At 57.4% G+C, this 57385-nt stretch carries 54 protein-coding genes, 1 tRNA gene and 1 pseudogene (1 of these 56 cut by a window edge); 30 read left to right on the top strand and 26 right to left on the bottom strand.

Annotation, left to right across the window (positions count from 1 at the left end):
* Positions 1-58 precede the first annotated feature (58 nt).
* The 5 genes from tal to msrB all read left to right on the top strand — a co-directional run bounded on the left by tal (position 59) and on the right by msrB (position 3331).
* Positions 59-1207, top strand: a complete 1149-nt coding sequence (gene tal, locus M3A44_05205; GenBank protein ID MEQ6341052.1) for a transaldolase — start codon at positions 59-61, stop codon at positions 1205-1207.
* A 158-nt stretch (positions 1208-1365) separates the two neighbouring features.
* Positions 1366-1605: a DUF4160 domain-containing protein gene (locus M3A44_05200; protein ID MEQ6341051.1), complete on the top strand. Its 240-nt coding sequence runs from the start codon at positions 1366-1368 to the stop codon at positions 1603-1605.
* Positions 1577-1837: a DUF2442 domain-containing protein gene (locus M3A44_05195; GenBank protein ID MEQ6341050.1), complete on the top strand. Its 261-nt coding sequence runs from the start codon at positions 1577-1579 to the stop codon at positions 1835-1837. Before M3A44_05200 ends, M3A44_05195 begins: the two co-directional genes overlap by 29 nt.
* A gap of 138 nt (positions 1838-1975) precedes the next feature.
* Entirely contained in the window at positions 1976-2866 is an 891-nt protein-coding gene (locus M3A44_05190; GenBank protein MEQ6341049.1) for a fructosamine kinase family protein, read from the top strand.
* Between the two features lie 36 nt (positions 2867-2902).
* The gene (msrB, locus tag M3A44_05185; GenBank protein ID MEQ6341048.1) at positions 2903-3331 is read left to right on the top strand and encodes a peptide-methionine (R)-S-oxide reductase MsrB; all 429 of its coding nucleotides are present in this window, start codon (positions 2903-2905) and stop codon (positions 3329-3331) included.
* A gap of 203 nt (positions 3332-3534) precedes the next feature.
* On the opposite strand, the gene yihA is transcribed toward msrB, so the two are convergent.
* Positions 3535-4149: a ribosome biogenesis GTP-binding protein YihA/YsxC gene (gene yihA, locus M3A44_05180; protein ID MEQ6341047.1), complete on the bottom strand. Its 615-nt coding sequence runs from the start codon at positions 4147-4149 to the stop codon at positions 3535-3537.
* 61 nt (positions 4150-4210) lie between these two features.
* On the bottom strand, positions 4211-4702 hold the full coding sequence (locus M3A44_05175; protein ID MEQ6341046.1) for a cyclic nucleotide-binding domain-containing protein: 492 nt from the start codon (positions 4700-4702) through the stop codon (positions 4211-4213).
* A gap of 124 nt (positions 4703-4826) precedes the next feature.
* Between M3A44_05175 and M3A44_05170 the strand changes: the two genes are divergently transcribed.
* The 7 genes from M3A44_05170 to M3A44_05140 all read left to right on the top strand — a co-directional run bounded on the left by M3A44_05170 (position 4827) and on the right by M3A44_05140 (position 9842).
* Positions 4827-5453, top strand: coding sequence for a thiol:disulfide interchange protein DsbA/DsbL (locus M3A44_05170; GenBank protein ID MEQ6341045.1), 627 nt, complete (start codon positions 4827-4829; stop codon positions 5451-5453).
* A gap of 106 nt (positions 5454-5559) precedes the next feature.
* On the top strand, positions 5560-7191 hold the full coding sequence (locus M3A44_05165; protein MEQ6341044.1) for an acetolactate synthase large subunit: 1632 nt from the start codon (positions 5560-5562) through the stop codon (positions 7189-7191).
* Positions 7188-8024: an endonuclease/exonuclease/phosphatase family protein gene (locus M3A44_05160; GenBank protein ID MEQ6341043.1), complete on the top strand. Its 837-nt coding sequence runs from the start codon at positions 7188-7190 to the stop codon at positions 8022-8024. Before M3A44_05165 ends, M3A44_05160 begins: the two co-directional genes overlap by 4 nt.
* 3 nt (positions 8025-8027) lie before the next feature.
* Complete coding sequence (locus M3A44_05155) at positions 8028-8513, top strand: CREG family protein (protein ID MEQ6341042.1); 486 nt, start codon at positions 8028-8030, stop codon at positions 8511-8513.
* 169 nt (positions 8514-8682) lie between these two features.
* Positions 8683-8988 carry a hypothetical protein gene (locus M3A44_05150; protein MEQ6341041.1) on the top strand — a complete coding sequence of 102 codons (306 nt, stop codon included), beginning with the start codon at positions 8683-8685 and terminating at the stop codon, positions 8986-8988.
* A gap of 375 nt (positions 8989-9363) precedes the next feature.
* Positions 9364-9549: a hypothetical protein gene (locus M3A44_05145; protein ID MEQ6341040.1), complete on the top strand. Its 186-nt coding sequence runs from the start codon at positions 9364-9366 to the stop codon at positions 9547-9549.
* Complete coding sequence (locus M3A44_05140; protein ID MEQ6341039.1) at positions 9546-9842, top strand: type II toxin-antitoxin system RelE/ParE family toxin; 297 nt, start codon at positions 9546-9548, stop codon at positions 9840-9842. The genes M3A44_05145 and M3A44_05140 overlap by 4 nt, the downstream gene beginning before the upstream one ends.
* Positions 9843-9920: 78 nt before the next feature.
* Here M3A44_05140 and M3A44_05135 read toward each other — a convergent pair whose 3' ends face one another.
* The 7 genes from M3A44_05135 to M3A44_05105 all read right to left on the bottom strand — a co-directional run bounded on the left by M3A44_05135 (position 9921) and on the right by M3A44_05105 (position 15163).
* Entirely contained in the window at positions 9921-10451 is a 531-nt protein-coding gene (locus M3A44_05135; GenBank protein ID MEQ6341038.1) for a transposase, read from the bottom strand.
* Between the two features lie 115 nt (positions 10452-10566).
* Positions 10567-11067, bottom strand: a complete 501-nt coding sequence (locus tag M3A44_05130; protein ID MEQ6341037.1) for a hypothetical protein — start codon at positions 11065-11067, stop codon at positions 10567-10569.
* Positions 11068-11248: 181 nt separating this feature from the next.
* Positions 11249-11794 carry a transposase gene (locus tag M3A44_05125; GenBank protein ID MEQ6341036.1) on the bottom strand — a complete coding sequence of 182 codons (546 nt, stop codon included), beginning with the start codon at positions 11792-11794 and terminating at the stop codon, positions 11249-11251.
* Between the two features lie 64 nt (positions 11795-11858).
* Positions 11859-12398, bottom strand: a complete 540-nt coding sequence (locus M3A44_05120) for a transposase (protein ID MEQ6341035.1) — start codon at positions 12396-12398, stop codon at positions 11859-11861.
* Positions 12399-12500: 102 nt separating this feature from the next.
* Entirely contained in the window at positions 12501-12854 is a 354-nt protein-coding gene (locus M3A44_05115) for a hypothetical protein (GenBank protein MEQ6341034.1), read from the bottom strand.
* Positions 12855-12868: 14 nt separating this feature from the next.
* A complete protein-coding gene (locus M3A44_05110; protein MEQ6341033.1) occupies positions 12869-14608 on the bottom strand; it encodes a hypothetical protein in 1740 nt (579 codons plus the stop codon).
* Positions 14609-14617: 9 nt separating this feature from the next.
* Entirely contained in the window at positions 14618-15163 is a 546-nt protein-coding gene (locus tag M3A44_05105; protein ID MEQ6341032.1) for a transposase, read from the bottom strand.
* A gap of 74 nt (positions 15164-15237) precedes the next feature.
* Here M3A44_05105 and M3A44_05100 point away from each other — a divergent pair, with 74 nt between their 5' ends.
* Positions 15238-15624 (top strand): DUF3304 domain-containing protein, encoded by a 387-nt coding sequence (locus M3A44_05100; GenBank protein ID MEQ6341031.1) that lies wholly within the window; start codon positions 15238-15240, stop codon positions 15622-15624.
* A gap of 69 nt (positions 15625-15693) precedes the next feature.
* Here the strand turns inward: M3A44_05100 and M3A44_05095 are convergent, their stop codons facing one another.
* A complete protein-coding gene (locus M3A44_05095; GenBank protein MEQ6341030.1) occupies positions 15694-15831 on the bottom strand; it encodes a hypothetical protein in 138 nt (45 codons plus the stop codon).
* 24 nt (positions 15832-15855) lie between these two features.
* Here M3A44_05095 and M3A44_05090 point away from each other — a divergent pair, with 24 nt between their 5' ends.
* Complete coding sequence (locus M3A44_05090) at positions 15856-17532, top strand: DUF2235 domain-containing protein (GenBank protein MEQ6341029.1); 1677 nt, start codon at positions 15856-15858, stop codon at positions 17530-17532.
* A gap of 81 nt (positions 17533-17613) precedes the next feature.
* The gene (locus M3A44_05085) at positions 17614-18669 is read left to right on the top strand and encodes an ABC transporter ATP-binding protein (GenBank protein ID MEQ6341028.1); all 1056 of its coding nucleotides are present in this window, start codon (positions 17614-17616) and stop codon (positions 18667-18669) included.
* On the opposite strand, the gene gltX is transcribed toward M3A44_05085, so the two are convergent.
* Positions 18666-20084 carry a glutamate--tRNA ligase gene (gene gltX, locus M3A44_05080; GenBank protein ID MEQ6341027.1) on the bottom strand — a complete coding sequence of 473 codons (1419 nt, stop codon included), beginning with the start codon at positions 20082-20084 and terminating at the stop codon, positions 18666-18668. The genes M3A44_05085 and gltX overlap by 4 nt on opposite strands.
* A gap of 221 nt (positions 20085-20305) precedes the next feature.
* Here gltX and M3A44_05075 point away from each other — a divergent pair, with 221 nt between their 5' ends.
* The 6 genes from M3A44_05075 (at position 20306) to M3A44_05050 (ending at position 26821) form a co-directional block, all read left to right on the top strand.
* Entirely contained in the window at positions 20306-20791 is a 486-nt protein-coding gene (locus M3A44_05075; protein MEQ6341026.1) for a hypothetical protein, read from the top strand.
* Complete coding sequence (locus M3A44_05070) at positions 20788-21606, top strand: carbon-nitrogen hydrolase family protein (GenBank protein ID MEQ6341025.1); 819 nt, start codon at positions 20788-20790, stop codon at positions 21604-21606. The genes M3A44_05075 and M3A44_05070 overlap by 4 nt, the downstream gene beginning before the upstream one ends.
* A 117-nt stretch (positions 21607-21723) precedes the next feature.
* Positions 21724-23169, top strand: coding sequence for a metalloprotease TldD (tldD, locus tag M3A44_05065; protein MEQ6341024.1), 1446 nt, complete (start codon positions 21724-21726; stop codon positions 23167-23169).
* 11 nt (positions 23170-23180) lie between these two features.
* Positions 23181-23504, top strand: a complete 324-nt coding sequence (locus tag M3A44_05060) for a chaperone NapD (protein MEQ6341023.1) — start codon at positions 23181-23183, stop codon at positions 23502-23504.
* A gap of 98 nt (positions 23505-23602) precedes the next feature.
* Positions 23603-26347, top strand: coding sequence for a nitrate reductase catalytic subunit NapA (napA, locus tag M3A44_05055; GenBank protein ID MEQ6341022.1), 2745 nt, complete (start codon positions 23603-23605; stop codon positions 26345-26347).
* A 9-nt stretch (positions 26348-26356) separates the two neighbouring features.
* Entirely contained in the window at positions 26357-26821 is a 465-nt protein-coding gene (locus tag M3A44_05050) for a nitrate reductase cytochrome c-type subunit (GenBank protein ID MEQ6341021.1), read from the top strand.
* A 416-nt stretch (positions 26822-27237) separates the two neighbouring features.
* Here the strand turns inward: M3A44_05050 and M3A44_05045 are convergent.
* The 5 genes from M3A44_05045 to M3A44_05025 all read right to left on the bottom strand — a co-directional run bounded on the left by M3A44_05045 (position 27238) and on the right by M3A44_05025 (position 30084).
* A tRNA-Thr gene (locus M3A44_05045) sits at positions 27238-27313 on the bottom strand.
* A gap of 84 nt (positions 27314-27397) precedes the next feature.
* Positions 27398-27859 carry a hypothetical protein gene (locus tag M3A44_05040; GenBank protein MEQ6341020.1) on the bottom strand — a complete coding sequence of 154 codons (462 nt, stop codon included), beginning with the start codon at positions 27857-27859 and terminating at the stop codon, positions 27398-27400.
* Positions 27856-28611, bottom strand: a complete 756-nt coding sequence (locus M3A44_05035) for a type III pantothenate kinase (protein ID MEQ6341019.1) — start codon at positions 28609-28611, stop codon at positions 27856-27858. Before M3A44_05035 ends, M3A44_05040 begins: the two co-directional genes overlap by 4 nt.
* Positions 28612-28660: 49 nt before the next feature.
* A complete protein-coding gene (gene birA, locus M3A44_05030) occupies positions 28661-29638 on the bottom strand; it encodes a bifunctional biotin--[acetyl-CoA-carboxylase] ligase/biotin operon repressor BirA (protein MEQ6341018.1) in 978 nt (325 codons plus the stop codon).
* A gap of 149 nt (positions 29639-29787) precedes the next feature.
* The gene (locus tag M3A44_05025; protein MEQ6341017.1) at positions 29788-30084 is read right to left on the bottom strand and encodes a hypothetical protein; all 297 of its coding nucleotides are present in this window, start codon (positions 30082-30084) and stop codon (positions 29788-29790) included.
* 460 nt (positions 30085-30544) lie between these two features.
* Here M3A44_05025 and M3A44_05020 point away from each other — a divergent pair, with 460 nt between their 5' ends.
* Positions 30545-30880, top strand: a complete 336-nt coding sequence (locus tag M3A44_05020; protein ID MEQ6341016.1) for an HPF/RaiA family ribosome-associated protein — start codon at positions 30545-30547, stop codon at positions 30878-30880.
* A 92-nt stretch (positions 30881-30972) separates the two neighbouring features.
* On the opposite strand, the gene M3A44_05015 is transcribed toward M3A44_05020, so the two are convergent.
* From M3A44_05015 to M3A44_05005, 3 genes are all read right to left on the bottom strand, one after another.
* Positions 30973-31986 carry a transporter gene (locus M3A44_05015; protein MEQ6341015.1) on the bottom strand — a complete coding sequence of 338 codons (1014 nt, stop codon included), beginning with the start codon at positions 31984-31986 and terminating at the stop codon, positions 30973-30975.
* 312 nt (positions 31987-32298) lie between these two features.
* Positions 32299-34365: a TonB-dependent receptor gene (locus tag M3A44_05010; protein MEQ6341014.1), complete on the bottom strand. Its 2067-nt coding sequence runs from the start codon at positions 34363-34365 to the stop codon at positions 32299-32301.
* Between the two features lie 97 nt (positions 34366-34462).
* A complete protein-coding gene (locus tag M3A44_05005; protein MEQ6341013.1) occupies positions 34463-35806 on the bottom strand; it encodes a PepSY domain-containing protein in 1344 nt (447 codons plus the stop codon).
* Between the two features lie 123 nt (positions 35807-35929).
* Here M3A44_05005 and M3A44_05000 point away from each other — a divergent pair, with 123 nt between their 5' ends.
* The 3 genes from M3A44_05000 to M3A44_04990 all read left to right on the top strand — a co-directional run bounded on the left by M3A44_05000 (position 35930) and on the right by M3A44_04990 (position 41367).
* Positions 35930-37201, top strand: coding sequence for an ATP-binding protein (locus M3A44_05000; GenBank protein MEQ6341012.1), 1272 nt, complete (start codon positions 35930-35932; stop codon positions 37199-37201).
* Positions 37198-37860, top strand: a complete 663-nt coding sequence (locus M3A44_04995) for a response regulator transcription factor (protein ID MEQ6341011.1) — start codon at positions 37198-37200, stop codon at positions 37858-37860. The genes M3A44_05000 and M3A44_04995 overlap by 4 nt, the downstream gene beginning before the upstream one ends.
* A 75-nt stretch (positions 37861-37935) precedes the next feature.
* Positions 37936-41367 carry a DEAD/DEAH box helicase gene (locus M3A44_04990; GenBank protein ID MEQ6341010.1) on the top strand — a complete coding sequence of 1144 codons (3432 nt, stop codon included), beginning with the start codon at positions 37936-37938 and terminating at the stop codon, positions 41365-41367.
* Between the two features lie 115 nt (positions 41368-41482).
* Here M3A44_04990 and M3A44_04985 read toward each other — a convergent pair.
* The 4 genes and pseudogenes from M3A44_04985 to uvrD form a co-directional block, all read right to left on the bottom strand.
* Positions 41483-41710 (bottom strand): annotated as a pseudogene (locus M3A44_04985) (integrase core domain-containing protein).
* Positions 41711-41802: 92 nt separating this feature from the next.
* Complete coding sequence (locus M3A44_04980; GenBank protein MEQ6341009.1) at positions 41803-43173, bottom strand: sigma-54 dependent transcriptional regulator; 1371 nt, start codon at positions 43171-43173, stop codon at positions 41803-41805.
* Between the two features lies 1 nt (position 43174).
* Positions 43175-44818 (bottom strand): ATP-binding protein, encoded by a 1644-nt coding sequence (locus M3A44_04975; GenBank protein ID MEQ6341008.1) that lies wholly within the window; start codon positions 44816-44818, stop codon positions 43175-43177.
* A 275-nt stretch (positions 44819-45093) separates the two neighbouring features.
* The gene (gene uvrD, locus M3A44_04970) at positions 45094-47241 is read right to left on the bottom strand and encodes a DNA helicase II (GenBank protein MEQ6341007.1); all 2148 of its coding nucleotides are present in this window, start codon (positions 47239-47241) and stop codon (positions 45094-45096) included.
* A 367-nt stretch (positions 47242-47608) separates the two neighbouring features.
* Between uvrD and M3A44_04965 the strand changes: the two genes are divergently transcribed.
* From M3A44_04965 to M3A44_04945, 5 genes are all read left to right on the top strand, one after another.
* Complete coding sequence (locus M3A44_04965) at positions 47609-47947, top strand: type 1 pili tip component (protein MEQ6341006.1); 339 nt, start codon at positions 47609-47611, stop codon at positions 47945-47947.
* A gap of 90 nt (positions 47948-48037) precedes the next feature.
* On the top strand, positions 48038-50887 hold the full coding sequence (locus M3A44_04960; protein ID MEQ6341005.1) for a 2-oxoglutarate dehydrogenase E1 component: 2850 nt from the start codon (positions 48038-48040) through the stop codon (positions 50885-50887).
* 10 nt (positions 50888-50897) lie between these two features.
* Positions 50898-52076, top strand: a complete 1179-nt coding sequence (gene odhB / locus M3A44_04955; GenBank protein ID MEQ6341004.1) for a 2-oxoglutarate dehydrogenase complex dihydrolipoyllysine-residue succinyltransferase — start codon at positions 50898-50900, stop codon at positions 52074-52076.
* 3 nt (positions 52077-52079) lie between these two features.
* Complete coding sequence (gene lpdA / locus M3A44_04950; GenBank protein ID MEQ6341003.1) at positions 52080-53516, top strand: dihydrolipoyl dehydrogenase; 1437 nt, start codon at positions 52080-52082, stop codon at positions 53514-53516.
* A 128-nt stretch (positions 53517-53644) separates the two neighbouring features.
* Positions 53645-53965 (top strand): non-heme iron oxygenase ferredoxin subunit, encoded by a 321-nt coding sequence (locus tag M3A44_04945; GenBank protein ID MEQ6341002.1) that lies wholly within the window; start codon positions 53645-53647, stop codon positions 53963-53965.
* A 147-nt stretch (positions 53966-54112) separates the two neighbouring features.
* Here M3A44_04945 and M3A44_04940 read toward each other — a convergent pair whose 3' ends face one another.
* The 3 genes from M3A44_04940 to pgl all read right to left on the bottom strand — a co-directional run.
* On the bottom strand, positions 54113-55627 hold the full coding sequence (locus M3A44_04940; protein MEQ6341001.1) for a DnaJ domain-containing protein: 1515 nt from the start codon (positions 55625-55627) through the stop codon (positions 54113-54115).
* 401 nt (positions 55628-56028) lie between these two features.
* Positions 56029-57075, bottom strand: coding sequence for a glucokinase (locus M3A44_04935; GenBank protein MEQ6341000.1), 1047 nt, complete (start codon positions 57073-57075; stop codon positions 56029-56031).
* On the bottom strand, positions 57072-57385 hold the final stretch of the coding sequence (gene pgl, locus M3A44_04930) for a 6-phosphogluconolactonase (protein MEQ6340999.1). 430 nt of this gene lie beyond the right edge of the window; the window shows 314 of its 744 coding nt (coding positions 431-744); its start codon lies beyond the right edge, outside the window; its stop codon occupies positions 57072-57074. Before pgl ends, M3A44_04935 begins: the two co-directional genes overlap by 4 nt.

Raw genomic sequence — 57385 nt, 5'->3', positions numbered from 1 at the left:
GGCACGCTCGTATTGCAGGACAATCTACTTCAGAGACCGAAGGTCAGGAGAATTAAACATGAATCCATTGGTGGATCTACAGAATTACGGACAAAGCCCCTGGTACGACAATATCCAGCGCGCCATGCTGCGCTCAGGGGAGCTGGAGCGCATGATCCGCGAAGACGGATTGAAAGGGGTCACATCCAACCCCACCATTTTCGAAAAGGCCATCAACGGCAGCAAGGATTATGATGACGCGCTGGCACATCTGCTCGAACAGAATCCCGCGCAGAACAGCCGTGACTTGTTCTACTCTCTGGCCATGGAAGATATCCAGCAAGCCGCCGACCTGCTGCGCCCCGTCTATGACAAGACCGGTGGCTGCGACGGCATGATCAGCCTTGAAGTATCGCCTGATTTGGCACACGACACCGCAAGCAGTGTCGCCGAAGCGCGCCGTCTTGCCGCGCGCGTGAACCGCCCCAACCTCATGATAAAGGTGCCCGCGACGCGCGAGGGCCTGCCTGCCGTTACCGCATTGATCGCCGACGGCATCAACGTCAACGTTACATTACTGTTTTCGGTGCTCCGCTACGAAGAAGTCATCGAAGCCTACATCTCGGGCCTGGAACAAGCACTACAGAACGGCAAGCCACTCAACCGCATCGCATCAGTCGCAAGCTTTTTTGTCAGCCGCGTTGACGCCCTGATTGACAAGCTGCTGGACGAAAAGATCAAAAGCGCCAGTCCGGAACAACAGGCGCCACTCAAAGAGGCGCAGGGTAAAGCCGCCATCGCCAACGCCAAAATCGCCTACCAATCGTATGAAAGGTTATTCTCAACCCCCCGTTTCGCCAAATTGCGCGAAGCCGGGGCGCACGCACAACGCCTGCTCTGGGCCAGCACCGGCGTCAAGAATCCGAATTACAGCGACGTGATGTATATCGACACCCTGATCGGCCCGGACACCGTAAACACCATCCCGCCAGCCACCTACAAGGCATTCAAGGAGCACGGCAAGGCGGCGTCAACATTGCAGGAGGGCGTGGCCGATGCACACGCCAGCATCACGCTCCTCACAAAACTCGGCATCGACATGGATGCCGTCACCCAGCAACTGGAAGACGAGGGCGTGGAATCTTTCATCAATTCCTTTAAGACGTTGCTGGGAGCCATTGAGGCTAAGGCGACCGCCATGGCCGGGCAGGCGCGCGCTATGGCTTGACTGGGGGGCGGGGGGATATTCCAAGTAAACTCCCTCTCCGTGCAGGCAGGGCTGGGCGAATAAACCCTCGCGCAGCCTCTTGGCTTCACGTTAGGCAGCCTGAAAAGAGCCGGTACTTTTCAATGCGGGAGCATCATGTCAGGTGCTAGAATGGAAGCATGGCACCGACCATTTTTCGTGAAGGCAGCTTTCGCTTCTTTTTCTTCTCCCGCGAAGAGACGAGAATGCATGTACACGTCTCGCACCCGGACGGCGAGGCAAAGTTCTGGCTAACCCCAGAGTTGGCTTTGGCAACGAGCATAGGTCTTTCATCGAAGCAGCTTCAGAAAGCCGAAAAGCTTGTTGTGGCTCATTTGGAGGAAATAATTCATGCCTGGAATACCCACTTCCCAAGCTGAAGTTACTCATGTCTCAAAGCATGGCCTCTGGCTGCTGTTGGACGACGAGGAACTATTTCTTGCGTTTACCGATTTTCCTTGGTTCAAAGCCGCAACTATTGATCAACTTTGCGAGATTGAGCGACCGACAGCAAACCATCTTTATTGGCCATCGCTAGACGTTGATCTAGCTGTTGAGTCCATCCGTAACCCATCGGCATTTCCACTGGTTGCTGCGGTGCGCGCCACTTAATTCACACGTTGGCGCTTCTGGACGATGGTATTCATTGGTCTGACATAGACGAAGACGGAACCTGGACCTGTTGCATGACTGTCATTTGCAGCTATAGCGCAACCGCCGTGCCTCTTGATTTTACGCTAGAACTTCCCCATGTGGTCCACACTAACCAAACAAATCTCAGCAACAACAAATTCCACATTCAAGCTGCGCCACCGTCATTCCGTTGGAAGCGGCTGCATCAACTCTGCCTATGTCATAGAGGGCGAAGACAGCAGAAAGTACTTTGTCAAACTCAATGACGCCTCCAAGGCCAGCATGTTTGAGGCGGAGGCGGCGGGGTTGCGGGAGATCGGCCAAACCCAAACCATCCTTGCACCCGAGCCTGTCTGCTGGGGCACGGCGGACGATGCCGCCTACCTTGTGCAGGAATATCTGGACCTGCGTGGCAGCGATTCCCCAACCAGCATGGAAAAACTAGGGCGTAAAATCGCACAGATGCATCGCGTCACCGCCACCACCGGGCAGTACGGCTGGCATACCAACAACACCATAGGCAGCACCCCTCAGATCAATACCCGCGCCGATAACTGGCCGGCGTTCTGGCGTGAACAGAGGCTCGGATTTCAATTGCAACTGGCGGCACGCCACGGTTATGGCGGCGCGTTGCAGCGCAAGGGCGAGCGGCTGCTCGCCGATATTCCCGCGTTCTTTGCGGCGTATACGCCTACACCTTCACTACTGCACGGTGATTTATGGTCTGGCAACTATGGCGTTCTTGCGTCCGGTGATCCGGTGATTTTTGACCCGGCGGTGTATTATGGCGACCGCGAAACCGACATGGCGATGACGGAACTGTTCGGAGGATTTTCCACGGCGTTTTATCATGCCTATAACGACGCCTATCCGCTGGACAGCGGCTATCGGATCCGCAAGACGCTCTATAACCTCTATCACATACTCAATCACTTGAATTTGTTCGGTGGCGCGTATTTATCGCAGGCAGAACGGATGATGGATGCGTTATTGAGTGAAATTCGCTAATCTTTCCCCATCGCACCAACAACTGGGAGCATCGTCATGGCTGAAAAAATCCACAAGTCCGATGATGAATGGCGGGCACAACTGACGCCGGAGCAATACCGCATTGCACGGCAGGGCGGCACCGAACCGGCGTTTAGCGGGGAACACTATGATCGCAAGGAAAAGGGTATTTATCGCTGCGTGTGCTGCGGTACGCCGCTCTTCAGCTCCGCGCAAAAATATGATTCCGGCAGCGGCTGGCCAAGTTTTTGGGAACCTATCAGCGGCACAGGGCTGGAAACTACGTCTGATTCCAGCTTTGGAATGAGACGAACGGAGGTGACGTGCGCCTCTTGTCAGGCGCACCTGGGGCATGTCTTCAACGACGGGCCGCCGCCTTCTGGGCTGCGTTACTGTATTAATTCTGCGGCGCTGGATTTTGATGCGGGGGGGAGTCCTGAAAAATCTGGGCAAAACAGGGCATAAAAACTGCGCCCAGCCTTCTGAGCAAAAAAATATTGTTGCACCTCTTGAGTTTTCCGGGAAACACCCGATATAACGTAGTGAGTGCGATTTAGTTTGCACTTTCCCGTCCCACCCCTCCCGGGACGGGGACCCCTATACCCGGTTTCCCCAAGCCGGGTACTTTTGCCCTGGCAGCTCCTTCTTTGGAAGCGCCGGGGCTTTTTTTATGGCTTTTTCAGCCACTCGTCAAGTTTGGCGTGCGCCTCTTCTATGCCCATTCCCTGCAAGGCCGAGAACAATTGGACCGTGGGCAGCAGTGTTTTATCATCCACATAATGCTTATTCAAGGTATTGCGAACCTGCTGTAACACCGCCCCCGCCGCACCCTTGCTGAGCTTGTCAGCCTTGGTAAGCAGGATATGGACGGGCCGTTGCGCGTGGCGGCATATCTCAAGCATTTGCCAGTCAAAATCGGTAAGGGGATGACGGATATCCATCATAATCACCAAACCGCTCAAGGACTCGCGGGCAACTAGGTACTGCTCCATTACTTTTTGCCAGTGCTGGCGTGTGGTGAGCGCGACCTTGGCATAGCCATAGCCGGGCAGATCAACCAGGCGGCGCGTTTCATCCAGCGTGAAGAAGTTGATCTGCTGGGTGCGCCCTGGCGTCTTGCTAACCCGTGCCAGTGCGCGCTGGTCGGTAATACGGTTGATGGCGCTGGATTTTCCGGCATTGGAGCGGCCGGCAAAGGCCACCTCGCTGCCGATGTCGGGTGGAAACTGGTCGGCGGTGTGGGCGCCGGTGGCGAATGCCGCGCGCCGGTAAAAGGGGTTCATAGGGCTGTTACCGGTGTGTGGGCGGCCACAGCGGCCACCTCTAATGTCGATGATGTTCGGATTACTTCTTACCGGGACCAAAGATGTAACGAGACAGGGTCGCCTCATCCTCACTGACACGTCGCACCAGGTGATCCAGGCTAATGATGGCGTGTTCGAGCAGGTTAACCGCGATGTAGGGGTGTTCCACGCGCAGGCGCTTATACTTGGCACGCGCGAGCCTCAGAAGCCGAGTGTCGTCGGTCATAGCGACGACGCGCAACAAGCGTGGCTCCCGGTCAAAGAACGACATTTCGCCCATCAACTCGCCTTCTTTCATGCGCCCCACTTCGACCACTTGGCTACCATCGTCGTGCAGCAGAGCAACTTCGCCGCCGACCACGAAATACAGCGCCTCGCCGACATCGCCGATATCGGCGATGACTGCGTCTTTCTCGTAGGCGACATACTCGGTGTATTCAAGCAGGGTCTCCACCTCCTTGACGGTAAGCGACGCGCACAGGTATTGCTGGTTCAGAAATTGGGTGAGATTGATTTTTTCTTTTGCGGACATGGGCAACACTCCTTGATCGGGACTGTCTATAGCATAGCAAATAATCGGGCGCTTGCTTTAGTGCTATGACTTGCATAGGCTAGCGGCCTGTACCGACTTGATTCAAATAAAAGGAAATAGGCATATGAAGTATATGACAAAATGGCTGTTGTTTCTGCTGTTTGTTCCGGCGCTGGCATCGGCGGGATTGTTTTCGCCCGCACTTGAAGAGGGGAAGTCCTACCAGGTGATCACCCCTGAACAACCTACGGTCAGCGGTGAAAAAGTTGAGGTGGTGGAGCTTTTTTCATATGCCTGCCCACACTGCTATCACTTTGAGCCAACTATCGAACGCTGGCTCAAGACCAAGCCGGAAAACGTCAAGTTCGTGCGCATGCCGGTGATATTCCGGGACGACTGGGCTGTTTATGCCAAGGCGTACTATGCCGCAGAGGCCTTGGGGGTTCTGGATAAAATCCATGGGCCGCTCTTCAGCGCCATTCATGCACAGAAACGCCGCTTGGGTGATGAGGCGGCGTTGATGGCCTTTTTTGCGGAACAGGGCGTCAGTAAGGCAGACTTCAAGAAAGTGTTCAATTCATTCGCCGTGGACAGCAAGGTGAGGCGCTCCAAGGAACTGACACGGCGTTACGGCATCAATTCCACACCTTCCATGGTAGTGAACGGCAAATACCGGGTTGATGGTCAGATGGCGGGCGGGCTAAACGACGGTTTATTGCAAATTGTTGATGGCCTAGTTGCTAAAAAATAGGTACAAAGTGCCGATATCTGGATGAACGCATTCCCTCTCCCCAACCCTCTCCCGCCTTGCGGGGAGAACGTAGTGAGGGGGCGAAGCCGGGCAACAATGGAATAACATGAAAGCAGCCGAACTATTTGTCAAATGCCTCGAAAACGAAGGAGTGGAGTATGTTTTCGGCATCCCCGGCGAGGAAAACCTGGCGGTGATGGATGCCTTGCTGGACTCCCCCATCACGTTCGTCACCACTCGTCATGAGCAGGGCGCGGCGTTCATGGCGGATGTCTATGGGCGGCTTACGCGGCGCGCGGGCGTGTGCCTGTCCACGCTCGGCCCCGGCGCGACGAACCTGATCACAGGCGTGGCGGACGCGAACATGGATCACGCGCCCGTGGTGGCGATTGCTGGGCAGGCGGGCACCAACCGCTTGCATAAGGAGTCCCACCAGGTACTCGATCTGCAAAAGATCTTTGATCCCATCACCAAATATTCCACCCGGTTGCTGACGCCCAACACCATCCCCGAGGTAGTGCGCAAGGCGTTCAAGCAGGCGCAGATGGAGAAATCCGGCGCGTCATTTATCGAGTTTCCGGAGAATCTTGCGGAGATGCCCATCGAGGCCACGCCACTGCGTTCGCAGTATCCAACGCCACCCGAACCACCTGCCGACCGGGTACGATACGCCGCTGAAATCATCTCCAATGCGCGCAACCCGATCATTCTGGCGGGCAACGGCGTGATACGCGCCCAAGCATCTACTCAGCTTGCAGCCTTTGCGGGCAAGCTCAATATCCCGGTCACCAACACCTTCATGGCCAAGGGCGTCATCCCCTTCAAGCACCCGATGGCACTGGGCAGCGCGGGCCTGCAGGCCCATGATTATGCAAATTTCGGCTTTGATGAGGCCGATGTCATCATCTGCGTGGGCTACGATCTCGTCGAGTATCACCCCTATCTGTGGCACCCGACATGCGACCGCAAGATCGTCCACATCGACATGTCACCTGCGGAAGTGGATGCGCACTACGTGGTGGAGGTCGGCGTAATCGGCGACATCAGGCACAGCCTGGATCGCATCGCGGAGCTTGCCGCGCCACATCAGGGTCATCGCCTGCGCCCGCTGCGCCAGGCGCTGATCGACGAGATGAAGGTGCATAGCGCGGATCAGGGCTTTCCTGTCAAGCCGCAAAAAATCATCTGGGATTTGCGTACCGCGCTGGGGCTGGAAGACATCGTGATCTGCGATGTCGGCGCGCACAAGATGTGGATGGCGCGCATGTTCCGCTGCGAGTATCCTAACACCTGCATCATCTCCAACGGTTTCGCCAGCATGGGCATTGCCGTGCCGGGCGCGATTGCCGCGAAGCTGGCCTACCCCAACCGCGCCGTGGTGGCGGTGACGGGCGACGCCGGATTCCTGATGAACTCGCAGGAAATCGAGACCGCGATGCGCATGAACACGCCGGTTGTGATCCTGATCTGGAATGACTGCGGTTACGGGCTGATCGAGTGGAAACAGATGAATACCTATGGCCGCGCGGCACATGTTAAATTCACCAACCCGGATTTCGTCAAATATGCCGATTCATTCGGCGCTAAAGGCTATCGCGTGCAGCACGCCGATGATTTACTACCGATCTTGAAAACGGCGCTGGCGGATAACACTGTAAGCATTATAGACTGCCCTGTCGATTACAGCGAAAACCTCAAACTCACCGAAAAATTGGGGGAAATGATCTTTCAGCTATGACTGCCGTCGCCCATACCGCCCATTCAATGTATCACCAGTTTAGTGCTAAACCGGCAGTGAAGACGCGCCTGCGCCTGTTGAGTTACAACATCCAGGCGGGTATTGCCTCAACCCGTCCCCACCATTATTTCACCCAAAGCTGGAAGCATGTGCTACCGCATTTGGGCAGCTTCGACAACCTGGATCGCATCGCGCATCTGGCGAGCGAGTATGACGTGGTTGCGCTGCAGGAGGTCGACGCCGGCAGTATGCGCAGTTATTTTGTAAATCAAATCGAATACCTGGCACGCCGAGGACGTTTTCCTTATTGGTACCACCAGACCAACCGCAATCTCGGCAAGTTCGCGCAGCACAGCAATGGCCTGCTGAGCAGAATTCAGCCCCGGGAAATCATCGAACACAAACTGCCCGGACTGATCCCCGGGCGCGGCCTGATGATGGTGCGCTATGGCAGTGATGACCACCCGCTGATTGTCTTGCTCGCCCATCTGGCACTCAGCAAGCGCGTGCGGTTGCAGCAGTTCGCATTCATCGGAGAAATCGCTAATCAATATGAACATGTGGTACTAATGGGCGATCTGAATTGCCAGCCACAAAGCAATGAAATGGAAACACTACTGGCAAATACCCGGCTATGCGAACCATTGGAGGCATTGCATACCTTCCCCAGCTGGCGCCCATTCCGCAATATTGATCACATCCTGGTCACGCCGACGCTGAAGGTATGTGACATGCGCGTATTGAGTCACGCGGTATCAGACCATTTGCCAATCGCGCTGGAAATCGCCGTACCCGAAGATGTCCATCTGGTCGGACAAGCGCACGCCCCCTAACCCATGCACGCCGACGAATATCCCCGCCTGGCACAGTTGATACATGCAAACCGCTGGGCCGCGCTGGCCACTCTGCATGAGAGTGCGCCGTTTGCTTCAATGGTTGCCTATGTACCCGAGGCGGATTTCAGCGGCTTTTTGCTGCACCTGAGCCGTTTGGCGCCGCACACCCGCAACCTGTTGGCGGATCCACGGGCATCGCTGGTTATCAGCGAACCCGATACCGGCAGCGATGATCCGCAAACGTTAGCGCGCGTCAGCATCCAGGGGACGGTGGTTGATCTCACGCGTGGCAGCGCTGAATACGCAAACGCGCGCGAGCGTTACCTTGAGCACTTGCCAGCGGCCGAGCAGCTATTCGGCTTTGGCGACTTCATGCTGTTCCGGCTGCTACCCCTGGAGGCACGCTACACCGGCGGCTTTGCCCGCGCCTACACGTTAAGCCGCGCACAGCTTGAGGCGGCGGCGCGGGGTCAGATCAACCTATAAAAAGCAAGTAGCCTGATGAGCGTTTTTGCGAAACCCGGGGCGGCAGGCACCTTCATTCCCCGAATTTCCCGTGATTGATTTCATCGGTCACACCCCAATTCAAGGGATAAACCCCGCGTTGTACAAAGCGGTGAAACGAGGAATGTGGCCAGTCGGCGGCACAAGATGCATGGCCGTGTTTGATGGGGTTGCGCTGTGCATGGATGCACGAGTGTCGCGGGCGCAGGATGTGCAGAAGCGGCTAATGGATATAGTCGATACGCCGCGCCATGTCCCGTTCGTCACGCACTGTATGCTCCCAGTAACGGCGTTGCCACAGTGTCGATTCCCGATACGTTTACGTTTCGAGGCGGTAATCCAGCCGGGGCGCTTATACGCCGCAGCGCACGCCACGCTTACCCGCCGTTTGATTATGCTCCAACGCACAGGGAAATCGACATCGTCCGGCGGTAATGTCCAAATACAATGCAAATGATCGGGCAGCAGCACCCACGCATCACCAGTAGCCCATGTCGGGATCGGTCATGCTGCGCTTGCGGCCGCGCAGGTCGTAGGTGAGCGTGGCGATGTTGGATTTGGGGTCGACGGTCTGGACGAGGTTGCCGAAGGGGTCGTAGCTGTAGCGGGTGAGGTTGCCTAGGGCGGTCGCTGACGACAGTGGTCAGGTGCGGATAACGGCGCCGTTGGGCGCGTTTCGGTGACTGTAGGCGCCGTAGCCGTAGCCACGAAAAATACGTAGAATTGTGGCAAGCAGAACCTGATCCTGTTTTTCGCAAGCACGACGCCAAACGCTGGATCGCTCGGGCCAGGCGGCTAAAGAGAATGCACGCAACTGATAACGAGGTGATGTATGGCAACGCCAAAAGAAGCCGCAAGACAGCTTATCGACCATTTGCCGGAACAGGCCAGTTGGGATGACATCATGTATGAGCTTTATGTGAAACAGAAGATAGAAGCAGGGTTGAAAGACGCAGAGGAGGGGCGCGTGATTCCCCACGAGGAGGTTAAAAACGAACTGCTCGGAAATTGGCCGTGAGACTGGAGTGGTCGCGCCAGGCGCGCGCCGACGTACGGCAGTTGCGCGCTTACATCTCGCAGGACTCACCCTTCTATGCCCGGCAATTTATCGAGCGGCTATTCAAACGGATCGACAATATACCGGAATTTCCGCAAATCGGCCGCTCCGTGCCTGAGGCCGAGCGCGAAGACATCCGCGAGATCATCTACCGAGGCTACCGCACCGCACCCGATCACCTACTCATCGTCACGGTGCTACACGGCAGCCGTGATCTCGTGGGACAAGAAAAAAAGCCGTGGGAGGAAGGATAGACAGCCCGGTAGGGCGCAATCCCGTAGCAAGTAGCCTGGGTTGAGCGTTGTTTGCGAAACCCGGGGCGGCAGGCACCTTCATTCCCCGAATTTTCCGTGATTGATTTCATCGGCCATACCCCAATCCAAAGGATAAACCCCGCGTTGTACAAAACGGTGAAACGAGGAGTATGGCCAGTCGGCGGCACAAGATACATGGCCGTGTTTGATGGGGTTGTAATGGATATAGTCGATATGCCGCGCCATGTCCCGTTCGTCGCGCAGCGTGTGTTCCCAATAACGGCGTTGCCACACACCGCGTTCGCGTTTGTTCATTCGTCCCGCAGTGCGGCGTTCACCAAGTGGAATACGCCGCGAGAAGCGTGATTTGATTTCACGCCACCGCAAAGCGTAGTCCGCATCGCCCGGCGGCAATGTCCAGATGCAATGCAAATGATCAGGTAAGACCACAATAGCGTCGATTTCAAAGGGACGTTCCAGCCGTACCGATACAAACGCAGCACGCAACTCGTCGATGCGTTCGATCAACAACCGCGATGCACGATCCAGCAGCGTCACCGTGAAAAAATAACTTCCTCCAGGAATGAAGTTACGGCGATAGGCGACCATTACAGTAGCAATTCAAATACATGGGGACAATTCGAGTCCACTATCCCGGGCTTCGCAACAACGCTCAACCCAGGCTACTTGCTTCGCAAGCTCAGCGCCAACCTGCCAGCCCAACTTACCGCGTTTGGCACACATCACATTTGTGATTTTCAGGTGATTTTTCACACATGTACCGCAACCGCTTTTCATCTATGCCGCCAGATTTATATGATTTGAGAGCTTCACAACGAGACTCTGGAAGCCAGTTAGCGGGATAATCAACATATTGATAATCACGATCTAGCATGCATAAAAACTGACGATCAGAATACAGACTCCTGCCACGTCCCCCCTCAGAAAATCGACCTGTTTCTACACCATTTACCCGCATGTTTTCCTGATCAGTCAATGGAAGTTTGGCCATTGCCAATTTCGACGCCCAATGGCTACATTCGATCCGGTCATTGATCGGTTGTTCATCTGTATATCCTACCGGTGGTATTAGTACTCCGCCTCGTGGAACAGCGCACCCTGCCAGTAAAACAGCGAATGTTATTAAACCGACATATGGCAAGTTACCTCGGTTGATAGCACCTATTTCCTCTCTCAACCCGCACCAAACCAACGTCAATTTCATCCGATACCCTCCAAGATGCCTGCACTACAACTAACGATCACCTATGTACTGGTTTAAAGACCAGACACCGTTACTCTTCTCGATAGCAACGTAAGCGGCGGACGGAAGCATCGTGCTTATGCTCCATACATTAAATAAAGCCAAGTAGGGTGGGCACGTAGTTTGTGCCCACGCCGTTATGTCATTCACCGAATGCTTCCCCCATCCCGGCCTCCACACCTCCCCAATCAAGCGCATAGACACCTTGCGCAACATGGCGGTGAAACGTTGAATGGGGCCATTCCGCCACCTGTTGGCATAACCCATGTTTGACCGGATTGTAATGGATGTAATCCACATGCCGTATAAAATCCGTTTCATCGCGGATTTGGTGTTCCCAGTAACGACGTTGCCACAGCGTCGATTCCCGATGTTTACGTTTCGATGCGGTAATCCAGTCAGGGCGCTTATACGCTGCGGCGCACGCCACGCTTACCCGCCGTTTGATCATGCTCCAACGCACAGGGAAATCGACATCGTCCGGCGGTAACGTCCAAATACAATGCAAATGATCTGGCAACAGCACCCACGCATCAATCGTAAAGGGCCGTTGTTCGCGCACCGCAACAATAGCGTCTCGCAACGCCGTGCGTACCGGCGTATCGCACAAAATCGGTTGGCGGCGATACGTCACCACCGTGAAAAAATAAGTGGCCCCCGCAGTATTGGCTCGGCGATAGCGCGACATAACGACATCATTGCATTATGAGTTAAGGTTTATTTTACGCGTGGGCACAAAAAACGTGCCCACCCTACCGGGCTTCCCCCATCCCGGCCTCCACACCTCCCCAATCAAGCGCATAGACACCTTGCGCAACATGGCGGTGAAACGTTGAATGGGGCCATTCCGCCACCTGTTGGCATAACCCATGTTTGACCGGATTGTAATGGATGTAATCCACATGCCGTATAAAATCCGTTTCATCGCGGATTTGGTGTTCCCAGTAACGGCGTTGCCACAGCGTCGATTCCCGATGTTTACGTTTCGATGCGGTAATCCAGTCAGGGCGCTTATACGCTGCGGCGCACGCCACGCTTACCCGCCGTTTGATCATGCTCCAACGCACAGGGAAATCGACATCGTCCGGCGGTAACGTCCAAATACAATGTAAATGATCTGGCAACAGCACCCACGCATCAATCGTAAAGGGCCGTTGTTCGCGCACCGCAACAATAGCGTCTCGCAACGCCGTGCGTACCAGCGTATCGCACAAAATCGGTTGGCGGCGATACGTCACCACCGTGAAAAAATAAGTGGCCCCCGCAGTATTGGCTCGGCGATAGCGCGACATAACGACATCATTGCATCATGGGTTAAGGTTTATTTTACGCGTGGGCACAAAAAACGTGCCCACCCTACCGGGCTACTGGGCTTACCGCGTTGTGTGTGTGTGTTACGGAGGTATGCCGCAATTCTCTTCCACACCCTCGAAACGCACATGCACAATTTTTCGTGTTACCGAGTCAAATTCACAAAAATAGGTACATATTCCCCCAGTCCAGCCATAACGAAGAAAATGTCTAGATTCCATGTTTCCATTCGGTAAAAGTTTTTCTTCGATCAGATTCTTCTGTTTCTGTGAACACAGCGACAGGGCAGGATCAACATCAACGCTACGACTCAAGGCGGCATTCAAGTGCGCCTTGAAATTTTCGTGCGGCGTAATCGTTGTGCATGCCAGAAGGAATGTCGATGCAACACCAAAAATCGCCAGACCATTCTTTACGTTTCTGGGTCGGGACTCCATAAAACGCACCTTCCTCATCCCTTGGATCGATCAACCGCAAGCTGAACCGCGATTGGTCCATCAAGTAGCGCACCATAAGTGACGACGGCCGCCGGCAACATGGTTCCGTAATTGGTAAACGTATTAAAAGGTAACCATCCCTTGTTGAAAATTTGATCGTGACCCGCGGCAATTGGATTCATCGTCGGGATGGAGTTGAAGATCTTGCTGAGAAACCCTCCCTGCTTATCAAAGTCCGTCCAGAAATCACCTGTCAAAGGCACGTTTTTGCCAAACACATTAGTTCTTGGCGGAACAGCAGGCAATCCTTGCGCATCTACTGTGCTGTATGCCCCACCCGGTAAATTTTCTCCGGGCAGCGGATTGGCCCCGAAATTCACCGCCTTTTCATACCCCCAATTCATAGACGAGGTAATACCCGACATCTTAAACCCGTCTTCAAATCTTCCGCCTTGCGCATCGGTGGTGATGCCTCCGACCGTCCCCGAAGCCAATACCTTGCTGAAACCAGACACGCCCGAAGCATTGACCGCTCCGAACAGCATCCCGGTTGTCGCCCCGCCCACCGCGCCTTTGAGGCTACCGTTGCCCATGATGCCACCCGCTACCGCGCCGCTTGCCATGCCGCTCACAATCGTTGCCGAGGCGGTGGCGGCCGCATACTGAGCGCCCGTTATCGCCATCGCACCGCCTGCCGAGCTGATCGCAGACCCCATAAATGCACTATATGCCGCGCCTCCTGTATACGCCGCCGCCACGACCGCCACCACTACCTTCACCGTCTCCCTAAACCACTTCTGCTGCCAAACCTTCTTATACCCCGTCGGGTCAGTATACTTCAACGGATTATTGGTGACATAGCTGTAGCGGTTCAGTTCCTGGCTGTCGCTGGGGTTGTGGATGTACGGGTCGGCGCTGGTGAAGCGGGCGAGGCTGGGGTCGTAGACCCGCCCGTTCATGTTGATCAATCCCTGGCCCGCGCCCCAGTAGTGTTCATGCCCGGTATAGCCGCGGCTGGCGCTGAGCAGTGAGGGGCTGTCCTGGCCATTGGTCAGGCGGAGTTTGCCGAAGGCGTCGTAGGAGAAGCGTTCGACGACGGCGCCGGTTGCATTGGTGATGGCGTCGATGGAGCCGAGGTGGTCTTTGTGCAGGTAGCGCACCACGGGGGTGGGGTTGGTGATATCCAAGGTATAGATGGCAACCGGGGTGGCGCCGGCATGGATGTAGTGGGTGTGTGTATTTAACACTTTCTCGTAGAACGTGCCCGCGCCCGGGTACGGATTGAGATAAACCGTACATGCCGAGTTAGAGCCACATGTCACCATGCGCTCGTGATAGGCGTCGTAGACGTATCCAGTTACGCTGCCACTGCCCGCCCGCTGGAACTGTCCTATTTTATTGAAGCTGGTATACGTGAAATACCGCCCATTGTTGTTGCCATAGCTGGCACTGGTCATGTTGCCGTTGGCGTCATAACCATAGCTGGCGTTGACCACGCCCGCCGTGGCGGTGGTACTGACGGCGTGGGGTTTGGCGCCGTAGGTGTAGGTGCCGATATCGGATTTGCTGGTGATGTTGCCGATGCTGTCGTAGGCGTAGGTCTTGGGCGCGGGGCCGCTGACGGAGGTCAGGCGGTTGAGGGCGTCATAGGCGAAGGTTTCGGTGACGCTGTTGATGGCGTCGGCACGACTTTTGAGATTACCGAGGCTGTCGTAGGTATAGCCAAGTAGGGTGGGCACGTAGTTTGTGCCCACGCCGTTATGTCATTCACCGAATGCTTCCCCCATCCCGGCCTCCACACCCCCCCAATCAAGTGCATAGACACCTTGCGCAACATGGCGGTGAAACGTTGAATGGGGCCATTCCGCCACCTGTTGGCATAACCCATGTTTGACCGGATTGTAATGGGTGTAATCCACATGCCGTATAAAATCCGTTTCATCGCGGATTTGGTGTTCCCAGTAACGACGTTGCCACAGCGTCGATTCCCGATGTTTACGTTTCGATGCGGTAATCCAGTCAGGGCGCTTATACGCTGCGGCGCACGCCACGCTTACCCGCCGTTTGATCATGCTCCAACGCACAGGGAAATCGACATCGTCCGGCGGTAACGTCCAAATACAATGCAAATGATCTGGCAACAGCACCCACGCATCAATCGTAAAGGGCCGTTGTTCGCGCACCGCAACAATAGCGTCTCGCAACGCCGTGCGTACCGGCGTATCGCACAAAATCGGTTGGCGGCGATACGTCACCACCGTGAAAAAATAAGTGGCCCCCGCAGTATTGGCTCGGCGATAGCGCGACATAACGACATCATTGCATCATGGGTTAAGGTTTATTTTACGCGTGGGCACAAAAAACGTGCCCACCCTACCGGGCTGTGAATGGCATAGGCGGCGGGAATCTGCACGTTAGCACCGTAACCTCAGGCGGCACAAATGTCTGCTGCTTCAGCTACACCCCCGGCACCCCGGCTCCGAAAACGGTAAAGGTGAAATGGGTGGCGAGTGGCTGTACGTACATAGAGATCAAACGCAGTGACTACATATCAACAAGAGCGCATCATTTCTTCAAAACCCTGGAAGCCCCCGTTGACCCCAAAGTCCCCGCCAACCCCGGTTATTTCGAGGTGCATTTTTACCCCGATGGCCATGTGGAGGCGGCAATTACCGAACATAGCTCGCCGCCACGATTGATATTGAGCGAAGACCGCGAAGACCGTTCCGATTACCCGAGGTGTCCCGATGACCAAAAACCAAAAGAGTAAAGGCGATAAAATCGCGCCAGGCCTGGCTCAATCAAAAAATGCTTTACAAGCCAGCGCTGAACTCGCCGATCAACCCACGGCGGCAATGGATGCCGCCAACAAAGCGGCGGGCTCTAAAATCGCTAGCAGTCTGGGCGCGGCAATGGCGGCGCAAACGGCGAGCCCCCCCGTGATCAGTTGCCAGCAACTGTTGTGGTTCAGTTTCATTTTTTTGACGGCACGGGCAATAACATGGACGCCGACTTGGGCAAGTTGGAGCATAGTAATGTCGTTCGCCTATATCGGGTACATCCTAAAGATAACGACATCACAGGCACCTACCGCATCTACGTCCCCGGCATCGGCACCTATTTCAAGGAAGTCGGTGACAAAGGCGGCACGATAACTGGCAACGGATTCGGCGCCGAGAGGAAAAAGCGTCTCGATTGGGCGCTGAAGCAGTTTGACGACAAACTCGCGCCCCATCTCGCCCGCGCCTTTATCCGCGACTTTATCGCCAAGCGTTGTACCCAAATCGGCGCAGGCCTGCAACTGAAGCAAGGCAAATGCCCGTTACGGGTGCGTTTCATGGGCTTGTTTGATACTGTGGCCTCGGTCGGTGCGCCCATGAGCGCCAACAATCTCTCAGTAACACGGACGGATAGAATGACTGTGGCAAATGCGGCCCGCGCCATCGGCGGCGCCTTCGAATATGCTGTTACCAAAGCATCGCCTAAAACACTGCGTGCGGTCGATATCGCCTTCGGCGCGCCGGGCGCAGACCCCGCGCCCGGCATTGCGGACGGCCACGGTGACTGGGCTGACGGGCTGCACATCCCCCCGGCGGTCGAACAAGCCGTCCACTTTGTTGCGGCGCATGAAGTGCGTAATTCCTTTCCAGTAGACAGCGTGTGCGATGGCGGCATCAAACCCGGCAACTGCAAGGAGATGGTGTATCCGGGTGTGCATTCCAATGTGGGTGGCGGCTATCGGCCGGGGGAGGAGGGCAAGAGCGGTTATGCTAACCAGATGTTAAGTCAGATTGCTTTGCGCCATATGTACGATGAGGCGCTGGACATGGGCGCCCCCTTCTTGCCGGAAAAAGCGTGGCAGCAAGATAATAAAGATGATTTTGATACTTCAAACGCATTAAAAGAACGCTACAACCATTACATGTCCCTCGCAGGCTGGGGCGGCAAATCCCTCGGCAAGACGATGAACGCCCATATGGCGGTGTACCACGCCTGGCGCTTTGCGCAGATTCGGCGCAAGCAAAAGGGCGATAAATCCCTGGCGGGGCGGATTGAGGGCAATGAAGCGCAGTACAGTGCCGAACGGCAAAAAGCAGATCGCGATATTACCGAGTTGACACGTAAGGAAATGCACGCGCGCTGGGACGTTACGCGAGCGGAAATGGAGCGTTCTCACTACCTCCAACGCCAAGGCTACGGAAACATCACTCCCGCCAAGCTCAAACCTTACGATGACAACATTGCCGCCGCACAACAGGCGCACAGCGTTGCCCAGGACGAGCTGCTGCGCGCTAAGGCGAGGCGTGACACTCTACCGGGGGAGGGTGATGCGTTAATCAAAAACCTGGAACAATACGATGCGCAACTGATCGCCGATGCCCAATCCCTGCGTGACGCGTGCCTGCATGATCTCGCCCGGCGCAGCCGATTACGGCCGCATTACCGGGGCTTGCTTGAAGCCTACGAGAACGAGTTTTTCTTGAACAAAGGGCTGGCCGATGAAAAAATATTCGCCTTCTTTGAGAGCCACATCCACGACTCGCTTGCGGGCTTTGCACAAGATTCGACCTTGCCATCCGATCCTCACGTGGTTTATCTTGGCAAGGACGTGAAGTCGCAACATTCGATGAACGAGAAGCTGGACGTATTCACTGAACAACAATCGGTGCCCGCATGAGGCGTGCGGCGCAGGGCGGGTGAATTATCACTTGATCGCATTGGCACGCAAAAACATGCCCACCACAAAAAAGCTATTCACATGATCCCGTTACTTGAAATCAAAAACATCGAGTGTCGCTATAACAGCAACACGGTAGTGCGCGATCTTTCGCTGCGTATCAATCAGGGTTCGCTGGCCTGTCTGCTGGGGCCGAGCGGTTGCGGCAAGACCACGGTGCTGCGTGCCATCGCGGGATTTGAGCCGGTTTACGGCGGGGAAATCGTGTTGCGCGGCAGCGCCGTTTCTCGCCCCGGCTACACCCTCCCGCCAGAGAAGCGCCGCCTGGGGATGGTGTTTCAGGATTACGCGCTGTTCCCGCACATGGATGTCGCGTCCAACATCGGTTTCGGTCTGCGCGGCACCTCAAAAGAAGACAGGCGGCAGACGGTTGCGCGTTTGTTGGAGATAGTGGGATTAGGCGGGCTGGGCAAGCGCTATCCTCACGAACTCTCGGGAGGCCAGCAGCAGCGTGTCGCCCTGGCGCGGGCGCTGGCGCCACAACCCGAAATGATCCTGATGGACGAGCCTTTCTCCAATCTCGATGTCGAATTACGTGAACGGCTCGGGTTGGAGGTGCGTGATATTCTCAAAAGCCAGAATATCGCCACCATCCTGGTTACGCACGATCAGCAGGAGGCGTTCGCGCTCGGTGAGATGGTGGGGATCATGCACCAGGGGCGCATACTGCAGTGGGATACGCCGTTCAATCTCTATCATGAACCTGCCAACCGCTTTGTCGCCGACTTCATCGGCCAGGGGGTGTTTCTCGCCGGGAAACTGCTGGCCCCCGACACTGTAGAGACCGAGGTTGGCGTGATTAGCGGTGACCGCGCCTATCCCTGGGCGACGGGCACCAAGGTAGATGTGCTGCTGCGCCCCGATGATATCGTGCCCTGCATGGAAAGTACTCTGCGCGGCGAAATTCTCAACAAGGCCTTCAAGGGCGCGTCGATCATGTACACGCTAAGGCTGGCCAGCGGCAGCAAGGTGCTCGCCCTATTCCCCAGCCACCATGATCACGCCATCAGCGAATGGGTGGGCATCCGCATCGCGGCGAATCATCTGGTGACATTTCCGCATGAGGGCGGGCTTTAAGCCGGACCCTGTTTCACTGTTTCGATATAAGCTAACGCCTTATCAATCCGCCGCAACGTCCGCTCGCGCCCAATCAGGGCGACCGTCACGTCAATCGGCGGCGACACGTCTGTGCCGCACACCGCCACGCGTAGCGGTTGGGCGAGCTTGCCCATCTTCAGGCCGTGTGCCTCTGCGATTTCCGTCACCGCTTGATGAATCCCCTCGGCGTTCCACTCCTGCAAGTCGGAAAGGCGTGTGCGTAACGCTGTCAGGATATCCCGAATCTCGGGTTTGAGGTTTTTAGTGGCGGCTTTTTCGTCAAAGGTGTCGAAATCCCGGTAGAACAGTACGCTGTTGTGCGCCATTTCCACCAGTGTCTTGGCACGCTCACGCTGCGCCTTGACCACCTCAACCAGCTCCGGGCCGGCGGCAGGATCAATGCCGAGGCGCCCCATGTGCCAGCTCAAATGATGTGCTACATGGGCAGGATCGCCGGTCTTGATGTAGTGCTGATTGAGCCATAGCAGCTTGCCGGGGTTGAAGGTGGATGCGGATGTGTTGACATCGTTGGTGTCGAACAGCCGGATCATTTCGTCGGCCGAAAATATCTCCTGATCGCCGTGCGACCAGCCCAGCCGCACCAGATAGTTCAGCACAGCCTCGGGCAGAAAACCGTCCTCGCGGTATTGCATCACGCTTACCGCGCCGTGGCGCTTCGACAGACGTGCGCCATCTTCGCCGAGGATCATTGGAACGTGGGCATAGACCGGCGGGGTGGCTCCGAGTGTTTTCAGGATGTTGATCTGGCGCGGTGTGTTGTTGAGGTGGTCGTCGCCGCGAATGACGTGCGTTACGTTCATGTCATGATCGTCCACCACGACGGTGAAATTATAAGTGGGTGTGCCGTCTGATCTCACGATGATCAGGTCATCCAGCTCGTTGTTGCTGAACGTGACCCGTCCGCGGACTGAGTCTTCGACCACGACGGAGCCCTCTTGCGGATTCCTGAAGCGGATCACCGGACGCACGCCGGGCGGAGGAGCATCTTGCATGTCCCTGCAATAGCCGTCATAGCGCGGCTTCTCTTTGTTTGCCATCTGTTCGTTGCGTAGCGTTTCAAGCCGCTCTTTGGAACAGTAACAGTGATAGGCCTTGCCTTCGGCCAACAACTGTTGGGCTACCTCGCGGTAGCGGTCAAAACGGTCGCTCTGTGAAAACGGCCCCTCATCGTATTCCAGGCCCAGCCATGTCATCCCTTCCAGAATCGCATTCACCGACTCCGCCGTGGAGCGTTCCAGATCGGTATCCTCGATGCGCAGGATAAACGTGCCGCCGTGCTTGCGCGCATACAACCAGGAAAACAGCGCGGTACGGGCACCGCCGATGTGGAGATAGCCGGTAGGGCTGGGGGCGAAACGGGTGCGGACAGTCATGGGTATTCCTTTATGAAATCATGCTTTCAAGGCGCACAGGCGGCTGTTCAATTATGTTGTGGCATTGTAGCGGAAAAGCCGGGGTGGGGCTAACACGCGTCCACATGAAGATGTGGCTGTGTTTAAGTAGACACGAGGCCGATACAATTTAAAGTATACTAAAGGTGCCCTTTTTTCACTTGAGACAATTTTTAGTTTTAATAACCACCGGATGAGAACCCATGCGGCATTTTGATGTTGATCGACGCCTGATGAAAAGTTCGTGCTTTTTGGCGGGTGTTTTTTGCGTTCCCGTTTTATCCCATGCCGCTGATCCCCTGCCGGATGCCGTGCCGCTGCTTGCCGTGACGGCGGAGCAGTGGGCGAGCCCGCGCAATGGCGAGGTCATCGTATCGATGCCCCCGCTTGTGGCTGTGATGCAGGATGTCATGAGCAGGCCTGCGAGCCGTATTGCGCTACGTCATCCCGGTGGCGAGGAAGGCATTGCGTGGGCGCAGGATCTGCGCGACTGGCTGGTAGCACTGGGCATGTCTTCAGATCGCATTGAGGTGGTGCAGGGTGGCGCTGGCGGTGCCATTGAGCTTGCTGTTCTGGCCGCACCCAGTCATAACACGGGGAAGGAGGGCGCCGACCCATCGGGTAGCGCAGGCATGGCGTCCTTTCCTGTTGTGGATATTCCTCCGATGGATCAAGGAGAGACCCCATGAGCCGCGTCGCCGCAATTCAGATGGCTTCCGGGCCGAGCGTCAGCGCCAATTTGCTGGAGGCCGCCAGATTGATCCGCAATGCCGCGCAAGCGGGTGCGGAACTGGTCGTGTTGCCTGAAAACTTCGCCATTATGGGTATGACGGAATTCGACAAGGTCAAGATCCGCGAGCAGGACGGGCAGGGGCCGATCCAGGATTTTCTATCCCAACAGGCCGCAAAGAACGGTGTCTGGCTGGTGGGCGGCACTATCCCACTGGTGGCGAACAGCCCCGGCAAAGTGCGCGCCGCCTGCTTGCTGTTCAATGCCAAAGGCGAGCGTGTGGCGCGTTACGACAAGATACATATGTTCGACGTGCGCGTCGAAGAAAGCGGGGAAAACTACGTCGAATCGGAAACGATTGAAGCCGGAGACACGACGGTGGTGGTGGACACTCCTTTTGGTAGGCTGGGCCTGGCGGTGTGTTACGACCTGCGTTTCCCTGAGTTGTTCCGGCGCCTGCTGGACGATGGCATGGAGCTGGTCGCGGTGCCATCGGCGTTTACCGCTATCACCGGCAAGGCCCACTGGGAAACGCTAGTGCGCGCCCGCGCCGTGGAGAATCTGTGCTATGTGGTTGCCGCTGCCCAGGGAGGCTATCACGTCGGCGGACGCGAAACCCACGGCGACAGCATGATCGTCGGGCCGTGGGGTATAGTGCTGGATCGCCTGCCGCGCGGCTCAGGGTTTGTCAGCGCGGAGATTGACCGTGGCCGCCTGGAGAGCATTCGCCGCAACTTTCCATCGATACAGCACCGCAAACTGCGATGTGCATAAAAAATCATAAAGATGTTGGCGCGCACAACAGCGGCAATTTTTTGCTTTTCACCTCATGAAAATCCAAGCATGGAATTTTAGAGGTTCCCATTAAGCCAGAACTCGGAATTCGAAATCATGAATACATCGCTTGATATTGCCCGCCACATTCTGCTTGCCCCTTCGGGCCTTACCGAGGCGGACCTGCACGGCGTGCTGGGCCAGGTGTTGACTCACGCGGTAGACAGCGCTGATCTCTACTTCCAGGCCACGCATTACGAATCCTGGTCGCTGGAAGATGGCATCGTCAAGGAAGGCAGTTACAGCATAGATCGCGGCGTTGGCGTGCGCGCCATCAGCGGTGAAAAAACCGGCTTCGCCTATTCCGATGAGATCGCTCTGCCCGCGCTGACCGAGGCCGCCTTCGCCGCGCGTGCCATCGCCCGTAGTGGGCAGCAACATCGGGTAAAAGCCTTGTCAGCCGTCGCAGGGCATCGCTTGTATTTGCCTACGAATCCGCTTGGAACCTTGCCCGAGCAAGATAAAGTGGCCTTGCTGGAGTCGCTGGACGCAGAGGCGCGCAAGCAGGATCCGCGCGTCAAGCAGGTAATGGTCAGCCTCGCGGGCGTCTATGACGTGGTACTGGTGGCCGCGTCCGACGGCACACTGGCTGCCGATGTGCGTCCGCTGGTACGCGTCAACGTGAGCGTGATCGTCGAACAAGATGGCCGTCGTGAGCAAGGGTCAAGCGGTGGTGGTGCGCGTGCCGGTTACGAATTTTTTTCAGGAGACGGGCGTGCTCTGGGCTATGCGCGCGAAGCAGTGCGGCAGGCGCTGGTCAACCTCGATGCGCGCGCCGCGCCTGCCGGCGCCATGCAAGTGGTGCTCGGGCCGGGCTGGCCGGGTGTGTTGCTGCACGAGGCGATCGGCCACGGACTGGAAGGAGACTTCAACCGCAAAGGCACCTCCGCGTTCGCCGGGCGCATCGGCGAACGCGTCGCCTCCCCACTGTGTACCGTGGTGGACGACGGCACCCTGGACAGCCGCCGCGGTTCGCTCAATGTCGATGACGAAGGCACCCCCACGCAACGCACCGTGCTCATCGAAAACGGCATTCTCAAGGGCTACATGCAAGACAAAATGAACGCCCGCCTGATGGGTGTCGCCCCTACCGGCAACGGCCGTCGCGAGTCCTACGCCCACCTCCCTATGCCGCGCATGACCAACACCTACATGCTGGCCGGCGAGCATGATCCACAAGAAATCATTGCCTCGGTGAAAAACGGCCTGTATGCCGTCAACTTCGGTGGCGGCCAGGTCGACATCACCTCCGGCAAATTCGTCTTCTCGGCGAGCGAAGCTTACATGATCGAAGACGGTAAAATCACCTATCCCGTCAAAGGCGCCACCCTCATCGGCAACGGCCCCGACGTACTCACCCGCGTCAGCATGGTCGGCAACGACCTGAAGCTTGATACAGGCGTCGGCACCTGCGGCAAGGAAGGCCAGAGCGTACCGGTCGGCGTGGGACAGCCGACGCTAAGGGTGGATGGACTCACCGTGGGCGGGACGAGCGCTTCGTAAGCCAGTAAATCATGAATTTATCCGCCATTCTCGTCGTCAGCTTTCCGGCTCAAGTGGAGAGCTGTATGGCCCGGCTCGACACGCTACCTGGTGTCGCCGTCCACCATTCCGATCCTGCCACGGGCAAGATAGTCGTGATCCAAGAGGCCGCTTCAACTGACGCCGAGGTCGAAGGCTTGAAACGCATCAAGGCGCTGAACGAGGTTTTGATGGCGGAAATGATCTACCATTATTTTGAGGGCGATGAGACGCTGGAAACAGCGATGCCCGCTGGTCTCGATGAGTTTCAGGGGCTGGGAGAATTACCCGAGTTCTTGAATCCGCGCAAGGAATAACACCCTCAACACCGCTATTACGCCACGATTGTGCTGGATGTGCGCCTCGTGGTCGCGCCAGAACAACGCTAGGACCAATCTATAGCGAGAAGTTACGCATGAGCATTACCCGTCGCGATTTTTTAAAAACCTGTCTAGCCGCTGCCGCGGCAGCCAGTGTCGGCATTTCCCTGAGTCCAGCCGCCCAGGCGGCGGCGCGTAAGATCGATGAGGGTTGGCGCTGGGATAAGGGCGTGTGTCGGTTCTGCGGTGTCGGCTGCGGCATCCAGATCGCCACCAAGAACGGTCGTATCGTCGCCACCAAGGGCGACCCCGACTCACCCGTCAATCGCGGCCTCAACTGTATCAAGGGCTATTTCAACGGCAAGATCCTCTACGGTGAAGACCGCTTGACCCAGCCATTGCTGCGCATGAAGGATGGCAAGTTCAATAAGAAAGGCGACTTCGTGCCGGTCTCCTGGGAGCGCGCCTTCGACGAGATGGAGATGCAATTCAAGCGGGCCTATCGCGAACTGGGTCCCACCGGCGTGGCGGTGATGGGCTCCGGCCAGTACACCATTCAGGAAGGTTACGCAGCTGTGAAGCTGATGAAGGCCGGTTTTCGCAGCAACAACATCGACCCAAATGCACGGCACTGCATGGCCTCGGCCGTGGCCGGTTTCATGCAGACCTTTGGTATCGACGAGCCTTCTGGTAATTACGACGATATCGAAGAGACCGACACCATGGTGCTGTGGGGCGCCAACATGGCTGAGATGCATCCCATCCTGTGGACACGCATCGTCGATCGCCGCCTGTCGAACGAGAAGGTGCGCATCGTCAATCTCAGCACCTACAGCAATATGTCGTCCGACATGGCCGACCTGGAGATCATCTTCAAGCCGCAGACCGATCTGGCGATTCAGAATTTCATCGCCCGCGAGATCATCAAGCGCGATGCGGTCAACTGGGACTTCGTCAAGAAACACTGCGCCTTCGCCACCGGCCCTTACGATATCGGTTACGGCATGCGCGACAACGACAAGTTTGCCTTTGATGCTGAAAAAGACACCCAGGCCAAACAACTTCAGATCAGCCTCGACGCCGCCGAGGCCATCGGCCAACGACGCAAGGCGGGTGAGCAGGTAGTGCAGGCCAACAGTAATTCAGCCGGCAAACACTGGCTGATCGAATTCGAACATTTCAAACAGGCGCTCGAACCTTACACCCTGGATTTCGTCGCCGAACTGGCCAAGGGTGATGCCGACGAACCGTTGGCCCAGTTCAAGGCCAAGCTGCAACAGCTGGCCGATTACTATATCGAGGATCAGCGCAAGGTGGTGTCGTTCTGGACCATGGGGTTCAACCAGCATCAGCGCGGCACCTGGGCCAACGAGCAGGCGTACATGAATCATCTCTTGCTGGGCAAGCAGGCCAGCCCGGGCAACGGCGCCTTTTCGCTCACCGGCCAGCCCTCGGCCTGCGGCACCGCTCGCGAAGTGGGCACCTTCGCCCATCGCCTGCCTGCCGACATGGTGGTCGACAATCCCAAGCATCGTGCCTTCGTCGAAGAGATCTGGAAGTTACCGGCCAAGACACTCAACCCCAAGGTCGGCAGCCACATCACCAAGATCATGCGCGATCTGGAAGACGGCTCGGTCAAATGGCTGTGGGTCCAGGTCTGTAATCCGTTTCAGGGTACGGCCAATGCCAATCACTGGATTAAGGCTGCGCGCGAAATGGATAACTTTATCGTGGTGGCTGACGCCTATCCCGGTATCTCGACCAAGGTGGCTGATCTGGTTTTACCCGCAGCGATGATCTTCGAAAAGTGGGGCGCCTACGGCAATGCCGAGCGCCGCACACAGATGTGGCGCGAGCAAGTGCCGCCGCCCGGCCAGGCGCGCAGTGATATCTGGCAGATTTTGGAATTCTCCAAACGCTTCAAATTGAAAGAGGTGTGGGGCGAGCAGGCCATCCCCGGCCTCAAAGACGAGGGCTTTGCCCCCAACACGATGCCCGATGTGCTCGACTCTGCCAGGCAGATGGGCTATTCACCCGACAGCACGCTGTACGATGTGCTGTTCGCCACTGCCGAAAATAAAAAGATCAAGTGGCCCGACCCAATCGCCAAGGGGCACGACAATCACACGGTCAAAGTGCTGGGCGACGGCTGGTTTGTGGAGAAAGCGCTGCTCGAAGAATATACCCGCTTGGGCCGCGGCCATGGCCATGATCTGGCACCCTTCGATCTCTACATGCACGACGACGTGCGCGGTCTGCGCTGGCCGGTGATCGATGGCAAGGAAACCAAGTGGCGCTTCAACGAAGCCTATGACCCCTATGTCACCAAGGGCAGCGGCTTTGAATTCTACGGTGATGCGATGAAGTCCCTTCCCAGTGGTGACCTCGACGCCATCACCAACAGGGAGCTGGTCAAGCTCGACGGCAAGGCCAAGATATTCTTCCGCCCCTATGCCGCGCCGGTGGAACAACCGGATGGAGACTACAACATGTGGCTCTGCACCGGCCGGGTGTTGGAGCACTGGCACAGCGGCACCATGACCCGCCGCGTGCCGGAGTTGCACCGCGCCGTGCCCACCGCCATGTTGTACATGCATCCGCGGGATGCCGAGGCGCATGGCCTCAAGCGCAAGGACGTGGCCTGGGTCGAATCCCGCCGCGGCAAGATTAAGGCGCTGGTGGAAACCCATGGTGGCCGAAATCGCATGCCGCGTGGCACGGTGTTCGTGCCATGGTTCGACGAAGGGGTGTTTATCAACAAGCTGACCTTGGATGCCACCTGTCCGATCTCGAAACAGATTGACTTCAAGAAGTGCGCCGTCAAGGTCTACAAGGCCTGAGGAAAAGAGATGAAGAATACAATCACAAAAGCAGCACTGACTGCCTGTCTGGCAGGCTTGATGAGCATCGCCCAAGCGGCTGACGGCATCGCCGAGAGTGACATGGGGCTGAGCAAGGCCAGCGTGTTTGATGTGCCCGCCCCGGCGCCGTTCAACTACGAGGGGGTGATGCCGGGTGGCAACCCTGTATATAAACGTGCCTACCCCGGCGCACCGCCGCAGATTCCGCACAATATTGAATTGATGATACCGGTAAAAGCGACCGTCAATTACTGCCTGAGCTGCCACGGCCGTGCGGAGCAGCTCAGCCAGCCGTTACAGGGCAAGCCCACGCCTATTCCAGCCAGCCACTATACTGATCTGCGCCATGTGCCCGAAAAGGTCGGTAGCAAGGTGGTCGGCGCGCGTTATGTCTGCACCCAGTGTCATGTGCCGCAAGCGGACGTCCAACCGCTAGTAAAGAACAAGTTTTGATCTGGAACATGTCATGTTCAGCAGATGATATGGATACTGGGCGCCGCTCCTTTCCGCGTGGCACCTTGCTCACCCGTGGGGGCAGGGAGGCACTAATAGCGAGGCAGGGGCCAGAGAGAGGAGGGGTCTAACACATCAACATTTCCCCCTGACTCCCCTCAATTCTCTGCACCGCCCGACTTACCGTCATAGGATGCACCCCGAAATGCTCGTCTATGACCATCGAAATGTGATGCCCAGGGCATTCTGAACACCAGCTTAACAATGTCAACGAAGCAGTGAACGAACTCGAAGCGGAAGCTGCATAATTTTGCTGGGGCATAGTGCCAAATGATTTCCGTCACGTTCGAAGGAATACGTTATAGCTATTACGCTCTGTGAGTTCTGTTCAGTTACGAACAGTTTCGTTATAAAACTGGTGCCGGCGGAGGGAATCGAACCCCCGACCTACTGATTACAAATCAGTTGCTCTACCAACTGTGCTACGCCGGCATAATGACATTTAAAATATAAAACACACGCTTCCGCATCACGGTAGCCGCACATTCTATGGCACATGCCTGCTAAAGGCAATCATCATCGGCAAGGGCGCGGCTGCTGCTGAATGCTGGAAAATTCCCCAGGGAAGCTGCCGGAAAGCTCTTGCCATAACGAATCCGACACTGTGTTACCGTCGTTTGCGTCTAAATCCAGCCAATATTCCCGCTGCTCCGTGGCGGTACCCTCGCGCAAGCTCGGTTTGAATCCCCGCCCCATAATTTGGATGCCGACACGCTGCGCATCCTCGCTCGATGCAAAAGGGCCGAGTGTATAACAGATCGTCGCCGGGGTCTTGGCAACGGCTGGTTGCGGCTTGCTTTCCGGCGGAGGCGCGGCCGGGGGCTGCTGGCCTGCCTCGCTCAACAATGTCAATGTCTTCACCGTGCCGTCCAGTGGCAATGCTATGGGTGTTTGCGCGCCGCTTTCTTCTTGCCGGCTATATTGCCAGCCAAAAAAAGCCGCGTTCAAGACCAGCAATAGGATGAGCAACCATTTCATGGCGTCTTCGTTGCGATAATCGCCAATCCTTGCAATACCAGGTCTGGCTCATGACGATAGGCGCCCGCGAGAAGCACGAGGAGGGCGGGGGCATCACCGCCGGTGATCACGCATGTCATCTCCCCGCGAATCTCTGTGGCAACGTCGGCAACGACGCGGTCAATGACCGCTACGGCTGCGTACAGCGTGCCGCCCTGAACGCCGCCCTGGGTGTCGCGCGCCAGAATAGTTGCCGTGCCGGTCGCACGAGGTGATTCCTGTGCTATGCCTTTGGTGTTGTCCACAAGGGCATTGCGCATCATTGCCAGCCCCGGCACGATCAGCCCGCCCTGGTGCTCGCCGTTCTTGGTCAGAATGTCTATGGTGATTGCCGTGCCGCAATCAATAATGCAGGCCGCGCCTTTCACGTGATGATAAGCGGCGACCATCGCCGCCCAGCGGTCTACTCCCAGCTTGCCCGGCTCGACATAGGCATTGCGTATGCCAAAGGCGGTACGCTGAGGCACTACAAACTCGGCGCGCAACTCCCATGTCTTTTTTACCCATGCCGCCAGCTTGTCGCCAAACGACTGCCCCGCCACGTTCGCGACCACCACGCGGTCAGGCCGGGGAAGTGCGCCCCAGGTTTCATCCGCGAAGCTGTGGAAACTTTCTTCGGGCCGAGCGGCGCACCCCGTATCGCTAAAATCGAGAGCATCATGCTCAACGCTGGCCCATTTGATACGGGTATTACCAGCATCCACTAATAACATTGTCACTGAATTCGCCTACTGAATAGGGCGCTATTGCGCGCCTATTCCCTCAAGAAACCATCCTTAAACTTACTTCGCCATACGGAAAATGCCGTATGACACCATTATCATCCAGAATCAGCGCGCCGGAGGCATCAATACCTCGCCCCACGCCTGTTATGGAGTCATTGTGCAACTGCAAGGTTACCGGTTTGCCATTGGCGGCATCAAGCCGCATCCATTCACCATGAAATGCGGATAAGCCGTCTGCTTCAAATTGGCGCAACGCCAGTGCCAGGTGCCGCAGCAATCGTCCGGCGACCTCGTTGCGTGATACAGGGGCATCCAGCGCCGTCTCCATGTCGACCCACGGCTGATCTATCATAGCCGGTGTTTGGCGCGGCATGCGCACGTTCAGGCCTATGCCCACCACCACGCTGCACGCACCGGAGAGTTCACCTGTCATCTCCAGCAATATGCCGGCCAGCTTGCGCCCCTGCCATAGAATATCATTAGGCCACTTCAGCTCCACATCCGGCATCCCTGCGTCTTGCAGTGCGCGCGTTACCGCCACCCCCACGGCTAGTCCCAACCCCGACAGAGACTCTGGGCTCAGCGCAAAGCGCCACAAAACGGAAAGGTAGATGTTGGCGCCAAAGGGAGATATCCACGCCCTGCCGCGCCGCCCGCGCCCGGCTTGCTGGCGTTCCGCCAGGCAGACTTGTCCGGAGAGTGCTCCCAGCCTTCCTTTCTGCATCAAATGGCGATTGGTGGAGTCGATATCATGATGGATTTCCAGATCCGGCAACAGGGCGCGCGCCTCCTCAGGCACGAAACAGAGAATGGCATCACGGTCCAGCAATTCCAGGGAATGAGCAAGGCGGTAACCCTTGCCAGACACTGCATGCAGAACGATATCCCACTCTGCGAGGGTTTTCAGGTGTTTCCAGACTGCGCTACGGCCCATACCCAATGTCGCGCCCAGCGCTTCACCGGAGTGAAAATGCCCGTCGGAGAGGATGCGGAGAAGTTGATAAAGCGGTTGCATCCGGTGATTTTATACCAGACCACCGGATTTTGTTGCACTCGTAAGTGTGTCGCCACAAAAAAGCGGCGGCTGGAGCCGCGATGAAAACGCCATTGCTGCACGAGTGCATTCATGCGCATCGGATGGAGGGCACGGCTTCGCGCCCCCCATTACTCGTAATCATCCATCCTGCCGTCGGCCCAGTCCTCACGCATGAGATCCATATCCTCATATCCCTTGTAATCATCGCCATCGACTGTGTCGTAGGCGCCCGCCAGATCTTCCGGCGGAGAAGCGGTCTCCAGGCCCAGCGCAGCCCAGGTGTCAAGGTCGAACTCTTCCACCGTGCCGTCATAATGCTGTACGTCGACAGTGCCATCGGCTTCGTCAACGGCTACCACTTCGAACAAATTGCCTTCGGGCATTTTGTACCAATCACCGATAATGGGTTCAAATGGAACTTGCATTTGTTTTCCTCCGTCACATCACGTCAGCCAAATCTGCCGTTATGCCGCTTAAAGCACGGTATCTTGCAGTAACATGTTATTTGGCAAGTAAAATAAATCTCTCAAGCGGGATGGCGCAGCGGAGCTCCATTCCTGCCGCCACCATTTCCTTCGCTACCTCTTTTATAGTCGAAGAAGACGCTCCAGTTCAAGGTATGTATCGGCAAGGCAATATGCATCTTGAGAGTCCTGTTGTCAGGTAATTGAACAACCCAAAACCCCCGGCCTACTTAAAAAGACTGACACAGATATTTGAGAATTAACACTAAATCAGGTACCTTTAAGCATACGGCCGCGCTCTAGCGCATGTGCATGTGATCGAGATGTTGATAGCTATCGGAGGTTTCGACCATCAATAGAACTCTCACTCTTACCGATACAGATCAAGAACGACCTATTATTACACCTGAAGGAGACCGACATGAAACTACCTTTGCAGATTACCGCCCGCGATGTCTCCCTGTCTGAAACAGCCGAAACAGCCATCCGTGAGAAAGCCGCCAAGCTGGACACATTCTACGACAAAATCATGGCGTGCCGCGTGCTGGTGGAGGCGCCGCACCGCAGCCAGCACCAGGGCGTACTCTACAATGTGCGCATTGACCTGACCGTGCCTGGTTCGGAGTTGGTGGTAAAACGCGAATCTCATGAGGATATTTACGTGGCAATCCGCGACGCTTTTGATGCGGCACGGCGCCAGTTGCAGGATTTTGTACAACGTCAGCGAGGTGAAGTGAAGGCTCACCAGTACGAATAGGGAAGGCGAGGGCGCTGAAAGGCGCCCGCCTGAGACCCCTGAAAAATCTCATGGATGGGGTTTTTCAGGGGTTTTTTATTTTCAAGCACCGCTCAAAAGCTATGCGAAACTCCCATTATCAAACCATAGCGCGGCACCAGGTTTGTTTCATTCACATACTGATAAATGGGCAATTGCACATGGGCGTAAAGCACCGTGCTATCCGAGGCCTGCGCCTTTATGCCGGGCGTGAGGTAGGTCCAGGTGCCGCCGGTGCTGGGCACATTGTATCCCTTGAACTCATCCCGCGGAGCCTGGCGCATGTTGATCTGCAGGCTGGCGGTAAGCGCTTTTTCCGCGACATTGAAGAGATAATTCACCCCGCCATTGACGAGCAAGGTGTTGCCAAACCTGTAATCCAGGTCATTTTTTGTGGTGAGTTGATACGAAGCGGAGGCAAAGGCATCCATGCGGTGTGGCTTGATCTGATAGGCGTAATAAGCCGAAACCAGGCCGTCCCACGAGCCGGTGCCGGGCATGACAGTGGGTTCGTTGATGGCGCCGCTGCTATTGAGGAGTTTGTATTCGCCGGTCGGCGCCTTAATGCCCGCTCCTGCGACCAGCAGATGCCTGATGCTGGTATGCAAGGCATATTTGCCGATCAGGCGCAGGTCACCCAGGCCGCTGAAGGTTTGGGATGAGAAATGTTCTTCCTTGACCCCGGCGTGTTCCTCGATGACGAAGTGTTCATGCAGGCGATTGTTCATTAGTGGCATGGCGAGCGTCACAGCAAATTTGCGGGTAACGCCGTAGCTGAGGTCCAGCTGCATCAATTCATTATTCGTGCGCACCTCGCGGTGGTGATTGGGTTCAATCTCGCCCTTGCCGAAATCGATGCCCGGCGTCAACGCTTCCGGGGCGCGCTCGCTGCCCTGCTGGGCGCGGCTCATCGGGATGAATCGGTAGGACAAGTCCATAATGAGCTGCCCCGGATTGGCGATGCCATCCTGCGTGCCGGTAACAAGAAAACAGTTGGCCGAGCCGCAACTGGCATGGGCAGTGGGCACGCTCACGACTAGCCACAAGGCGGTTATAGCGCTCACTGCGGCATAAGCTGATTTTTGCATGGAATTCCCCGTTGCGATTTGTTTGAAGCCGGATGAGATAAAGAGATAACGATGTTAATGGGAGGGGATGCCCAGGGGAATGCGGCATTATGTCGCACCACCCTATGGCAGAATCCGGAACCTTTCAACCTAAAAACCTCCGTTGGAACCGTAGCGAGAATGACCAAGGTGTTGAAGATGGGTGAAAAAATCGCGAAATATTCCGCAGCCGTAGCCTACCGCTACGGTGAGGACAGATTTCGCGATTTTTTCGCGCAGATTCGGCGCATTAGGCGTTCGCAGTAGGTTCCAACGGAGGTTTTTAGGTTCAACCTACATGCGCCATTCGAGGCCAGCGTAAACTGCCCTGCCGTCGCCGGGAAGAAACTGGCGGGAATCCAACCCCATGGCGTTTGCGATGACGCCCGTGGAGGCCGCATACTTTTCATTGGTGAGATTTTTGCCCTCGACAAACCAGGCGTATCCTTTGTCCACCCGATAGCCCAGTTTGAACCCCAGCAGTGCATAGGCATCGGCGAACAGGGTGTTGGCGTGATCCACGGCATATTTGCCCGGCGACCACTCTACGTTGGGTCCGAAATAATACCCTTCAGGGGTACGGTAGAGGAGATCGGCGCGGTAAAAATGTTTTGGGATGCCGGCCAGTTCCTTATTGCCGAACACAGGATCGTTTCTGAAGCGGAAGTCGTTCCACATATAGGTCTGACGCAGTACCAAACGCTTGATGAGTGTGGCATCAAGGCCCAACTCGACGCCTTGGTGTAAAGTGGCATCCGCGTTGATAGTGCCGCGCGGGTTACCCAGCGGATCGGTAAGGCTCAATAACTCATCCTTGACCCGCGCATAGTAATACGCCGCATCCCAGCGCATGCCGTTCGATGCCCCGCGCGTGCCCAACTCCAGTGTGGTTGCAGTCTGTTGCCTGACCGGCGTCACCGTGGGGCCACCGGCCAGCTCTCCGAACGAGGGTGGCTCGAAGCTGCGGCTCACATTGGCAAACACCTGGGACAGCGCATTGATCTCATGACGCACGCCGAGTTTCGGGCTGACGCCATAGTACACCTTGTCCACGCTGTTATCGGCGCCGTCCGCGAGGAACAGATCTTTCAGCTTGCGCGAGGCGCGTGATAACTGCGCCCCGGCAACTAGGGCCGTGGCGGGTTGAATGTAATGCTGATTCTCCGCATACAGGTCAAGGTTTGCAGAGGTCTGCTGGCTTTCGTTGGTGCGCGCCCCGCGTGCGCCGTTGACGTTCCTGAAGCGGTCATCCTTTGCGGTGCCGCGCACCGGGCTAAACCCGACCGTCAGAATATTCTTTCGCCCCCCCAGCGTAGCGTGCGAGATATAGCGCAGTTCCGCGCCGTAGTCATGTGAAGCCACGTCCAGTACCTGGAAAATTGGATGGAACAGATCTTTGTACGAATAGAACAGCATTGCCTCCAGGCGCTGGTCACCCCAGTGATAGACAGTTTTATTGGAAACGCGCGTCAAGTTGAAGTCGCGCTTGTAATTGCCCGTAATATTTGCAGGCGCTGCGAGGCGCGGGTTGGTTTCAAGCTCGGCCTTGGTCGAGTTGCCGGGAAGTTCCGAATCCGTATTCACGTAGCTGAGATAAAATCGCGTTTCAAGGTTGTCGTTGAGGCGCAGGCCGTAGTTGCCTGACAGGCGCTGGTTGTTCTGCCGGGCATGGTCGCGGAAGCCATCCTGCGAAAAATGCGAGAGAGAAACATAATAATCCGATTTTTCCTTCACTCCGGCGAGGCTCGCCTGGCCGCGCAGGTAGCCGAAACTGCCAGTCTCCAGCCGCGCCTGCACGGGCGGTGCATCATACCCCGAAGGTGAAACAAAATTGATCGCGCCACCAAGAGTGGTGGAACCATATTGAAGCGCATTGGCACCGCGGAACACTTCGATATAGCGCGCGGTGAGCGGCTCCACCGCCTGGAAATCACCGCCGCCATCGGCCAGGTTGAGCGGAACGCCGTCCTGCATCAGCTTGATGCCGCGCAGATGGAAGGTACGCTGAAGACCGGAGCCACGTATCGACAGCCGGGCCTCCTCTCCCCCGAATCTTGGCTGCACAAAAACACCTGGCGAGAAGCCCAGCGCATCCTGCAATGTGGTGGCACGCCCGGTTTTGTATGTTTCGGCATCGACAATGTCGACCCCGCCGGGGATAAGATTGATCCGCTGCCGGGCGGTTTCGATGGAGGGTGGCGTCAGGATGGACCCTGCTCCCGCTTTTGACGCCGAAACCACCACCTCCTTCAGCGTTATATTTGTACTATCTATTGTTTCTGCCCAAGCGGCCGTCCCCGCCATGCTTGCGTATATGCCCGCCAACACGGAATGAAGCGAAAACTTTGTTAAGACGTTCATCGATACTCCGCGATACTATGAATTGATATTGGTCTGTCAGACACGCATAGGCTGGGATGAAGAGGCCATGTTACCGGTATCGCTGGCGTGTGCTCTTTCATGCGGCGGCCGTATCGCGACGGCTGAGCAGCAGACGTAAACTCTCAATGGCGGCGAAGACCGCCACGCTCGCACCGAACACCGGCAGCGCGATGGATAGCGCGATGGCTGTGAGCCACAGCCACCACGGCGCCTCGCGCATGTGACGCAGGGTGGTCATGGGTGCGCCCAGACGCCCGCGTGGACGCCGCTTCCACCACATCACCCAACCAGAGATCACACTGAACATCACCGTCAACGCGGCCAGCCCGAGCAACACCTGATTCCATACGCCAAGCTCGGTGCGATGGAACGGAATGCCAACCGTGGTCGCTTTGGAAAGCAAGGGTAGTTGCTCCCAATCACTGAAAAACAGCACTTTGCCGCTGTAGGCGTCCAGCGCCAGGCGAAAGCGTTTGGTGGGTTGGGTGCGGTCGAAATTTTCGATACGCCACACGCCCGTCGCTTTACCGGGTGGTGATAGGCTCATCGAAATATCCGGCGCCACGCGACGAGCGTGTTCGAATGCCGCCTGCAAACTCATGGGCGTTTGGCCCTGTGGCGCGATCGAGGACAAGGACTTGGGAAAACGCGGCGCGCCCTGATCCAGCGCCTGTTGCAAGATGCGGAAGTTCTCGCCGCTGTACTTGGCCCAGGTCAAACCTGTGACAAGTACCACGCCCAACACACCACACATGGCTATCGCCAGCACCGTATGCAGATCGCGCCAGGTCTGGCGTCCCTGTCCCAGGCGTGGTACCAGCGCGCACCAGCCGGGGCCACCAGCGGCTTGGGAGTGTGGCCACCACAGCATTAAACCGGTGGCGAACATTACCAGCATCCAGCTCGCGCCCAACTCCGTGAGCCAGCGCCAGCCATCACCCTGCAACGCGCTGGAGTGGAGTTTTTTGGCCCAGGTCTGGAAGCGCTCCATTTCGTGCAGGTTGCCCACCACCTGTGCGGTGTAGGGGTTCACATACACGATACGGCCCTGCGGCAAGCCATGATCGTGTTCCGCCGCAGCGCCCGAGTGATGGTGTAAGTCGAAGAACACTTGCGTTGTCTCGCCAGGCCGGTGCGCGGGGACAATAAAGCGCGGCTTGCCGTGTGGCTGATCGGCCTGCGCCGCCGTAAGTTGCGCATCGAGCGGCAATGCCGGGCCGGTCACGGCCACATGATCCACGACGGCGTGACGCCACGCCTCGATCTGCGGAGTAAACACGTACAATAGCCCAGTAAGCGCGGCGAACAGCATGATAGGCGTAGCGATCAACCCAGCCCAGAAATGAATGCGCCACAGCAACTGATGCAAAGCTGCCTTGCGGTGATCGATTTGCTCATCGGTGAGAGGCAATGTATTCATGATAAGTCTTCCCAGTGATGCCGCATTTTACTGGTTAGCTCACCGGTGCCGGAATGTGACACGTTGCCGCGCGGCAATTTGCCGCACCTTGCCTCTGGCGTGTAATAAAGGCAACATGGCGCCATGCTGGTAAACCTGTCGCCCTCATCCCGTTCTTCCGCGCTGAATCTGCAGCGTCTGCTTGCCCTGAGAGGGGTGGCTATTTCCTGCCAATCGCTCACGGTACTGGTGGCTGTCTATGGTCTGGACATGCCTTTGCCGTTGCCTGCCGTGGGAGCCATCATCGCCGCTTTCGCGGCGCTCACCCTCTTGGCCTGGGTGCGTCTTAAACTGCCCCGCCCAGTGACGGACAAGGAACTGTTCGGCCATCTCCTGATCGACGTGGCCGCCCTGACTGTGCTGCTGTATTTCACTGGCGGTTCCGCCAATCCGTTTGTCTCGCTGCTGTTGCTGCCTTTGACCATCGCCGCTGCCGCCCTGCCCGGGACGTATAGCTGGGCGATGGCGGCGATCTCTGTGGTGTGTTACTCGCTGCTGATGGTGTTTTATGTGCCGCTGCCGCACAACCGCAACAATGACTTCAACCTGCATGTGCTGGGGATGTGGTTCAACTTCATGCTGAGCGCCGGTCTGATCGCCTATTTTGTGGTCAAGATGGGCAATACCCTCCGCGAACGTGACCAGCGGCTTGCCGAGGCGCGGGAAAACGCACTGCGTGATGAGCGTCTGGTGGCGCTGGGTACCCTGGCGGCGGGGGCGGCGCATGAGCTGGGCACGCCGCTGGCGACCATGGCGATATTGACCAAGGAGCTAGAGCAGGAGTATGCTGCTCTGCCGGGGATGAGCGAAAAAATGCGTATCTTGCGCGATCAGGTGAATCGCTGCAAAGGCATACTCTCCACCATGGCGTCCTCCGCCGGCCAGGCGCGTGCCGAATCCGGCCATGCTGTGGCGTTGGACAGCTATCTTGAAGATGTACTCAAGCAATGGCGGAGCATGCGCCCAGCAATCACAGTACAACCCCGCTGGCAAGGGCCGCTGCCCGCACCGCGCATCGTGGCGGAACAAACCCTGACGCAAGCAATTACCAACATCCTGAATAATGCTGCTGACGCCTCGCCGGATAATGTCGAAGTAGAAGGACGTTGGGACGCACGCGAGTTGATCCTGGAAATTTTCGACCGCGGCATGGGGCTGACTCCAGTCACCCAGGCACGCGCGGGCGAGCTGCTGTTTACCACCAAGGAACCCGGTCAGGGCTTGGGGCTGGGACTGTTTCTGGCGCATGCCACGATCAGCCGCTTCGGAGGTAGCGTGCAGCTCCTCAACCGGGAGGGCAGCGGCGCTTGTACGCGCGTTGTATTGCCCTTGACCAACTTGAAGACATCAACATGACTTTTACGATCGACGCAACCGAAGACAACCGCCCCAGTCTATTGCTGGTGGATGATGACCTGACCTTTTGCCAGGTGTTGTCGCAAGCATTAATAAAACGCGGTTTTGCGGTTCGACTGGCACACAGCGTCGATGAGGCGCTGTGCTTGGTTGAGGACGATGCGACGCACAGGGACGTGCTAGTGCCGCAGGAGGGTCGCTCCAACGCATCCCGCGTTCGCGACAGTCGTCCATCCATAGACAGCGCAGGATGCCGGGAGTGGCCGCCCGAATACGCGGTGATAGACCTGCGCATGCCCGGCCCTTCCGGCCTGGTGCTGGTGGAAAAGCTCAAGACCCTCGACAGCCACACCCGCATCGTCGTACTCACCGGCTACGCCAGCATCGCCACCGCCGTGGAGGCCATCAAGCTGGGCGCGACCCACTACCTCACCAAGCCTGCCGACGCCGATGAGATCGTGCAGGCATTCCACTGCGAGACGGGCGAGGCGAGTATGGCCATTGCGGAAAACCCCTTGTCGGTGGACAGGCTGGAGTGGGAGCATATCCAGAAGGTGCTGCTGGAATGCCAGGGCAACATCTCCGCCACTGCGCGGCGCCTGGACATGCACCGCCGCACACTGCAACGAAAACTCAACAAACGGCCAGCGCGGCGGTGAACGAAAATATTTATAATGACACCGAATATCAGAACTTTTAAGAGTCCCGTTAAGGACTGAGCCCGGCGAGATTCCATGCAGTCATACAACCTTCAAGACGTAAACCTCGCCATTCCCCTTGCCTATCTGTCCCGCGGCAGCGCCTATGAACATCAGGGACGTGTGGCCGGACTGGGGATTTCTGCAGATGGCAGCATGATGACCGCCTTGGTGCGTGGCAGCGGGCGGAGACCCTATAAGGTAATAGTGCAGATTGCCGGGCAAGCAGGCCATGCCCGCATCAGGGGAAATTGTAGTTGCCCCGTCGGCAATAATTGCAAACATGTCGCGGCGGTGCTGCTACATGCGTTGCATCAAAAACCCTCACTACCACCAGCGCCCGCTGCTCCAAAGCCCAGCCCCGCCGATGCACATGGAAGTGCGAGTGCCGCCAGAGGCAGGATGCCGGAAGCGGCCGATGCACATGGAAGTGCGAGTGCCACCAGAAGCGGGATGCTGGGAGCGGCCGACACGCAGATCAGTGATTGGCTGGCGCGCATGGAGCAGGCCATGGCGCCCAAATCCGAACCGCCAGTGGAGATCCCAGAGCGGCTGCTGTATCTCCTTTCCATACTCGAGAATCTCCGGCCGCCGCGTTTGGAAGTCAAGTTGATAGCGACACGGCTGCTCAAGGCGGGCGGTTATGGCAAGGCGAAAAATTTGCCCAGCGTGGCGGCAACATCACCCCCGCGTTACGCAGCTCCCGCTGATACGGCCATCCTGCGCTGGCTGCATGTGCTAAACCCATTTTTTGCGCACAGCAACAGCTACCGCCTGGAAGGAGCGGACGGAGAACGTGTGCTGCGCGACATGCTCGTTACCGGTCGCTGTCATTGGCGGGAGAAGGACAGCGCGCCACTTACGCTGGGCGAACCGCGCCACGGGCACATTGATTGGGTGATGTCCGCCGATGGCACACAGCGCCCGCATATTGCAGGCGTAGAGGGTGTTGTGGATGCGGTTTTGCCTCTCACGCCACCATGGTATCTCGATCTCAATAGCCATCAATGCGGCCCCTTGCTAACGGGTCTGCCGGATGCAATCGCCGCAGCCTTGCTGGGCGCGCCTGCCGTGACGCCGGAGCAGGCGCTGGCGACGCGTGAGGCATTGAAGCATCACCTGCCCGACCTGCCGGCGCTCCTGCCGCAGACGTTTGCCAAAGTTAAACGTAAAACCGTCAAGCCGACGCCATGTCTGCGACTGTTTATGCAAGCGCTGGAGGTGCGTCGCCAGTTCCAGTGGCAAGTGGAGGCTACGCATCTCAACGTGGAGCTGGCGCGGCTGTCTTTCGACTATGCGGGCGAGATCATTCCGCTCGGCGACAAGCGCACCGCCATCACCCGTGTCGAAGACGGCGAACTGCTGCGCATGGCGCGTGACGAAAAGGCTGAAAAAAAGGCGCTGCAACGGCTGAAAGAGAGTGGCTTCGCGCCAGTCAATGACGTGCCGATCTTTAATGTTCCCCCAGCCCATGCCTTTGACATGACCATATCGGACGATGACCGTCAAGCCGTACTGCTGGATTTCAGCATGAATGGCGTCCCCGCATTGCGCAAGCTGGGCTGGAAGGTAGAATTCGCGCCGGACTATGGCTACCGTCCCGTGGAAGATGTGGGGGATTGGTACGCGGATGTTGAGGAAGGCGCCGGCAATGATTGGTTCGGGCTGGAACTGGGCATCATGGTGGACGGAAAACCGCTCAATCTGCTGCCAGTGTTGATCAATATGCTGCATGACTTTCCCGATGTGATGGATCTCAACGCGCTCCAGAATGCGCCTCCGAATCAATCCTTTATTGCGCGCCTGGAGGATGGCCGCTTGCTGTCGTTGCCCATCGAGCGCGTAAGAAATGTGCTGGGCACGTTGATCGAACTCTATAACAAAGATCTGGACAAGAACGGCCGCCTGGTGCTGCCCGCCGCGCAGGCCGGACAACTGGCCGAGCTGGAATCGCTTGCCGGCAAGAATATGGAATGGCAGGGCGGCGAGCGGCTGCGTGAACTGGGGCAGCGGCTGCGCGACTTCAAGGGCATCGCCGAGGCGGATCTGCCGACGGGGCTGAATGCGGAGTTGCGTCCCTATCAAAAGCAGGGGCTCAACTGGCTGCAATTTCTGCGCGATTATGGGCTGGCCGGCATCCTGGCCGACGACATGGGGTTGGGCAAGACCGTGCAAACGCTCGCCCACCTGCTGCTCGAAAAGGAGGGTGGGCGCATGGACCGCCCTAGCCTGGTGATCGCTCCCACCAGTCTGATGGTCAACTGGCGCATCGAGGCGGAACGCTTCGCACCGTCACTCAAGGTGCTGGTGCTCCAGGGGCTGGAGCGCAAACAGCACTTCGAACGGCTCGCCGATTTCGACGTGGTGTTGACCACCTACCCGCTGTTGCCGCGCGATCAGGAGGTGCTGCTGGCGCAGGAATACCACCTCGTCATCCTCGACGAGGCGCAGGTCATCAAAAACCCCAAGGCCAAGGCCAGCCAGATCGTCCGCCAGCTAAAGACCCGCCACCGCCTGTGCCTCACCGGCACGCCCATGGAAAACCATTTGGGTGAGATGTGGTCGCTGCTCGACTTCCTTATGCCCGGCCTGTTGGGCAACGAAAAGCAATTTAGCAAGTCATTCCGCACCCCTATCGAAAAACATGGCGACGCCACGCGGCGCGACATCCTCAGGCGCCGCATCGCTCCCTTCATGCTGCGCCGCACCAAACAGGAAGTGGTGAAGGAGCTGCCGCCCAAGAGCGAGATCCTGCGCAACGTGGAGCTGGCGGGCGCGCAGCGTGATCTCTACGAAAGCATCCGACTCGCCATGCACACCAAGGTGCGCGATGAGATCAACAAAAAGGGCATGGCACGCAGCCAGATCATAATTCTCGATGCCTTGCTCAAGCTGCGCCAGGTGTGCTGCGACCCGCGCCTCGTCAAACTCGACAGCGCGAAAAAGGTCAAACACTCCGCCAAGCTGGAACTGCTCATGGAGATGCTGCCGGAGATGGTGGAAGAAGGCCGCCGCATCCTGCTGTTTTCGCAATTCACCGGCATGCTGGCGCTGATCGAGGAAGAGCTGAAACAACGCAAACTCGATTATGTACAGCTCACCGGCAACACCCGCGACCGCGCCACACCGGTGCAGCGCTTCCAGGCCGGAGAAGTACCGTTGTTTCTCATCAGCCTCAAGGCGGGCGGCACTGGCCTCAACCTCACCGCCGCCGACACCGTCATCCACTACGACCCATGGTGGAACCCCGCCGTAGAAAACCAAGCCACCGACCGCGCCCACCGGATTGGTCAGGACAAGGCGGTATTCGTCTACAAACTCATCACCAGCGGCACCGTGGAAGAGAAGATCCTCGGCCTGCAGGCGCGCAAAAAAGAACTGGCCGACAGCCTGTTCGACGAAACGGCCAAGAGCGGGCCGAAGCTGACCTTGGAGGATTTGAATGCGCTGTTTGAGCCGTTGGGGTAGCAGGCGATGAGGTGATTATTGAGCTTGACCATGTGGCGCGAAGCTTCTTCATGATGCTGGCTTTTTAAAGCCAACAATAACCTGAGGTGTCCTGTCAATAACGGACATACCCGCTTCAAGCGCCGGCCTGTTGTTTGATGAAATTATCCGCAAACACAGCCGGGGCAACATAGCCAAGGCGCGAGTGACGCCTTTGGCGATTATAAAAAATCTCGATGTACTCCCGGATGGAGGCTTCTGCCTCTGCACGGGTGGCATATCGCCGGTGATGCACCAGTTCATTCTTTAGACTCCCCCAGAAGCTCGCCATCGGCGCATTGTCGTAACAGTTTCCGCGCCTGGACGCATACGGTGAATCGCCGTTTTTAGGTTTATCCAAAACCATATGATTGGACCATAAGCCAGCAAGCACTGTAAAACAACGACCCCCTCAAATTACTCCATGCCCAATTTCTTCAGCCGATATCGCAGTGCGCGGAAGGTGATGCCGAGCACTTTGGCGGCGGCGGTTTTGTTGTAACGGGTTTGTTCCAGGGCCTTCATGATGGTGTCTTTCTCGATGGTGTCGAGATAGGGTGCTAGGGGCAGGGGAGCGGTAGTCGAGGTAGGCGGTGCGGTTGGCTCAGGGATTTCCGGTTCGCGAGTACGGGGCAGATGGAGGTCAGTCACCTGGATGGCATTGCCCTCGCACAGGGTAATGGCACGCTCCAGGATGTTTTCCAGCTCGCGCACATTACCGGGAAAGGAATAGCCGCTCAGCGCCTGATGTGCATTTTGGCTCAAAGCAGGGATGGCCGTCCCTGGCGGGACGAGACGGTTCAGTACATGCTCCGCTAAAAGTGGGATGTCCTCGCGGCGCTCGCGCAGGCTGGGGGCATGCAGTTCGATGACGTTGAGGCGATAGTAGAGATCTTCGCGGAATGCTCCTTCCTTCACCAGTGCGGCGAGGTTTTTGTGGGTGGCGCACAGAATGCGCACGTCTATGGGCGCCTCTTTTTGCGCGCCAACGGGCCGCACAGCCTTTTCCTGGATGGCACGCAGCAGTTTGACCTGCATGTGCAGCGGCAAGTCGGCGACCTCATCGAGAAACAGGGTGCCGCCATGGGCCGCCTGGAACAGACCGTCCTTGTCGCTTCCAGCGCCTGTGAAACTACCCTTTTTATGGCCGAAGAATTCGCTTTCCATGAGGTGCTCGGGGATGGCACCGCAGTTGACCGGCACGAAGAGACCGTCGGCGCGTGGTCCTTTGTCATGGATGAGGTGTGCGATCAACTCCTTCCCCGTCCCTGATTCCCCGCTGATATAAACCGGCGCCTGGCTGCGTGCCAGCTTGGCGATCGTGGCGCGGATTGCCTGCATGGGGGCGGAGTCACCGAGCAGAATATGCCGTGAACGCCGTTCCCGGACGCCCGTATATCCCCCAGACGGGGCGGACTGTTCGGACAATTTCAGCGCGGCGGTGACCAGCGTGCGCAGCACATGCAAATCCACTGGCTTGGAGACGAAATCGAACGCCCCGGCCTTGAGTGCGCTAATGGCCATCTCCATGCTTCCGTGGGCGGTGATTACCGCGACCGGCAGGCTGACATGGTTTTTCTGGATATACTCCACCAGCTCCATACCGCTGCCGTCCGGCAGGCGCATGTCAGTCAGGCAGAGGTCAAAAGAGTGCTGGGCCAACAAGGCGCGCGCCTGCGTCAGGTTTTCTGCGGCAAAGGTATCGATCTCCATGCGCCCGAGCGTGAGTTCGAGCAGTTCACGGATATCCGGTTCGTCATCTACGACCAGGGCGAGGTGGCGGGTCATTCTAAGCTACCTGTCTGCGCCGGGGGTCGGCAAAGGTGATACGAAAACAGCTCCCGCCGTTCGTCCGTGCGCGGTAATTAAGGCGTGCCTGGTTGCATTCGCATAGTTCACGGGAAATATACAGTCCCAGGCCGGTGCCCTTGGGGTTGGTAGTAAAGAAGGGCTCGAAGATGTGTTCGGCGGCATCTGCTGTGATACCAGGGCCGCTGTCGAGCACCTCAAGAAAGGGGACATGGCTCTCTGGCACCAGACCACCACGCAATTCAACTTGTGGGCGATCGGCGCTATGGCGCAACGCATTCTCGCACAGATTCCAAAGAATCTGGTGCAACTGGCTGGGATCAATACGAACTTCGACATACGGTGGGTCTATATCGATGCCCAGCCATTCCGCTGAGATATTCTCGCTGGCCCGAAATTCCTCGGCAAACCGCTCCAGCCAGGGTTTAAGGGCAAACTCCTGCGGACGGGAACGATCACGGCGGCTGAGTTGCATCACGTTCTCGATGATCGCATTCACGCGTTGCGATTGTTCGCTGATGATCTGTGTAAGACGCACATCGTTTTTATCCAGGGCGGGAGACTCAGCAAGCAGTTGACCGGCGTGGCTGATAGCGCCCAGCGGATTGCGTATTTCATGAGCGATACTGGCGGTGAGCCGGCCTAGTGAGGCCAGCTTCATCTGCTGCGCCTGTTGTGCCATCACAGCGGTATCTTCCAGAAAAACGAGGATACCCGAGGACGGGCCTGTTTCCATGCGCGCAAAGCGCGGCAACAGAGCGGCGGCAGTCGCGTTGGGGCGGAAGGTATGCGGCTCCTCTTCGGGATAGGCCCGCCAGACATGTAATTGACCGGCAAGCACAGGAGAAATCTGCTCAAGCATCGGGTTTGCGGCCTTGGCGGCGGGGACATCCAGCAGATGTCGCGCCGATTCATTCATCAGGCGCACTTTTTCCTGCGCATCGACAACGAGCACGCCGGTTTGCATGCGCTGAATGATGTACTCGGTGAGCTGTTGCATATTCGCCAGATCAACCCCACGCTGCGCCGCCAGGTTCTCCGTGTCGCGGATGCGTCGGGCCAGCACGTGCGTCAAAAGTGCCGTGGCGAAAAACGTCGCGCCCAGCAGACCGGCCTGTGTGTAGTTGGGCAAAGAGGGAGTGAATGCCACCTGGGCGTATATCTGTTCGGCGAGTACGGCCAGCGTGGCCGTGGCGGCGAACAGAATCGCGGTGCGTCCCGGCATCAAAATACCGCCGCCGGCAATGGCGATCAACAACAGCATGCCCAGCCCGCTGCCGACACCCCCGCTGGCGTGCATGATCAACGTGATGGCAAGGATATCCACCAATACCTGTGTGAAAACCTGAGCCTTAAAGGCAGGCCAGCGCCAGCGGGTGGCCACAACGCTGCTGATGCCGAATATCAGGTACGCCGCGCTCACAGTCGAAAATAGCGCGGGGGCCACATCGCCCAGCAGCCTTATTTCAGCACCGGCCCAGGGTAGGATGACAAACAGAGTGGCAATCGCAACGCGATAGATATTCAGCAGATGCAACAGCCGCCAGGTGTTGGAAAAACCCTGGCTGACAGTATCCGCTGGTGTGTGCGCATTAGGGTGCTGGTCGAGCGTCCTGGCGAGCATTCCTTTTGTGCCCTTTAGGGTAGATGAATTCCGTTGTTACTGGAATTGTATCGGCCAGAAGGTTAATACTCTAAAGGGTTCCAGTACATTGGCGAATTATTCTAGAAAGAAGCTATTGAACCGCAGAGAACGCCGAGGACGCAAAGAAATTCTGAGGGGTAGCGCAACAAACACATCTTCCCAGCAGGGGACACAGCACACCTTATCAAGCTTTTGTTTTTCCTCTGCATTCTCTGCACACACTGTAGTGAGTGGCCGTTTTTAGCATTAGGCGCCTAAGCCACTTGCAGGTTGGCATACGCCATCACCAGCCACTTGCTGCCGGTATGCTTGAAATTGACCTGTACGCGAGCGTGTTCGCCCTGACCTTCGTAGCCAAGGATGACGCCCTCGCCGAATTTGCCGTGCGTTACGCGGCTACCCAGGCGCGGGCGAATCAGTGCGTCGGTGGGAGGTTCATCCATGCGGTGACCGGCATAGCCGCCGGCGGAGAGAGGACGGGTAACGGAAGCGCGTGGACGAACCTCGCGCAACAGTTCGGCGGGGATTTCGCCGATAAACCGCGAGGGCTGTGGATAGGCTTCCGTGCCATGCAGGCGGCGCCGCTCGGCACAGGTCAGGAACAGGTGTTTGCGCGCGCGGGTGATGCCCACATAGCACAAGCGACGCTCCTCCTCCAGCCGTCCCGGCTCCTGGGCGGACATCTGGTGCGGGAACAGGCCCTCTTCCATGCCGCACAGAAACACCAGCGGGAATTCCAGCCCCTTGGCCGAATGCAGGGTCATGAGCTGCACACAATCATCCCAGGCATTGCCTTGGCCCTCGCCCGCCTCCAGCGCGGCGTGCGAGAGGAACGCCTGGAGCGGCGTCATGCCGGAATCCGCGTCGTACTGGAACTGACGCGCCGCGTTGACCAGCTCTTCCAGATTTTCGACCCGCGCCTCTCCCTTTTCGCTCTTTTCCTTGCGGTAATGGTCAAGCAGGCCGCTGCGCGCCACCACATGCTCAACCTGCTCGGCGAGCGCAAATCCTTCCGTATCGCACGCGAGCCGTTCGATGAGTTCGATGAAGGCGGCAACAGCTTTGGCACCTGCGCCGTGCGCCGCCTGCCACATCGAGGTGTTATGTTGCCGGGCATGGTCGCGCACCAGCCCCAAGCCACGCTCACCAATGCCACGCGTGGGCGTGTTCACCACCCGTTCAAATGAGCTGTCATCCTCGCGGTTGGCGATCAGGCGCAGGTAGGCCAGTGCGTCCTTGATCTCGGCGCGTTCGAAAAAACGCAGGCCGCCGTACACCCGATAAGGCATCCCGGCGCTCAGCAGCGCCTCCTCCAGCACCCGCGACTGCGCGTTGGAGCGATATAGCAGCGCTGCCTCGCGGCGCGCATTGCCCTGCTCCACCCACTGCCGGATGCGCTCCACGATGAAACGCGCCTCGTCGAGGTCATTAAAGGCGGTATAAAACTGGATCGGCTCACCCTGCTCACCCGCAGTCCACAGATTCTTGCCAAGGCGGCCCTGGTTGTTAGTGATCAGGGCATTGGCGGCAGCGAGAATCACGCCAGTGGAGCGGTAGTTCTGCTCCAGACGCAGCACGCGGGTGGAGGGGAAATCTTCACTAAAGCTCTGGAGATTCTCGACGCGCGCTCCGCGCCAGCCGTAGATCGACTGGTCGTCGTCGCCGACGATGAACAGCTTGCCGGTGTCCCCGGCGAGCAGCTTGATCCAGGCATACTGGATGGCATTGGTGTCCTGAAACTCATCCACCAGGACATGGCGGAAGCGCTGCCGGTAGTGGGCGAGCACCTCGGGGTGCTTCTGCCACATTTCCAGCGCGCGCAGCAGCAGTTCGGCGAAATCCACCATCCCGCCTCGCTGACAGGTCTCCTCGTAAGCTTGGTAGATGCGGACCATCTGGCGCGTGAAGGGGTCGCCATTGTCCGGGATGTGATGCGGACGCAGGCCCTCGTCCTTGCGGCCGTTGATGAACCACTGCGCCTGCTTGGGTGGCCAGCGCGCCTCGTCCAGTTCCAGCGCCTTGATGATGCGGCGCACCACGCGGTATTGATCGTCGCTATCGAGAATTTGAAACGCCTGCGGCAGACCCGCCTCACGCCAGTGGGTACGCAGCAGGCGGTGCGCCAGACCATGAAACGTGCCCACCCACAGCCCGCCCGCCGAGAGATTGAGCATCTGTTCAATGCGTCCCCGCATTTCCGTAGCGGCCTTATTTGTAAAGGTCACCGCCAGGATACTGTGTGGCGAGACATCCTCCACGCCAATCAACCACGCCATGCGGTGCACCAGCACGCGCGTCTTGCCGCTGCCCGCGCCAGCCAGTATCAGCAGATGGCCGGGAGGCGCGGCCACGGCCTCGCGCTGGGCATCGTTAAGGTCATCGAGAATATAAGAAACGTCCATAATTGAATTCTACCAGATTCGATGGGTCATATTTTGAAAGACTCTGATACCATTTCAACCTAAAAACGGCAGTTGGACGGGGTGGGGTGTGCGGTTTTCGGGGTGCAGGGCATACCCGTGAAGGGCACAATGAGGCGCAACGACGCGGAATGGTTGTTCCACCGTGAAGGTGGCAATGCCATTCCAAGGAGTTGCAACGCTGCCATGCGCACTGAAAACCGTGCAATCCGCTCCGTAGCGGGCTCACCAGAAAGATGAACTCGCAAAATATAAAGAACCCGTTCAAAAACATATTGCTAACCGCCCAAAAAAGCGGTCAACTGCCGTTATTAGGTTCAGATATTGCCAGCATCAAGGAGAACTTCAAATGAAGATTAAGAACTTGATAACAGAGTGGGAAACCGCCCCTCACGCCAAATTTGCCGCACAAGAACATCATGTCAGGCTTCCGATACACGATGCTGCACGGATTGCGGCACTGGCGGAGATGTACCCGGCTGTCACGGAGACGCAGATTATCACCAATTTGCTGTCCGCAGCGCTGGACGAACTGGAGGCGGCGCTGCCTTATGTGCCGGGCAATCGCGTGATCGCCGAGGATGACCAGGGTGACCCTATCTACGAGGATATAGGTAATACCGGGCTCTTTCTGGATCTGACCAAAAAACATACCCTCAAACTGGAAAATGAGCTGGCTTCGCAATAGGGAATTGGCGCAGCCATTAAAGTTAATGAGGCAAGCGGGCGAAAAAGTAGTGACGGGGTTTTCTTAACACAAGAAAGGCTATACCAGGACATGGCGAATCAGGATTCGGATAACAGTTACCTTTATGCAGGCAACGCCGGCTTTGTCGAAGAGATTTATCGCCGCTTCCTGAACGATCCGGCCTCCATCGATCCGGCATGGCGGCACTATTTTGAGGGTTTGCAGCCGTTCGCCGCGGCGGCGTTCCAGGAACCCGATCACGAAGCCATCCGCCACATGTTTATCCAGCACTCCAAAGGGGTAGCCAAGAGGGCAGCGCCTGACCATTCAGTGGCGGAGCAGGTCGGCAAGCAAGTCGCCGTGCTGCAACTCATCGATGCCTACCGCGTGCGCGGGCACCAACAGGCCGATGTTGAACCGCTGGGCCTGACCGAACACGTCCCGTTGCCAGATCTCGATCTTGCCTTTCACAGCCTCACAGAAGCCGACATGAACACCCTTTTCAGTACCGGCTCCCTGGAAGGTCCTGCCCAGGCCACGTTGCGCGACATCCTGCAACGCTTGCAGGAGATCTACTGCGGGCACATCGGTGCCGACTATATGCATATCACCGATACAGAACAAAAACGCTGGATACAAAAACGCCTGGAGAACAGTCACGGCCAGCCGGAGCTTTCACCCGAGTTCAAGAGGCGGATTCTGGAAAGGCTCACCGCTGCCGATGGCATTGAACAATACCTGCACTCCAAATACGTTGGTCAAAAAAGATTTTCCCTGGAAGGCGGGGAAAGCCTCATTCCCTTGCTGCATGAGGTCATCCAGCGTGCGGGCGGACAAAACGTGCGAGAGGTGGTGATAGGCATGGCGCACCGCGGCCGCCTTAATGTGCTGGTGAATATCATGGGCAAATCACCCAGGGATCTGTTCATGGAATTCGAGGGCAAGTGCGATCTCACCAGCAGGCATTCCTGCGGCGATGTGAAATATCACCAGGGATTCTCCTCCGATATCAGCACACCTGGCGGGGCGGTGCATGTGGCGCTGGCCTTTAATCCTTCGCACCTGGAAATCGTCGATCCGGTTGTGGAAGGCTCGGTACGCGCCCGCCAGCACCGGCGCAGGGATCTTGCGGGCAATCAGGTGTTGCCGGTATTGATTCACGGTGACGCCGCCTTTGCCGGGCAGGGCGTGGTGATGGAAACCTTGAATATGTCGCAGGCTCGCGGTTATACCACTGGCGGCACCGTGCATATCATTATCAACAACCAGATCGGCTTTACCATGAGCGATCCCCATGATGCCCGCTCCAGTGTGTATTGCACGGATGTGGCGCGGATGGTGCAGGCACCGATCTTTCATGTTAATGGCGATGATCCCGAAGCGGTGACCTATGTCACTCACCTGGCACTCGACTATCGCATGCAATTTAACCGCGATGTGGTGATCGACCTGGTGTGTTACCGCCGCCATGGGCATAACGAGGCCGACGAGCCGGCGGTGACGCAACCCCTCATGTATCGGAAGATCCATCAGCACCCGCGGGTGGCCAAGCTCTATGCCGAACGCCTGATCGGTGAAAGCGCAATCACCGCGCATGAAGCCGAGGCCATGGTCGCCGATTACAGGACTGCCCTGGATGAAGGCCGCAGCGTGGCGCGGGAGATTCACGCTGGCGTGGACAATCAATACGCGGTGAACTGGACGCCTTATTTGGGGAAGCACTGGCAACACCCCACAGATACCCGCGTGTCCACGGATGAAATCAGGATGCTTTCAGAGCAACTACTGCAACTGCCTGATGATTTCAAGTTACATCCGCGAGTGGCCAAGATCATGACAGACCGGCACGACATGTCCACCGGCAAACTGCCGATGGACTGGGGTTTTGCAGAAACCCTGGCCTATGCCACTCTGCTCAAGAGCGGGTATCCAGTGCGGATTTCCGGGCAGGACAGCGGCCGCGGCACATTCTTTCATCGCCATGCCGTGCTGCACCATCAGGAGGATGGCAGCACGTATGTGCCTCTGCAACACATGGCGGATAATCAGGCACAGCACTTTATCGTCATCGACTCCTTGCTGTCTGAAGAGGCCGTGCTCGGATTCGAATATGGCTATGCGACAGCCTCGCCTGAGTCATTGGTGATATGGGAGGCACAGTTTGGCGATTTTGCCAACGGCGCGCAGGTGGTCATCGATCAATTCATCAGCTCCGGCGAAGTCAAATGGGGGCGTTTGTGCGGCCTCACACTGTTTCTCCCGCATGGCTATGACGGCCAGGGGCCGGAACATTCTTCCGCCCGGCTCGAACGCTATCTGCAACTTTGCTCGCATGACAACATGCAGGTTTGTGTGCCGTCCACGCCTGCGCAGATATTTCACCTGCTGCGGCGCCAGATGCTGCGGCCTTACCGCAAGCCACTCATCGTCATGACACCCAAGAACTTGCTGCGGCACAAGCTGGCCACCTCTCGCTTGGAGGAGCTTGCCACCTCCGGTTTCAAAAACGTGATAGGTGAATGCGACACCCTTGATGTGAACACAGTAAAACGCGTCGTGGTATGCAGCGGCAAGATATATTATGAGCTGCTGGAGGTGCGCCGCACGCGCAAGATCGACGATATCGCCATCATCCGTATTGAGCAGCTCCATCCCTTGCCCACGGATGAGCTGCGTCAGGAGCTTGGCCGTTTCCGCAAGGCGCGCGAGGTGGTATGGTGCCAGGAAGAGCCCGAGAACCAAGGCGCGTGGAATTATATGCAACACTGCCTGCGCGAACACCTCCAGCCCAAACAGACCTTGAGCTATGCCGGACGACCGAGTTATTCCGCCCCCGCCGAAGGCTATTTGAGCAAGCATTTGGAACAACAAACCCAACTGATTAATACAGCGCTGGAATTTTCAAAAAATACCGTGGCAGAAAAGAAACGCATTGCTTGATGGAGTATTTATGCTGATCGAAGTGAAAGTACCTGTATTGTCGGAATCCATAACGGAAGGCACGCTGGTGCGGTGGCATAAAAAAGTGGGCGAATTTGTCCGCCGCGATGAAAATCTCATTGACCTTGAAACCGACAAGGTAGTGCTCGAAATCGGCGCACCGCAAGATGGCGTGCTTGCCGAGATAAAGAAGAGCGACGGCGCGATTGTCAAAAGCAACGAGGTGATTGCCATTGTCGATACCGCACAGACCCAGCCACTCGAGACGCGTGCAACTGCAGCCATGCCAGCGCCCCAGCTTGTGCTGCAAGCGCTGAGCCCGGCGGTACGCAAGATGGTCGCCGAACATCAACTGGATGCCACGCAAGTTGCGGGTACAGGCCGTGGCGGGCGCATTACCAAGGAAGATGTGCTGCGTCATCTTGAGCACGCCACAGCAGCACCAGTGGCGACACCGCCAGTAAGCACGCCCCCAGAATCCACCTCGGGCCGCATTGAGCAGCGCGTTCCCATGACGCGTTTGCGCGCGCGCATCGCCGAGCGGCTGGTGCAGGCACAACACAGCGCCGCCATGTTGACCACCTTTAACGAGGTCAACATGCAGCCCGTGATGGAGCTGCGCACCCGCTACCAGCAGGACTTTCAGAAAAAGTACAACGTCAAACTCGGCTTCATGTCCTTCTTCATCAAGGCCGCCACCGACGCCCTCAAACAATTTCCGGTGATCAACGCCTCCATCGACGGCAATGATATTATCTATCACGGCTATTATGACATTGGCGTGGCCGTGAGCACGCCGCGCGGCCTGGTAGTACCCATCATCCACGATACTGACGCCTTGTCTTTCGCCGACCTGGAATTGCGGGTGACGGAATACGCGCAAAAGGCGCGGGATGGAAAGCTGTCCATGGAAGAACTCACCGGCGGCACATTTACCATCACCAATGGCGGCATATTCGGATCAATGCTCTCAACACCCATCCTGAATCCGCCGCAAAGCGCCATTCTAGGTATGCACAAGATTGAGGAGCGTGCCGTGGTGGTGGACGGTCAAATTGTCATCCGCCCCATGATGTATCTCGCCGTTTCCTACGATCATCGCATCATCGACGGCCAGGAGGCGGTGCGTTTTCTGGTGGCGATAAAAGCAGCGCTGGAAGATCCCACCCGTATGCTCTTGCAGGTGTAATCCATGGATAACTACGATGTAGTTGTGATTGGTGGTGGGCCGGGCGGCTATGTCGCCGCGATCCGTTGCGCCCAGCTTGGCCTGCGCACGGCATGCGTCGACAACTGGTGCGACAAGCAGGGAAGGCCCGCGTTGGGTGGCACCTGTCTCAATGTCGGCTGCATCCCCTCCAAGGCATTGCTGGATTCCTCGCATCACTATTATCAAATCCAGCACGAATTGGCGGCGCATGGCATCAAAGTCCAAGGTGCAACGATGGATGTCCCGGCGATGGTCGCGCGCAAGGACGGCATCGTGCATACCCTCACCGACGGAATCGCCCTGCTGTTTGCCAAACACAAGATCGACTGGCTGCAAGGGCATGGCCAGTTGCTGGGCAATAATCAGGTAGAGATCATTCCGCAAGATGCGGCGGGAAAAAGGGATGAGAAAAACAGCCACACCGTAGACGCGAAAAACATCATCATTGCAACAGGCTCGATATCAGCACCGCATCCCCTTGCGCCTGTCGATGGCAACCTGATTGTCGATTCCACCGGCGCACTGGAATTTGCTGAGACGCCCAAGCGCCTGGGGATTATCGGTGCCGGCGTGATCGCCGTGGAGCTGGGCAGCGTCTGGCGGCGGCTCGGCGCGCAGGTTGAAATGTTCAATCGCAGCAACGCCTTTCTTCCGCGCGTCGAAGAACAGCTAGCCGCCGAGGCCTACCGGCTGTTCACTGCGCAAGGGTTAAACATCCTCTTGGGTGCGCAGATCAAACACGTGCGCACCAGCAAAAAACAGGTCACACTTGTTTATGAAGATAAAGAAGGCGAACACAAGCGGGTCTTCGACCGCCTGCTGGTCGCCACCGGCCGTCAGCCCAACACAGCAGGACTCAATGCCGAAGGGGCAGGCCTCAAGCTGGACGAACAAGGTTTTATCATCGTGGACGAGCACTGCCTTACCAGTCTGCCCGGCATCTACGCCATCGGCGACGTGGTGCGCGGCCCCATGCTGGCACACAAGGCTTCGGAAGAAGGAATCGCCGTGGCGGAGCGTATCGCCGGGCAATTCAGCGAGGTGAGTTATGCCACCATCCCGTGGGTGATCTACACCTCACCCGAGATCGCCTGGGTGGGTAAGACCACGCAAGAACTGCGCGCGGACGGCGTGGACTTTCGCGAAGGCATGTTTCCCTTCAGCGCCAACGGCCGCGCCCGCGCCCTGGGCGATGCGCGCGGCATGGTTAAGATCCTCGCCGACGCCCGCACCGACCGCATCCTCGGCGCACACATCCTCGGCCCCCAAGCCTCGGAAATGATCGCCGAGGCCGTCACCGCCATGGAGTTCCACGCCAGCGCCGAAGACATCGCCCGCACCACCCACGCCCACCCCACCCTCAGCGAAGCCTTCCGCGAGGCAGCGCTGGCGGTGGATGGGCGAGCTATTCATCGTTGATTGGTGCGCTATAATCGAGATCCATGTTGTTATTATTCGGCGCGGTAGTTAAGTGAGCAGTATTGAATATAGGCCCGCTTATTCGTGGGTCGGATTAGCCGGCAATGAGTCTACTTTTGAGAAACATCATGTCTGATTGGATCACCGTCGCCAAAACGGGTGAAATCGCCCCTGGAGCATGCAAGGTTATCGATGTCGATGGCGTGCTGATCGCCACCTTCAATATCGACGGAGAATATTACGCCATCGAGGACGTGTGCACCCACGACGGGGGGCTGTTGACCGGCGGCAAGATTGACTGCGACGTCATCGTTTGCCCCCGTCACGGCGCACGCTTTTGCATCAAGACCGGCGAGGCATTGACCGCTCCTGCCTATGAGCCCACCGCCACTTTCCCGGTGCGGGTAGAGGATAATGAAATACAGGTGCGGGACGACCGCTGGGATTGACTCTTAGAACCTGTTCACGATCTCGCTGAAGGGCGCATCGCGGCGTTAAAAATGGCCTCAAAATGCTCACATACTACTTGTATGCTGCGCTTTTTCGGCCATTTATGCCTTGCGCTGCATCCCTTGATCGAGATCGTGAACAGGTTCTTAACGCTTATGCCGCGCCCGCAATGCCGCCGCCCTGCGTTTGGCGTTGGCGAGCTGCTCCGGCGTCATGGTGCTGGCAAGATAATCCACTATGGGTTTCGCCGCTTCGACGTTGCCCGCAGCCGCTAGACTCAGCCATGCGTAGGCCTCGGAATTGTCTATCGGCACACCCTTGCCCACGGTATAAAGTTTTCCGAGACGATATTGGGCATCGGCTATTCCTTGCTCGGCAGCCTGGCGGTACCAATGGGCAGCTTGACTGAAATCCTGCGGCAGACCCTGCCCCTTCTCATACATTATTCCTTTTTTGTACTGTGCCATGGGATCTCTCTGGGCCGCGGTTTTGTCGGGTAACTCTTCCGCTTGCAGGGCAAACTGCTCTGGAGGGATACTTCGCTGACTTGCATCGGCGGCAGGCCGCTGCACAACGTCCTTGGGCTTGGTATTCGGCGTTTTAACACCCTCCCGTGTATCAAGGGAGATCTGGGGTGTCGGTTGAGTTTTTGTGCCCTGGGCTACAGCCTTGCCCGGTAACTCTCCCGTTTGAGGCGAAGGCCGTACAGGAATACCTTGGCGCTTTGCATCGCCTTGCGTATTGATGGCCACGGCTTTACCCTGCTCACTGACTGGTTTCTTGCTGCCCTCATTCGCCTTGGCCTGCGGCCCGGCAGGCGGCTGCAAAGGATGAACAGCGTCCTTAGGCTTGGCGTTAGGCGTTTCAATGCCCTTCCGTGCAGCAAGGGAGGGCTGGGGTGTCGGTTGAATTTTGGCGCTCTGTGCCGCAACGTTGTTCTGCCTGACGATAGGCATTCGGGCGACCACTTCAGCCTTAGCCTGCGGCTTATTGGGAAGAGCATCGACATTTTGCTGACCAGTCTGCGTACTGGCGCGTCTCTCACTATCGCTACGCGCAATTTGAGTCGCCTGCCGGTCTGGCACGGGGCGCACTTCCGTCAAGGAACGGAGTGCTGGCGCTGCCTGATCACCCGACGCAACATCAAGCTTATGCTCGGGTTTCGTGACGGCAAGTGAGGTAACATCATCCTGGCCACCTCCTCCCGGCAACAGCGACACCAGAACGGCGCCTATCAGCAACGCCAGCAGCAGCATTACTACCAGGCGATTCTTTGACTGAGCGGGCACACGTACTACCTGCTCCACTTCGGACTCAACAGTTTCGGAGGCCGAAACGCCCCCCCCCCCATTGGCATTGGCGCCCCGGCGCCGAGCATCAGCCCGCTTGCCCGCAGCCTCTGGGGGAGTATCTTCTGAAGGGATAACGGGATTTTGCACGCCCTGAATGGCAGCGAGGCTGGCATCATAAGCCAGGCGCTTCATGGGGTCGGAAAGGACGCCGTAGGCGAAGTTGATCGCCTTGAGAACCTCTTCAGCATGCGGATCACCCTGATTTTTATCGGGGTGGTGACGCTGCACCAGGCTTTTGTAAGTGTTTCTGATGGCCTCAGGATTGGCGTCCGGGCTCACCTCAAAAATATCGTAAAGCGTTTTTTTCATTTATTTTATGATGCTGGCGGAAGGAGCCGAGCCCCCGGCCTACTGATTACAAAGCAAGTATATCTTTATATATAAAGATACAAAAACAATAACTTATATAAAATAACCGTCACCCCACTCTGCTTGCGCAGCACGCTTTAATCATGTGTTCCCGGCGCTGCGCTGACGCAAATAGTATACAAGGTATTTTATCCTGCTGTTTTACTTTCATAACGGGCACAAGGACTGGTTTTGGTGCACGCTAGGCGGCCTGCTAAGCCTCCCCCGGCGTGCTGCACCCCTGATTTTTATCTTATCCCAGCGTGGCGCTGCACACCAATCACCTGGAATGCGGGTTACGGGTTGGCACAGAGTAACAAGAACTCGAGAAGTTTAATCCTGATGCCGGTTACCGCCCAGTTCTACATGACAATATATTCGCGTGGTGTGGAACTGCCTGGTTGTGCAATCACTCCACAAAGACGCGCCGCAGCCAGCGCCGCACCCATCAGCCCCACCTTGGGATTGATGATTATATACACAGGCACGCTGCCCAACAGCGTAGACATCCTGCCTTTGTTGGTGAAGGCGCGCATGAACGCGCCGGAGGTGATGTGGCTCAGGATTTTGGGGGCAATGCCTCCGGCGATGTAGACTCCGCCAAAGGCCAGATTGATGAGGGCGAGGTTACCCGCCTGTGCGCCGTAGATCGATACAAACATGTCCAGCGCGGCGCGTGCCAAGGGGTCTCCACCAATACCGGCGGACGCGGAGATCTCCGCTCCGGGGTCGGGGTGTTGCATGATTTTCTGTAACTCGGCAGGTGATGCGCCGGCGGTTTCATGCAAAAAAGAGTAGATATGCGCCAGCCCCGGTCCGGACAGGATGCGGTCGTAGGAGACATGGGCATAGTGGCGCTGCATATAGCGCAGCAGCCCGATCTGCGCTTCGTCCACGGGGGCAAAATCGGCATGGCCGCCCTCGGAGGGGATGACTTCGTAGCGCTCGCCTTGCCAGATCATTTGACCCACGCCCAGGCCGGTGCCCGCGCCGATAATCATGCGTGGCGCATGGGGTTGTGGCTGGCTGGCCTGCAACACAGAAATGTCATCCGCTGCAAGCGTCTCGATGCCGTACCCCACCGCCTGAAAGTCGTTGATCAGGGACAGCCGGGGGATGTTAAGTGCAGCGGCGAGCGGCTGGGCGTCAATGTGCCAAGGCAGATTGGTGACCTTTGCGTATTGGCCGGTGGCGGTTGTGCTGATGGGGCCGGCAACGGCAATGCAGGCATGTTCAATGCCGGATGCTACGGGCGCGGCGTGCAGAAAATCCTGGATCAGCGGCAGTAACTCGCTGTAATGACAGTTTTCCAGGCGTTGCTCGTGCAGAACCTGATAATCTTTGCCGTTGAGATCCGCTATTTGCAGCAGTGTCTTGGTGCCGCCGAGATCGCCCGCCAGCACCCTCATGGCTGGGCCTCCGGCAATGCCTGCGCGGCGGCGGCGTCGAGATACCAATCGAACATCCCGGCGGGACGAATCATTTGCACGGGATACGGTACGGTACGCGGGTCTTCCGTGAGTATCTGGCGCATGATCTCCGCTTTTCCTGCCCCTGCCACAAATATCATGATGTGCCTGGCGTTGTCGATAACCGGCAGCGTCAGGCTGATGCGCCAGGTGTTCAGCTTATCAACATACACGGCAGCAACCTGGCGTATGCGCTCCTGGAGAATGGCTGTGTCGGGAAACAGCGATGCTACATGGCCATCTGGTCCCA

This window comes from Gammaproteobacteria bacterium, from assembly GCA_040183005.1.
GTDB lineage: Bacteria > Pseudomonadota > Gammaproteobacteria.
Note: the sequence above shows the minus strand (reverse complement) of the source record. Positions and strands in the feature narration are given on the sequence as shown.

Bases quoted from the DNA above. Each gene is read 5' to 3' on its own strand.
- M3A44_05190 (MEQ6341049.1), top strand. From the start codon at position 1,976: ATGTGGTCCACACTAACCAAACAAATCTCAGCAACAACAAATTCCACA.
- M3A44_04980 (MEQ6341009.1), bottom strand. From the start codon at position 43,173: ATGACCCGCCACCTCGCCCTGGTCGTAGATGACGAACCGGATATCCGT.
- M3A44_05130 (MEQ6341037.1), bottom strand. From the start codon at position 11,067: ATGAAATTGACGTTGGTTTGGTGCGGGTTGAGAGAGGAAATAGGTGCT.
- M3A44_04935 (MEQ6341000.1), bottom strand. From the start codon at position 57,075: ATGAGGGTGCTGGCGGGCGATCTCGGCGGCACCAAGACACTGCTGCAA.
- M3A44_05070 (MEQ6341025.1), top strand. From the start codon at position 20,788: ATGAGCCGCGTCGCCGCAATTCAGATGGCTTCCGGGCCGAGCGTCAGC.
- M3A44_05015 (MEQ6341015.1), bottom strand. From the start codon at position 31,986: ATGCAAAAATCAGCTTATGCCGCAGTGAGCGCTATAACCGCCTTGTGG.
- M3A44_05020 (MEQ6341016.1), top strand. From the start codon at position 30,545: ATGAAACTACCTTTGCAGATTACCGCCCGCGATGTCTCCCTGTCTGAA.
- M3A44_05085 (MEQ6341028.1), top strand. From the start codon at position 17,614: ATGATCCCGTTACTTGAAATCAAAAACATCGAGTGTCGCTATAACAGC.
- M3A44_05125 (MEQ6341036.1), bottom strand. From the start codon at position 11,794: ATGTCGCGCTATCGCCGAGCCAATACTGCGGGGGCCACTTATTTTTTC.
- M3A44_05115 (MEQ6341034.1), bottom strand. From the start codon at position 12,854: ATGGAGTCCCGACCCAGAAACGTAAAGAATGGTCTGGCGATTTTTGGT.
- M3A44_04995 (MEQ6341011.1), top strand. From the start codon at position 37,198: ATGACTTTTACGATCGACGCAACCGAAGACAACCGCCCCAGTCTATTG.
- M3A44_05040 (MEQ6341020.1), bottom strand. From the start codon at position 27,859: ATGAAATGGTTGCTCATCCTATTGCTGGTCTTGAACGCGGCTTTTTTT.
- M3A44_05175 (MEQ6341046.1), bottom strand. From the start codon at position 4,702: ATGTCCGCAAAAGAAAAAATCAATCTCACCCAATTTCTGAACCAGCAA.
- odhB (MEQ6341004.1), top strand. From the start codon at position 50,898: ATGCTGATCGAAGTGAAAGTACCTGTATTGTCGGAATCCATAACGGAA.
- gltX (MEQ6341027.1), bottom strand. From the start codon at position 20,084: ATGACTGTCCGCACCCGTTTCGCCCCCAGCCCTACCGGCTATCTCCAC.
- M3A44_05170 (MEQ6341045.1), top strand. From the start codon at position 4,827: ATGAAGTATATGACAAAATGGCTGTTGTTTCTGCTGTTTGTTCCGGCG.
- yihA (MEQ6341047.1), bottom strand. From the start codon at position 4,149: ATGAACCCCTTTTACCGGCGCGCGGCATTCGCCACCGGCGCCCACACC.
- M3A44_05035 (MEQ6341019.1), bottom strand. From the start codon at position 28,611: ATGTTATTAGTGGATGCTGGTAATACCCGTATCAAATGGGCCAGCGTT.
- M3A44_05145 (MEQ6341040.1), top strand. From the start codon at position 9,364: ATGGCAACGCCAAAAGAAGCCGCAAGACAGCTTATCGACCATTTGCCG.
- M3A44_05195 (MEQ6341050.1), top strand. From the start codon at position 1,577: ATGCCTGGAATACCCACTTCCCAAGCTGAAGTTACTCATGTCTCAAAG.
- M3A44_05025 (MEQ6341017.1), bottom strand. From the start codon at position 30,084: ATGCAAGTTCCATTTGAACCCATTATCGGTGATTGGTACAAAATGCCC.
- M3A44_05165 (MEQ6341044.1), top strand. From the start codon at position 5,560: ATGAAAGCAGCCGAACTATTTGTCAAATGCCTCGAAAACGAAGGAGTG.
- tal (MEQ6341052.1), top strand. From the start codon at position 59: ATGAATCCATTGGTGGATCTACAGAATTACGGACAAAGCCCCTGGTAC.
- M3A44_05090 (MEQ6341029.1), top strand. From the start codon at position 15,856: ATGGACGCCGACTTGGGCAAGTTGGAGCATAGTAATGTCGTTCGCCTA.
- M3A44_05105 (MEQ6341032.1), bottom strand. From the start codon at position 15,163: ATGTCGCGCTATCGCCGAGCCAATACTGCGGGGGCCACTTATTTTTTC.
- M3A44_05050 (MEQ6341021.1), top strand. From the start codon at position 26,357: ATGAAGAATACAATCACAAAAGCAGCACTGACTGCCTGTCTGGCAGGC.
- M3A44_04940 (MEQ6341001.1), bottom strand. From the start codon at position 55,627: ATGAAAAAAACGCTTTACGATATTTTTGAGGTGAGCCCGGACGCCAAT.
- M3A44_05010 (MEQ6341014.1), bottom strand. From the start codon at position 34,365: ATGAACGTCTTAACAAAGTTTTCGCTTCATTCCGTGTTGGCGGGCATA.
- birA (MEQ6341018.1), bottom strand. From the start codon at position 29,638: ATGCAACCGCTTTATCAACTTCTCCGCATCCTCTCCGACGGGCATTTT.
- M3A44_04945 (MEQ6341002.1), top strand. From the start codon at position 53,645: ATGTCTGATTGGATCACCGTCGCCAAAACGGGTGAAATCGCCCCTGGA.
- M3A44_04960 (MEQ6341005.1), top strand. From the start codon at position 48,038: ATGGCGAATCAGGATTCGGATAACAGTTACCTTTATGCAGGCAACGCC.
- M3A44_05120 (MEQ6341035.1), bottom strand. From the start codon at position 12,398: ATGTCGCGCTATCGCCGAGCCAATACTGCGGGGGCCACTTATTTTTTC.
- M3A44_05155 (MEQ6341042.1), top strand. From the start codon at position 8,028: ATGCACGCCGACGAATATCCCCGCCTGGCACAGTTGATACATGCAAAC.
- M3A44_05150 (MEQ6341041.1), top strand. From the start codon at position 8,683: ATGGCCGTGTTTGATGGGGTTGCGCTGTGCATGGATGCACGAGTGTCG.
- M3A44_05135 (MEQ6341038.1), bottom strand. From the start codon at position 10,451: ATGGTCGCCTATCGCCGTAACTTCATTCCTGGAGGAAGTTATTTTTTC.
- M3A44_05060 (MEQ6341023.1), top strand. From the start codon at position 23,181: ATGAATTTATCCGCCATTCTCGTCGTCAGCTTTCCGGCTCAAGTGGAG.
- M3A44_05095 (MEQ6341030.1), bottom strand. From the start codon at position 15,831: ATGAAACTGAACCACAACAGTTGCTGGCAACTGATCACGGGGGGGCTC.
- M3A44_04975 (MEQ6341008.1), bottom strand. From the start codon at position 44,818: ATGCTCGCCAGGACGCTCGACCAGCACCCTAATGCGCACACACCAGCG.
- M3A44_04965 (MEQ6341006.1), top strand. From the start codon at position 47,609: ATGAAGATTAAGAACTTGATAACAGAGTGGGAAACCGCCCCTCACGCC.
- M3A44_04990 (MEQ6341010.1), top strand. From the start codon at position 37,936: ATGCAGTCATACAACCTTCAAGACGTAAACCTCGCCATTCCCCTTGCC.
- M3A44_05200 (MEQ6341051.1), top strand. From the start codon at position 1,366: ATGGCACCGACCATTTTTCGTGAAGGCAGCTTTCGCTTCTTTTTCTTC.
- tldD (MEQ6341024.1), top strand. From the start codon at position 21,724: ATGAATACATCGCTTGATATTGCCCGCCACATTCTGCTTGCCCCTTCG.
- uvrD (MEQ6341007.1), bottom strand. From the start codon at position 47,241: ATGGACGTTTCTTATATTCTCGATGACCTTAACGATGCCCAGCGCGAG.
- lpdA (MEQ6341003.1), top strand. From the start codon at position 52,080: ATGGATAACTACGATGTAGTTGTGATTGGTGGTGGGCCGGGCGGCTAT.
- M3A44_05000 (MEQ6341012.1), top strand. From the start codon at position 35,930: ATGCTGGTAAACCTGTCGCCCTCATCCCGTTCTTCCGCGCTGAATCTG.
- msrB (MEQ6341048.1), top strand. From the start codon at position 2,903: ATGGCTGAAAAAATCCACAAGTCCGATGATGAATGGCGGGCACAACTG.
- napA (MEQ6341022.1), top strand. From the start codon at position 23,603: ATGAGCATTACCCGTCGCGATTTTTTAAAAACCTGTCTAGCCGCTGCC.
- M3A44_05005 (MEQ6341013.1), bottom strand. From the start codon at position 35,806: ATGAATACATTGCCTCTCACCGATGAGCAAATCGATCACCGCAAGGCA.
- M3A44_05075 (MEQ6341026.1), top strand. From the start codon at position 20,306: ATGCGGCATTTTGATGTTGATCGACGCCTGATGAAAAGTTCGTGCTTT.
- M3A44_05160 (MEQ6341043.1), top strand. From the start codon at position 7,188: ATGACTGCCGTCGCCCATACCGCCCATTCAATGTATCACCAGTTTAGT.